Raw genomic sequence first — 57,671 nt, forward strand, 5'->3', positions numbered from 1 at the left:
GCAAGGTCATGCCGCATCTCAATATCAACTAGGTACAATTTACCAAAAAGGTAGAGGCGTTCGTCAAGATAAATTCCAAGCAAAAGAGTGGTTCGGTAAGGCTTGTGATAATGGTAATCAAAATGGATGTGATGCGTATCGAACATTAAATGAATAATAGTAACAACTTTTTCTGATCTTTTATTAATGATTTAAATGCTTCCTTGTAATTAATACCTAATGTTTAAGACATTAGTCAAGTTATTATATGTCTTTATAGACAACTTGAATTATATAGCACAAAGATTTTTTTAAAGAGACTCTAATCTACAAAGCTAATAACTTATAAACGGAAGCTAAATTGTAAGAAACCTTGATGCTATATGATGTATTAAAAAAATATGGGAAACCAATAAGTGTATAGTGCATCGATCATGAATAAAATTTGTAGAGTAGGTACACTGTGATCGTTTTAGCAGTTTAAACCTGAGATACCATTAGCCTACAACCTAAGCTTCAAGTCCCCACTAGGAACTTAAACCTCAACACTATCTGTCCAAGAGAACTCTTCTAAGATACGCATCCATTGATCGTCTAATCCTGCTGTTAATACTAGTGGCTCACCAGTGACGGGGTGGCTGAGCGCTAAAGTCTGAGCATGCAGCAACATACGCGTGCAATCATAGTGAGTACGAAAAAATCGTGTATGACGTATATCGCCGTGACTGGTATCACCCACGATGTGATGGAATACATGTCTCATGTGCCGACGCAGCTGATGTTTGCGTCCAGTTTCAGGCGTTAAGCGCACCAGACTATAGCGGCTAGTGGCATGCTTTTTTGATACTGCAAATGGCAGCTCAATTTGTGCCAAACTTTGCCAGTGGGTGACCGCTTCTTGAGCAGGTTTATCTAAGTTGGCAAATTTATCGGCAATGGCATCAGGTTTAAAGCTCAACGCATAGTCAACAGTACCTTGTTCAGACATAAAGCCACGCACCACGGCCAAATATTGCTTGGTCACTTTGCGTTCAGTAAACGCTTCGGTAAGGCTACGTGCCACGGCTGAGCTCTTGGCAAACAACAACACACCTGATGTAGGTTTGTCTAACCTATGTACGGGAAACACATGGCAGCCTACCGCATCACGTGTGAGCTGCATGGCAAAGCGTGTCTCATCTTTGTCCAGCCAACTGCGATGCACCAACAGACCAGCTTCTTTATTAATCGCTACTATATACTCATCTTCATAGATAATTTCTATTTGATCAGCAGTATTGCCTTCGATATCCATGTTTTCATTGCTCATATTTTAGATGCATCAATTATATATTCTTTTGTTAGACCTGTAGTGGCATAATAAATTTAGAGCCGGGCTTTGAGTACGGTATCTTGGTTTCAGAAGGCAAGGTTTGTCAACAAGACCAGTTATTCCGTTTTCATGATAGCGATGTCGCCAATAATAAAAGTATTAAGCTGGCTGCCAAAAAGGGCACACGTCTCATGTTCATCGGCGGCGAACCGCTTAATCATCAAGTGCTAATGTGGTGGAACTTCGTTGCTGATAACAAAGCTGAGATTGAGCAATCTATTATTGATTGGAATAATGGTCATGAGCGTTTCGGTAATGTTGACTCTGATATGAAGCGCTTGCCTGCACCTGAACTACCGAAAGGTTTTAAAGGCTGATTATAACTTATCTCGCCCCTTACTATTTGACCTTAACTCGTAGAAAACTGCTTAAGTAAAATACTGCTTAAATAAAATAAGGGTAGTTTGACGTAAGGATTAGAAAGGGTAGGTCGACCAAACATCAAGTCCTGATTCACACATAATTACTACGATGTTAAATCATATATGAATCAGGATGACATTTGAGATATAGCTCAGTTGGCTTACAATCAAAACACCAATGCTTAAGTTCTATAAAGGACTTTTACGACATGCCAGCCAAATTTGGTCTTTACTAAATGCGGGGTAAATAGTTCGCCGGTAAAGCAAACCTTATCGAATGGCCCTACCATATCACCTTTGCCAAACTCACCTAGACTGCCACCTTTCTTACCTGATGGGCAGGTTGAGTATCGCTTGGCCAGTACATCAAACTTAGCACCTTTTTTAAGCTTGGCAATAATGTCCTCAGCTTGTTCTTTATGTTTTACTAAAATGTGCAATGCGCTAGCGGTACGAGCCATAATGTAACCCTTTCATAAAATATCAATTATCGGAACATTATATCACTACTTACCTTGGTTGCTAACCTCACTTGTAAGTGCTGATTTCTCCCAAGTCATCCTTATACAATCGTGACTATAGGGATTGGAGAAAAGAAGTTTTAGTCATGTAATGTTTTATTTAAACTACAGTCTTTATTTAAACTACAACCCTTAAATGATGGACATAAAAAAAGCCTCAATCTTCAGATTGGGGCTTTCCGAATTGGGTAACCGTACTTTACTCATATCAAATTACGGAATCAAACTATCTACCAGAAGTTGAATGCTAGTGTTTAATGCCTCATTAGCGAACTTCTTATTTCTCAAGCTATGATTACACACCGCTTCAGTTTGAATAGAAAAGTCAGAATAGTGCTGAGTGACTGCCCAAATATGAAAAATCAGATGGATGGCAGACACGGACTTAATCTTGTTATCTGCAATCCAGCCATCAATCACTGCCACCTTTTCACGAACCAAAGACCTTAAAGGGCCTTTTAATACGGCCATCAAATGAGGTGCCCCTTGTATAATCTCTAACGCATATAGTCTCGATGCTGCAGGCGATTTTTTTGAGATTTTATATTTTTCTTCAATATAGGTCTTAAGGGCAACCTTTGGATCTTGGTTGGCGTTAATCTCACTCAAAGGCAATAGCCACTTACTCAGCACCTTTTCTAAAACAGCAACATACAGAACTTCTTTACTTTGAAAGTAATAAAATATATTCGATTTAGATATGTCAGCTTCGTCGGCAATTTGCTCCATGCGCGCGCCATTTAACCCCTCTTGGGAAAATACGATCAATGCAGCATTAATGATATGTTCTTTCTTTTTTAATATCTTTGCACTCGTCTCTGTCTCTTCTTTTAGTGCGTATTCTTTCACTATATTTTCCCTCATCGTAAAGCCAAAAAACCTAGTTTTAAATGATAGTTGATTCAATTTAAAAAAGGGTAGAAGTAACCAAAGGCAGATGCTACTGGTTGATCAAAATAGATATGTCAACTACTCCAACAGCGAGCAATACCATATCGGTTTGCAGGTTCACTAACTATAGACACCTGCTGTTGACCAGTCTTTTCTGCTGTTCATTCCACCTTATCTTCATCCAAACCACCATCAAAATGTACTTATAAACAATTTATACATTTGTGCACTATTTTATAACACTTTGCACCAATTTATAACAGCCCGCACTATTTCTCTGCATATTTTTAGACCATATGGTTTAATAATTTTTGTATGAAAAAAATATAAGTTATTGATAAATAACAATTAATTAATTTGGCATAAATTATGCTACATAAAAAACATGAAATAATCTTTATTTCTTTTATCGCTCTTTTCTTCCTCAAACGTATAGGTGAAATCATGGAAATAGGTATTTTTTGTCCGATTGGCAACAATGGTTGGTTAATTTCAAAAAACGCGCCGCAATACAAGCCAACATTTGAGCTTAATAAGCAAATTGTGCAACGTGCTGAGCACTATGGTTTCGATTTTGCGCTCTCGATGATCAAGCTACGCGGCTTTGGCGGGGAGACGGAGTTTTGGGATTATAACCTTGAAAGCTTTACCTTGATGGCAGGATTAGCTGCGGTCACGTCCAAGATAAAAATCTATGCCACATCGGCGACGTTGGTCATGCCACCAGCAATCGTAGCAAGAATGGCATCAACGCTTGATAGCATCTCAAACGGGCGTTTTGGATTGAATGTCGTGACTGGTTGGCAAGAAGCAGAATACGGACAAATGGGAATGTGGCCAGGCGACGATTATTTTGGTAAGCGCTATGACTACCTATCTGAATATGTACAAATTTTAAGAGATCTGTGGGCGACAGGTCAATCTGATTTGAAGGGTGAGTTCTTTCAGATGAATGACTGTCAAGTGAAGCCTATACCGAAAGCGGATATGAAGATTATCTGCGCAGGTCAATCAGATACAGGGTTAGCGTTTTCTGCAAAATACGCTGACTATAACTTTGTCTTTGGTAAAGGTCTGAACACGCCAACTGCCTATGCCGGTATCAATGATCGCTTAAAGGTACATACGGATAAGACGGGTCGTAACGTTCCAACCTATGTCCTCTTTATGGTCATTGCCGATGAGACCGATGAAAAAGCCCAAGCAAAATGGCAGTCGTACAATGATGGCGCGGATTTTGAAGCCATTGATTGGCTGCAGTCACAAGGTGGTAAGGACAAAACCTCAGGCAAAGATACCAACGTTCGCCATATGGCCTCAAGCGTTTCGCCAGTCAATATCAACATGGGTACGCTGGTCGGCTCTTTTGAAAACGTCGCCAGTATGTTGGACGAAGTCGCTGAAGTACAAGGTACAGATGGCGTTCTATTGACCTTTGATGATTTCGTGCAAGGCGTTGAGGATTTTGGCAGCAGAATTCAACCGCTGATGCAGAGCCGCATCAATGTCGATACACCAGTGGCCAGCCAAGCTGTCAGCGAAGCCTAATACAAGGAGCAGATATGAATTCGGTTAATACAATTTGTGCAGACTTTACCAAGGAATCATCTCCTGTTTTAGAGTCGTTGCCTGAACCTATCAAGCTAGATCCATCCCAGACGGCGCTGATCGTCGTGGACATGCAAAACGCGTATGCCAGCCAAGGTGGTTATCTAGATTTGGCTGGGTTCGATGTCACAGCGACCAAACCCGTCATCGATAAGATAAAGCAGGCCGTGGATATTGCGCATCAATCTGGCATACAAGTCATCTACTTTAGAAATGGCTGGGACAATAAATATGTGGAGGCTGGTGGTAGTGGGTCGCCCAATTATCACAAATCAAATGCCCTAAAAACCATGCGTAAGAATCCTGAAATTGAGGGAACGCTATTAGCAAAAGGGGGCTGGGATTATGAGTTGGTCGACGAGCTTAGCCCTGCACCTCAAGACATCGTTATAGATAAACCTCGATATAGCGGCTTTGCTAACACTAACTTCGATAGCGTATTGCGATCACGTGGCATACGTAACTTATTGCTCACAGGTATCGCGACCAACGTCTGTGTTGAATCGACGCTTCGAGATGGATTTTTCCTTGAGTATTTTGGGGTGTTATTAGATGACGCTTGTTATCAAGCAGGGCCAGTAGAGGCTCATGAGGCCACACTATATAACGTAAAAACCTTTTTTGGTTGGGTGTCTGATGTTGCCAGCATGCAGCAGTGTTTTACAGATAGCTAACGTTTTACTTAGCCAGTTTTTAGCAACCTAAACCATGCTTTTCATACTTAACCTAACCGCAATAGGAATGTAGATATGTCTAAACAAGTGATTATCCCTGAAGGTACTAGCAAACCATTAGCCCCTTATGTACCCGCTACCAAGGCCGACAACATCGTTTATGTCTCGGGCACCTTGCCCTTTGATGAAAACAACGATGTCGTACATGTGGGTGATGCCGCTGCTCAAACCCGCCATGTGTTAACAACGATTCAAAACGTTATTCAAACTGCTGGCGGCGATATGGATGATGTGACGTTTAATTCAATCTTTGTAAAAGATTGGGCAGATTATGACGCAGTCAATCAAGTCTATGCAGAATTCTTTCCCAATGAAAAGCCAGCAAGATTTTGTATCCAATGCGGGTTGGTAAAACCAGACGCTTTGGTCGAAATCGCGTCCATAGCGCACATTGGATAAAGACCTGTTTAAAAATGACTGCAGTTAGTGAATTTAAAGTTACCTGACATGGAACCCCCTAGCATTGAACTGTAGTAGGGCGCTTTAGTTGACTACACATGTGGCGGAATATTGTTTAAAAGGAAATGACAGATGAATACAGTAATTAAAGAAAGCCAAGTAACGCAATCCTCACTAATGAAACATAAGTCTAAAGAATCATTCACCTCTACGGCAGGAAACTTAACCGACATGCAGCAGTCTTTTAGAGATGCAATGAGCAAGTTGGCTGCTGCCGTGAACATTATTACCACTGAGGGTCCAGCAGGGCGAGCAGGATTTACCGCCTCAGCAGTGTGCAGTGTCACTGACGAACCGCCAACCCTATTGGTGTGTCTAAACCGAAGCGCTTCTGTATACAAATTTTTTAAAGAAAATATGGTGCTATGCGTCAACACCCTTGGTCTTGAACATAAAGATTTAAGCGGTGTGTTCGGCGGCAAAAAGGCGCTGGAAGAAAGATTTGAGCAAGGCAATTGGTCCACGCTGTCAACCGGATCGCCTGTATTAGAGGATGCCAGTATTTCTTTTGATTGCAAAATCAAACTCATCAGCTCGGTGGGGACCCACGATATTCTTATTTGTGAAGTATTGGATATCAAACACAAGCCTGATTGTGAAAGTCTCATCTATTTCAATCGAGACTACCATCAATTAAGTAAGTGCAAAAACTAAGTATCACACCTCTACTTTTTTTAAGGATATTCAAAATGGATAAATGGTTTGTGAAATGGCGTCCCTACACCGGGAACCTAGAAACGACACCGGTAGGTATCAATGAATACTTACCAATGGGTAAAAGTGTGGTGTTAGGCGCACAGCACTCATTTGCAATGTTCGGTGCGACAATCTTAGCTCCCTTACTGATGGGCTTTGATCCTAGTTTGACCATGCTTATCACTGGTATAGGCACGATACTTTTCTTTCTTATTACTGGTGGTCACGTACCAAGTTATTTGGGCTCTAGTTTTGCATTTATCGGAGCGGTTGCAGCAGTAACAGGGTATAGCGGCGCTGGTATCAATCCAAATATTGGTATTGCCCTTGGGGGTACTGTTGTCTGCGGAGTTTTATACGCACTGATGGGTCTGCTGGTGATGAAAACAGGGACAGAGTGGATTGAGAACTTGATGCCACCTGTGGTCACTGGGTCCATCGTCATGATTATCGGGTTGAACTTAGCGCCGGTCACCATACAAAGCGTCATCGGCAGTAGCTTTGACTCTTGGATGGCATTAGTCACCGTATTGTGTATCTGTTCAGTCGCCGTATTTACCAGAGGCATGGTCAGACGCCTGTTACTGTTAATCGGATTGGTCGCTGCATATTTTATTTATTTCCTATTAACCAATGTATTGGGCATGGGCACGCCTATTGATTTTAGTCCAATTGCAAATGCCGCTTGGTTCGGTATTCCAGCCCTTTATTCTCCTGTCTTTGAAACCAGTGCCATATTAGTGATTGCACCCGTCTTTATCATCTTGATCGCTGAAAACCTTGGGCATTTCAAAGCAGTAGAAGCCATGACTGGCAAAAGTATCTCACCTTATATGGGTAGAGCATTCTTCGCTGACGGCCTTTGTACCACGCTTTCGGCTTCGGTAGGCGGCACTGGTATGACGACTTATGCAGAAAACATAGGCGTGATGGCCGCGACCAAAATTTACTCTACAGTCGTCTTTGTCATAGCAGGTGTTTTTGCAATCTTATTGGGCTTATCCCCTAAGTTTGGAACCTTGGTAAGCACCATCCCAGTGCCTATTTTGACTGGTGCCTCAATCGTTGTCTTTGGTTTGATTACGATCGCTGGTGCGCGTATTTGGATGAATGCAAAAATTGATTTTAGTAAGAATGGCAATATGTTGGTAGCCGCCGTTCCAGTCATTTTAGGCACTGGTAACTATTCACTAAACATTGCTGGCTTTGATTTAGGTGGTATCGGTACTGCTACTTTTTTAGCCATTCTTATGAACCTCGCTTTCAATTTTAAAAACAAACAAAAAGAGGTGAGCGTGACCACTGAGAGAGAAATTGCTACATCAGAGCCGCTCTTAAAACTCAATCCATAAATTTAAACCCTATTTGATATTACCTTAAGGAACCGTGTCATGAATACAGAACCACGCAGCGTACAACAATTGATCAATGGCGAATTTACCGAATCAACGACCACAGAATGGATTGATATCACCAATCCAGCCACTCAAGAAGTTATCGCTAAGGTACCACAATCAACACCTGCGGAAATCGAGCAAGCCATCAAAACAGCATCTGAGGCCTTTCAGAGTTGGCGTGTCACACCTATCAGCAAACGAGCCCGTGTTTTCTTAAAATATCAACAACTGATACGTGAGCATATGGATGAGCTGGCAGCGCTACTGACTGAAGAACAAGGTAAGACACTGGCAGATGCTAGAGGTGATGTATTTAGAGGTCTTGAGGTCGTAGAGCACGCATCAGGTATCGGTAACTTGCAGCAAGGTGGCTACATCGAAAACGTCGCCAGTAGTGTTGATATGTATACCGTGCAGCAGCCAATAGGCGTCTGTGCAGGTATTACTCCCTTTAACTTCCCTGCCATGATACCACTATGGATGTTTCCAATGGCCATCGCCACAGGCAACACGTTCATCTTAAAACCCTCTGAACAAAACCCAATCGTTACCATGAGGTTGGTCGAGCTAGCGCTTGAGGCAGGTATACCAAAAGGGGTATTGAATGTGGTTCATGGCGGTAAATATACCGTGGATGCCCTGTGTGATCACCCTGATATAAAAGCGATATCTTTTGTTGGCTCAACTGCGGTGGGTAAGCATGTCTATGATCGAGCCGGTCAGGCTGGCAAACGTGTGCAATGTATGATGGGTGCGAAAAACCATGCCGTTATCATGCCTGACGCCAATAAAGAACAAAGTCTGAATCAGCTAGCAGGGGCCGCATTTGGTGCAGCAGGGCAGCGATGCATGGCACTGTCTGTCGTGGTATTGGTTGGAGAGTCTAAACAGTGGGTTGATGAGATTGTAGAAAAATCAGCACAGCTAGTCGTTGCCGCTGGCAAGGATGACAAGGATTTGGGACCTCTAATATCCAAGCAAGCCAAAGCCCGTGTCGAGCGCTTAATTCAAGCAGGCGTTGACGAAGGGGCAACTCTCAGACTAGATGGCCGTGGTTGTCAGGTAGCAGGCTATGTGGATGGCAACTTTGTTGGTCCAACTATTTTGGACAATGTAACCACTGATATGAGCTGCTATACCGAAGAGATTTTTGGCCCTGTCCTGTGCATTATGTATGCCGACACGCTTGAGGAAGCCATTAAGATTATCAATACCAATCCGAATGGTAATGGCACCGCAATTTTTACTCAGTCTGGCGCTCATGCACACAAGTTCCAACAAGATATCGATGTTGGACAAGTTGGTATTAATTTACCAATTCCAGTACCGCTACCAATGTTTTCATTTACAGGGTCTAGAGCCAGTAAGCTCGGTGACTTAGGTCCTTATGGCAAGCAAGCGGTGCAGTTTTATACACAGACCAAAACAGTGATATCACGTTGGTTTGATGAAGATGCTAGTGAAGGCGTAAATACCACTATCTCTATGAAGTAGCTGTACGGCCTATCAAACGTAGGACGTTATGTAGAGCGCGTGATTGATTGATAATAGGCTCTACATAACAACATACAAAAGCAAATATAAATGCAAATGGTGGATTTTATGAATATCAATACAATACCAGAAATCATTGAAGATATTAAAGCAGGCAAGATGGTCATAATCATGGATGATGAGGATAGAGAAAACGAAGGTGACCTGATCATGGCAGCCACTTTAGCCAAACCTGATGATATCAATTTTATGATCACCCATGCCAGAGGTTTGGTTTGTTTGACCTTGACCTCCGAACGTTGTAAAAAATTAAAACTACCTCTCATGTGCAAAGACAACCAAGCACCTTACAGTACAAATTTCACCGTTTCAATTGATGCAGCAAAAGGCGTAAGTACCGGAATATCAACGGCAGACAGAGCTCGGACTATCAGAACTGCCGTGTCTCAAGACGTTACTTTTGATGACGTCGTAACCCCAGGCCATATTTTTCCATTAGTGGCTAAAGAAGGTGGTGTCTTAGAGCGGGCTGGGCATACGGAGGCAGGTTGTGATCTAACGAGACTGGCTGGTTTAGAACCTGCTGCGGTTATTGTAGAGATTATCAATCAAGATGGTGAAATGGCTCGTAGAAATGATCTGATGAAATTCGCCGATACTCATAACCTAAAGGTCGGCACCATAGACGCGTTAATTAAATATATTAAATCTCAAGAGGCCATCGAGAGTAAAGGTGAAAGCGAAGTCGAAAATTTCGAAGAAACCGTAGCGTATGAATATGATGAAAGCGATGAGCGTACCGCTGAATTGATTTAGTAAATTTAATTTAACTTGATTTTATAAGCTATTAGATACTTTTACTACAATTTGAATTTTACTAAAATTGGATGAAACCCTATGTTAGTTAAAAAATATCCTTGTAAGAACGACACGTCAGAAATGGTCGTATTTAGTTCAGGTTTAGGCGGGCATGCTGATTTTTGGTTACCTCAAATTGAGAGTTTTACCGAGCATTATAATGTGATTTGTTACGAACAAGAGGGGGTATCAGCTGATAGTGATTTCTTACCCGATGACTATTCTATGCAAGATTTAGCAGAACAGTTAATTGTAATATTGAAACAAGAAGGGCTTTCTAACTGTCATTTCGTCGGTCACGCACTTGGTGGGTTTATTGGTATGGAAGTCGCTTATAAAGCGCCAGAATTATTAGATAAACTGGTCATCCTAAATGGTTGGGAAAGCCTAGATCCTCACACTATTAAATGTTTTCGTATGCGAACCAGTTTGCTACAAGATACAGGGGTAGAAGCATTTGTACGCGCTCAAGCGATATTTTTGTACCCGCCGATATGGATCTCAGACAACATAGACGTACTCACGCAAAAAGAAGATAAAGCCATCGCTAACTTTGCTCCCGTTAAGAACGTCTTAACGAGATTAAAAGCCTTGCAGGCTTATCAACCTCTGATAAACGCTAAGCATATCAAAAATAAAACGCTAGTTTTAAGCAACCTCGATGATGTTTTGGTGCCATGGCAACGCGGTCTGGCTTTAGCTGAAAATATGCAGAATGCTCAATTTGAGTTGATGGTGACAGGTGGCCATGCCAGTACAATCACAGAGACCTGCTCAACCAATAGCAAAATCCTTCAATTCTTATCCAAAAATTAATATCAATTAGGACGTACTATGACTGATTCCCTATCGTTAACCTCAGAAGGTCTTGACCAACTGTTTGGTAAGGCCAGATCCTTTAATGCTTGGCAAAAAAAAGACGTACCAGATGCACTACTTGAAGAGATCTATCACTTAGTTAAAATGGCACCTACCTCGGCCAACTGTTCACCGGCGCGGTTTGTATTTCTTAAATCTGATGACGCTAAAGCGAAATTAGAGCCAGCACTGTCATCAGGTAATATCGAAAAAACAATGACAGCACCTATCACAGTGATTTTCGCTTATGATGAAGAGTTTTATGAGCAACTTCCCAAATTATTCCCACATACGGATGCCAGATCGTGGTTTAACTCTAGCCCTGAACTCATAAAAGAAACGGCGTTTAGAAACAGTTCTATGCAAGCGGCCTATCTGATTTTGGCTTGTAGAGCCTTGGGTTTAGACACAGGCCCAATGTCTGGATTCAATAATGAACTGGTAGATAAAACCTTTCTTGAGGGTAGCAAATGGACTTCAAATCTACTGATTAATATAGGTTATGGTCAAGAAGATCAATTGTATAGCCGTCTGCCAAGATTGGACTTTGATGAGGCTTGTCAGATTTTATAAAAACAAGCGATTCATCCATGTGAAAGGGTAGCTGCTTTCGACTGGGTTATTAAGTGAACCATGATGACGCTTAATAACCATTTTTGATTACAAAGCTTTGAAACTAAAGGTTCTCCGCTACAGCTCTGTTATTGCAGGCATAAAAACAGCCCCAACCTTGAGATTGGGGCTGTTTAAATTTGGCAAATGTAATATGATTCGAACCAACGATCTCTATCATGTTTGAGTAGGTTGACCAAGCAACGTATTATTACACTCTCTTATAGATATTTCTTGTATCAGCCTACAGCTATCTGAGCTATGCTACATATATTTCTCTGTATATGACTATATAGTAGGCTAAGCGAGACTGACATCGTATCCACATTATAGAGGATTGGTTATATTAGAATATAAACAAACTTCCGAGATTTACGGTTTTTATATTTCTTACTCTACAGCGTTAGCTGATAAGAAAAGAGATTTTGATAAAGCCGAGAAAAAATCTTGATATATTTTAGGATTTTCAATTGGTTTCAAGTTGTATTGCGCGTTTGCTCTAACAATTACAGATTTTCCAGAACTAGAAGGTCTTGCAGTAACAGTCATCCTGACTTTATTACCACTGACTAGTCTAGTAGCTGAAACTGTACCAAGATCTGTATCAGCTTTATCAATGACAAAACTCAAATCTTGTAAGGTTGATATTACATTTCTAACTACTATAGTTTTATCACTGGTATCAAAAGCTCGCGTTTGCATACTGCGTAGCTCTACTTGATTATCAGCGCCCAAAATTCTAGCATCATGTGTTGCACAACCTGTAATAGCGAGGAAGGCAGCGAAAAAAGTTATTTTTAATAATTTCATATTTCTTGAGCCTCTAAAAATACTGATTTAGATAATTTACTGAAGAATTCAACATATAGCTCTTCTGTCTTCATGGTTTCGGCTTTGGTTACTTGTCCTTGAGTATTTGTCACAATACGCTGAAAAGTAGCCCTAGCTAAATAACCTTCATTGTTGAGCTTAGAAGGTAGTGTGACGAAACTAACTTTAATTTGCTGCTCGCTATCAACTGACATATTGCCACCACCAAGGACGGCTAATATTACCGCGCCTGCTATCTGCGCGTTATTGGTGGCACTTACAGTCTTAGACGCTGTAATAACACCTGATTTTGTTTCGGTTTCGTCTATCGAATATCCCATATCTTGTAATACAGCTACTCCAGCTGAAAGAAGTGAGATCTCATCTTTTGTCTCAAAAAATCTAGACTGCATTTGTCGTTCTTGTAGAGAGGTCTCAGAAGCTTGAAATAAGTTTTCTGGTGCAGTTGTCGCGCAACCAGTCATTGCTAAAGTACAAGCGACAAAGATATATTTCATTTTTTTCATTAGTTTGACCCTAGAACTTTGATGAATGATAGGCAAAGTCTCTTACCAAGTTTTGTTCATCAAATTTTATTATTATAGTAAGTGTTCTCTGTGAGGTAGATGACGCCCCTGAACTAGATTGACCACCAGCTAGAACAGCAAATACCCAACCTGTACTTGATGACTGAACTCTATCTGTAGCTACTTTATCGTAAACCCAGACCTCTCTTCTTTGATCATCTGTAGAGACCATATTCGGTGACCCAAGTGCTTGTAATACATCTGCACCACTCATGCCTACTTTGATTTGTTTTTGAACAACGCCCACAGATATATTTGAATTGCTTTGAACTTGTCCAGCATGATGTGCTGCTGAAACACAGCCACCAAGTGATAAAGCGGCTATTAGAGTAAATATAGCTTTCATCTTATTTCCTTTTTAATAGAGTGATATGCACAGTATAAGTTAGGTGTGAAAACATGATATTTTCACACCTAACTTAGATAGACACAATGTAACGGTTTAGTTAACAAATGTAAATAAAAAACTATACAATACAAGGCTTTTGTTCTTTATTTACATTCATACTTTCATATGATTTAAGAAAATAAATTTAAAGAAATCTTTTATTTATTTTGATATTAACGTGAATAGTAGACTTACCTATAATGGCAAAGGGAGTGCCATCTAAGTATTCAATATTATTGGTGATACAAGTGTCGCTATATTACAAACTCGAAAGCAGAACGCTTGTTTCGCTATTCAAAATGCCATCAATTTCTCTGACTTGACGCAGCACTTCATCAAATTCCCTTAAGCTTGTCGTATGTATCTCTCCTACCAAGTCCCATGCCCCATTGGTCGTATGTAGCTTAATCAATTGCGGTATACCTCGCAGTTTCCTAATTACTTGTGAAGTAGACTTGCCTGTTACTTCAATCATCATCATCGCTTTGACCGTTTCTTTATCTAGTGCCTCATGCACTCGAATCGTAAATCCTAAAATAGCACCGTTGTGAATCAGTCTATCCAATCTGTTTTGGACAGTGGCACGAGAGACTTTGAGTTTTTTAGCAAGGTTGGAGATGGTTGCTCGACCATCTTGTCGAAGTTCAGATATCAATTCGCTATCTAGAGAGTCATAAGTGTAATACGCCATAAAAATGCTTCCTTCATTAGATTTTGACATTATGCTAAGTAGCACCTAACAATGTGTCAAAAAAATGTCCATATTTAGTGAATTATTGACATTTTAACTGACAATTATAATTGGTAGCATATTAATTGTCGGTTAAATAAATAATATTCATGGAATGGAGCAAAATTAATGTCTAAATTTATCGTATCACAGAAGCAGGGTGTGCCATTTGTTAGCGTACAGGCGATGGCTGAAATCATTAGTAATTATGGTATAGAGCAGACGATAAAAGAATTGGTAGATGCTTTAGAACAAGATTTTTCTCGTTGGGATAGTTTTGAAAAATCCAGTCGTTTTGCTTCTCATTCCAAAGACGGTGTCATAGAGTTGATGCCTGTCAGCGATGGTGAAATGTTTGCGTGCAAATATGTCAATGGCCATCCAATCAATACCAAGCGTGATTTGCAGACGGTAGCCGCTTTTGGCTTATTGTCTGATGTCGATACAGGCTATCCCATTCTGCTGACAGAAATGTGTATTCTAACCGCATTACGTACTGCGGCGACTTCTGCATTGGTTGCCAAACATTGTGCGCCCAAAAACGCCCAGACTTTAGCGCTTATCGGTAATGGTGCTCAGGGTGAGTTCCAAGCAATGGGTATGAAAGCAGTCGTGGGTATCTCAAAAGTGCGTTTATATGATGTCGATTCAGCCGCGTCTGAAAAAGTAGCGCATAACCTTGCCGATTCAGGCCTAGAGATTACTATCTGCGAAACGGTAGAAGAAGCAGTTGAAAGTGCAGATATCATCACTACCTGTACCGCAGATAAGAAAAACGCCACGATTCTTCGTGATGATATGGTCAAAAAAGGTGTCTATATCAATGCTATCGGTGGTGACTGTCCTGGCAAAACGGAGTTGGATGCCAACATCCTGTTAAGAGCCGATCATGTGATTGTGGAGTTTGAACCACAAACTCGTATTGAAGGCGACATTCAGCAGCTCTCTCAAGATTTCCCTGTGACAGAGTTTCACCGCATCGTAAACGGTGAAAAAGAAATACGCACCAATGAAGATAACTTGGTTGTATTTGATGGTGTTGGTTTTGCCTCAGAAGACTTTACGGCTTTGGTATTTTTGCGTGATTTGATCAAAAAGCAGGATGCCTATGAGCTGCTTGACTTGATTCCTCAGCAACAAGACCCTAAAAACCTCTATTCGGTCGTAAAAGCTCATAGCAAAGATCGTAGCCTAGAGACGGATGAAGCGATGGCCGCATCATAAGTCATTTGAATATAGAAAAATAGGAGTTCAATGCCAGATTTGGACTCAAATGATGAAAAAATTGTTTTATTTAATAGAGACAAAATAATGAATGATTTAATGAAAAACGTGCGAATAGTAGAAGTTTATTCAGATGTTGCAGGGCATAAAAAAGGCGCGTCACTAGGAATCGATGCATTGCGCGCGTCATCAAAAGAGATGAATGCAGACTACTATGAAAAATTGCAACTTGATAGTATAAAAAATGAATATATACATGAAGAAGAGTCATCATTTAAGCATGCAAAATACGCCGATGTAATTGAGCCTGTTATTTCTAAATTGGCGCATAAAATCAAAGATATAAGAAACGAAAATCAATTTCCAATTGTTATTGCAGGTGATCATTCTAGCTGTGCAGGCACTATGCATGGTCTAAAAATGGCGCATCCTGATGCTGAAATTGGCGTGGTTTATATAGACGCACACGCTGATTTCCATTCACCATATACCAGCGGATCAGGAAATATGCATGGCATGCCTTTGGCAATGGCTTGTGCCATTGATAATTTGGAATGTCAGCGTAACGAGCTTTCTGAAAAAGAAAAAGAATATTGGGAAAAATTGAAGTTTATGGCATCAAGCGAGCCATCAATTAAGCCAGAAAATGTGGTGTTTTGTGCGGTTAGAGATTATCAAGAAGAAGAGATGGATCTAATTAGAAGACATAAAATCCCTTTATATAGCGTGGCTGAGATAACCCAAAAAGGCATCAGCTCTACCGTAGAGGAAATCTTCAAAAAACTAGAATATTGCGATCATATCTATGTGTCGTTCGATGTTGATAGTGTCGACCCTTTGTATGTGCCAGGCACCGGTACACCTGCAATGAATGGCCTGTCATACGAGCAAGCGATGCAACTTAATATAGAGTTAATCAAGAATAAGAAAGTATGCTGCTGGGAAATGGCAGAGATAAATCCTTTGTACAACAACTCAAAAGATGACTCGACCAGAATATTTAAAATTTTAGAGAAAGTGACCCACACACTTTTGAGCAATTACTAGTACTGAATATTCAAAATGAGTAAAAGAATCTAACCTAAAGGGGTTTGTTAAAACCTTCTTTAGGTTGGTTAAAAAGGGACTGCGAGTAAAAATAATATGGACATTATTAAAGCCAGCGCTGCAAGTCGAGATGTTAGCGGTATCAATATCAGACAGTTTTTGAAGTTCTTTATCCCATCTATCATAGGTTTGATGCTTTTCGTATTTCCAATTCCTTATGTTGACGGTAAGTTTGTCACCTATGCAGAAGGATTTACCATCCCTATATCTGTATTAAAGGATTATATACAGGGTTATATCGGTGACCTTTTGCCGTTATTGGTTGTCACCTCAATCATGATTACCTTGTGTTGTACTTTATATACTAAAATCATGAAACCTGCATTTATTCTGAATAATGCGTTTTTGAATAACTTATTAAACGTTACAACGCCTTGGCTTGTTATTAGGATGCTTGGTGCGTTCTTCGTTGTCGTGACCTATTTTAAATTTGGGTTTGAGGCAATATATTCAGACAATATTGGCGGCTTAATATTATATGAGTTAATGCCAATACTTTTTATTGTATTTTTCTTGGCTGGTTTACTGCTGCCTTTATTGCTTGATTTTGGCTTATTAGAATTTTTTGGGGTTCTACTAAGTAAAGTAATGAGACCTTTGTTTGGCTTACCAGGTAGGTCATCTGTAGATTGTTTAACATCATGGTTGGGTGATGGCACTATCGGCGTATTATTGACTGATAAACAATTGGAAGGCGGGTTCTATACCAAAAAAGAAGCGGCAATTATCGCTACAAGTTTTTCAGCAGTATCGATTACATTCTGTTTGGTGGTCATCTCACAGGTTAAGCTCGAAAGCTACTTTATCAATATGATTGGGGTCGTTGCTTTATGCGGGATTGTTTGTGCGCTAATAGTTCCAAGGTTATTGCCTTTATCTAGGATTGAAGATACTTATACTATCGAAAATAGTGATAGAGATCATGAAACCATTCCCGAAGGAAAAACACTATTTACCCACAGTTTACATAAAGCCGTCCAAAAAGCAGATAAGAGTCCAAGCTTTCTTACTTTCTTAAGAGATGGTCTAAAAAATATTTTGGATATGTGGATTGGGATACTGCCTGTCGTTATGGCAATCGGCACTATGGGTTTGATCGTTGCAGAAGAAACACCTGTATTTGATTATTTAGGTATGCCGTTTATTCCATTCTTAGAGTTATTGAACATACCTTTTGCTGCAGAAATGTCAAAAACGATTATGGTAGGTTTTGCCGATATGTTTTTGCCGGCTATTATCGGTTCTTCGATAGAGTCAGAACTAACTCGATTTGTCATCGCTTGCTTGTCAGTGTCTCAATTGATCTATATGTCAGAAGTCGGCGGATTGATTTTAGGGACAAAAATTCCAGTGAGTTTTTTTCAATTACTAGTCATTTTTCTATTGAGAACAATCATCTCGTTACCAATCATTGCGGTGTGTGCTCATATGATTTTCTAAATAGAACTTTCTAAAAACTGGCTACACCACGTTTGAGTAGAGAATCAGCAGCAAAAAAACCACCTATCAAAGTGGTTTTTTGCTATCAGTATCAAGCCATAGTTGAATTCACATAATTTCAATACAAGGAGACCGAGTTCAAGCGATACATTATTTCTTGCAACCATACAAAAATAGATATACGATTCATATACGTTTCGTATATCAAGGTGTTTTTATGGGTATTGTTAAAATTGATGATGAGCTGCATGAAGATATTCGTAAAGCAAGTGCCGTCATGGTGCGCTCCATCAACGCACAAGCTGAATATTGGATGAAGATAGGCATGCTCGCTGAAGCTAACCCCAATATGTCTTACAACCAAATTATCAATGAGCAAATGAGACAAGCTGATGTCAATGTAAGGAACCTTATAGATGGATAAGGTCATACTTAAAAGCGCAGCGGAATTGGAAATCATGCGCGAGTCTGGGCGACTTCTCGCCTCTGTCTTTGATTATCTTGATGAGCAAATTACAGTTGGTACTTCTACGATGGAGATCAATAACCTTGCTGAGCACTATATTGTCGATCAGCTAGGTGCACGTCCAGCCAGTAAGGGTCAGTATGGTTACCAATATGCATTGAATACCTCAGTTAATAACGTGGTCTGTCATGGCATTCCTTCAGAGCAGCAAATACTCAAATCGGGTGATATTGTGAATGTGGATATTACCCTAGAACAAGGGGGTTTTATCGCTGATTCTAGCAAAATGTATTTGATAGGTGAGGTGTTGCCCCTTGCAAAACGCTTGGTTGATCAGACCTATGAAGCTATGTGGGAAGGAATACGAGTGGTGAAACCTGGAGCAACGCTAGGTGATGTTGGTCATGCCATCCAAAGTTACGCTGAGCAGCAGGGCTATTCTGTAGTGCGAGAGTATTGCGGTCATGGTATTGGACGCGAGATGCATGAGGGACCGCAAGTTTTGCATTACGGATATCAAGGAAAAGGTCTAGTCCTACAAGAAGGTATGACATTTACCATTGAACCGATGGTCAATCAAGGTAAAGCCAAAGTTAAAGTCAAAAGAGATGGCTGGACTGTAATCACCAATGATAAAAAGCTATCTGCTCAGTGGGAGCATACGATTGCGGTTACTTCTGACGGCTATGAGGTTCTCACTCTGCGTAACGATGAGATACTTTAAGCGATTTAATATTCGAACGACGATTCGGTAAGGCGTTTCTATAATTCAGAAGCGCCTTTTTTTAGGATGTCATGTGACCGTTTTTTAGCCAGTTATGGCTGAGAAGAAAGTGACTAACATCAAGGGCAAAAGCCTCTGCTACGACACCAATCAGTAGCAGAGGACTATTTAACACATACAAATATATTTAGAGAACTGCTTTGGTCGCGCCAGCCGCCCGTTCGATCAATAAATCCACGGGAGCATCAGGACTTAATGTACCAAAGGCTAGCCCATGCTCATTCCCAATCCTAGAACGACAGAATGCCTGAGCGATCTCCGTATGTTCAGTCTGTAAGAGTATCGAAGCCTGTAGCATCAATGCTAGGCGCTCAATCACATAGCGACTACGGAACTCCAAGGTTTGAGTGTTCTCAAATCGCTCTATCAGTAGGTCTAATTCTACATCATAATCAGCATTTTTCCCTGCTGCTTGCTGCATTTCCTTAAATAAAGCTCGCTGAGTTTCTGGCTCCTTGTTTAATGCACGCAGCACATCTAGACATTGCACATTGCCGCTGCCTTCCCAGATTGAGTTTAGCGGTGCTTGTCTATAAAGACGCGGCATAATAGTCTCTTCGACATAGCCATTTCCGCCCAAACATTCTTGCGCCTCATTGATAAGAACGGGCGCGCGTTTGCATATCCAATACTTCCCAATCGCAGTAGCAATACGAGCGAGTGCGGCTTCATGAGGGTCTGTTTCTATCCTATCAACTGCGCGCGCAATACGCATTGTTAGGGCCAAAGCCGCTTCTGACTCTAAGGCTAAATCTGCCAGCACATTACGCATAATAGGTTGGTTGACTAATAATTTACCAAAGGCTTCGCGCTGACTGGTGTGATGAATCGCTTGAACGATCGCTTGGCGCATTTGGGCTGAGGAGCCAATCATACAGTCAAGTCGGGTTAGCGCGACCATCTCGATAATGGTAGGGATGCCGCGACCCTCAGTGCCTACTAGCTCACCGAATGCACCTTGAAACTCTACCTCTGAGGAAGCGTTTGCCCAATCTCCTAATTTATCTTTTAAGCGTTGAACTTGTACGGCATTGCGTGTCCCATCAGGCCGAAAGCGTGGTACTAAAAAACAACTAGGTCCACTGTCAGATTGAGCCAAGACGAGATGAGCATCACACATTGGCGCTGAGAAAAACCATTTATGCCCGATGATTTCATACGAGCCATCTTCTTGTCGTGTGGCCCTAGTCGTATTGCGACGTAAATCTGATCCACCTTGTTTTTCTGTCATGCCCATACCCATCGTACAGCCTAGCTTTTCTTCCATGGGCAAGCTGCGCGGATCATAGTGTTCAGATGATAGCTTGGGCAGCCATTTTTCAGCCAGTGCTGGCGAATGACGTAGGGCAGGGATAGCGGCATAGCTCATAGACATGGGACAACCAAACCCAGCCTCAGGCTGTGAGCCGAGATACATGACTGCCGCCCGAGCCACGTGAGCACTATCACGCTCTTCGTTGCGCCAAGCAAAATTGCTCATGCCGTATTTCATTCCTGCACGCATCAGATCATGGTAAGCCGGATGAAACTCTACTTCATCTATACGCCGACCATAGCTATCAAAGTTGCGCAATTTAGGCTTGTTTTCATTGGCTAGGAATCCGCTAGTGATCAGATCTCCACCAGTCAGTGCCCCAAACTCTTTTAAGTGACTTGCTGCCCAAGCAGCACCTTCTCTTGCGACAGCTTCTTTGAGCGCTGTATCTGTTTCCCATGCATTATAATTGACTAAGGCAAAAGGTTGATTCTGCACCTCATGGGTCTTAAATTGATTTACAATTGACATGATGATTATCTTCCCTGATTTTAAATGTCATTTACTAAGTTTCAGTAGTTCAGTAACTTACACGATCAGTATTACATATAAAAAATAATTCCGTCAATAGGTGTAATATGAACAAACCAACGCCTCGTTTATTGCTTTTACGCTTACTTATGGTGGCAGAAGCAAACACACTTAGTGCTTCCGAAGCGGTGCTGGCAGGCTCTATCTTTGGTATGACAGAAAATAGTATACGTGTGACGCTTGCTCGTTTGATCCAAGCGGATCTTGCTGAGTCGATTGGTCCTGCCACCTACAGACTCGGACCGAAAGCTCAAAAATTGGGCGCCGATGTGGCCTTATGGCAAACAGCGGATAAAAGAACGATAAAATCCGATGGCTCATGGATAGCGGTAGCTACCGGTGGACTACCCCGCAGTGATCGTAAAGCGCTGCGTGCCCGTGCTCGCGCTTTGTCATTATTGGGGTTTCGTGAACTTGATAAGGGGCTTTATCTGCGTCCCAATAATTTGTTAGGCGGTATTGATGTCGTCCGTCGGCGTCTATTGGACTTGGGATTAGAAGAGGAAGCTGCGGTTTTTAAGGCCAATGATTTCGATGAGGTTAGGCAGAAAAAAGCACGAGAGCTCTGGTCGGACATGCATCTTGAAAAGCATTATAAAGAGAAGTCGCAGCAGCTCACCGACTGGTTAAATGGTTTGGCCGATTTGCCGTCCCATGTGGCGCTTCGAGAAATATTCATCCTTGGAGATGCAGGTATCCGCAGTGTTGTTTTTGATCCTCTACTTCCTGCTCCCTTAGTAGATGAGGAAGCGCGGCAAAAGTATTTCGAGACGGTGCGACGTATTAATGAGGAGGGTAGGCGTTTATGGTTTGCGTTTTTTGAAAAGGCTAAATCGTTAGAGTCTGTTTAACCAAGTCATTAGAATGCGCTTAAAGAGAATCAAGTGAAATTGCAGCATAGTAATTATCAAATAGCAGAGGTGCTATCTATAGCGATGAATAAGCATTAATTATTTGCAGCTATTCAGATAGTATTTACTGTGAGCCATATGGCGAATTTTCATGACAAGAATGATCAGCAAGCGCATTTAATATGCCACATGATTTCGCTGGTGCGCTACTAACACATTTCTGTCGCAAAACACTTAAGTGTTTTTTTAACTGTTTTAGCTCTTCTATACGTGTTTCTACAGCGCAGATATGTTCATCCAACAAGGTATCGACATCAGCGCAATCTCTGCTAGGCTCTTCCCAGTACTTAAGTAAAGTCCGTACTTCATCCAATGTCATATCGAGTGTACGACAGTGCAGAACGAACTGTAGACGCTCGATATGACTTTCGCGATATAAGCGATAGTTCCCTTCACTACGCGAAGGCTCTGGTAATAGCTTTTCTTTTTCATAATAGCGAATGGTTTCTACTGTAACGCCTGTACGCTTAGCGAGCTCTCCAATTTTTATTAGCATGGTTATCTCAAAGTCATTTCAAAACTGAAAACATTAAAGTAACTATAAGGTTTAACCTTAAGGAAATCAAGTTTATACAATTGCATATAAATGGCCTTGACCCTGAAGCCACTAGAGGGTTCAAAATAGCGTTATTAAATGAATTCTTATAATGAGGCAATTTATTATGCAATATCGTATTGAAGGTATGGACTGTGCCAGTTGCGTCAGAAAGATTGAAACTGCATTAGAACGTATGCCTGGTGTCTCTGACATACAGCTTAATTTTGCGACTGAAAAGTTAGAGCTATCGCTTGCCCCTGATTCAGATACTCAGTGCAGCGATATTGAAAAGACCATCAAGCGTCTGGGTTTTGGCATATCTGCCACTGCTGATCAAGCAAACGCAGCAGACAGCATTAGTGATAATCAATTGAAGACGCAGCAACAGTGTTGGTGGCAAACCAGAAAAGGTAAGCAAGTCGTTAGTCTCGGTATCTTGATGAGCGTCGCCTACGCGTTGGCATTACTTTTTCCTGATTATGTCATGTGGGCATTTGCTATTGCCGTCGTTGTGGGTGTTTTCCCTTTTGCCCGAAAGTCTATAACCTTGGCAATGACAGGCACCCCGTTTTCTATTGAAATGCTGATGTCTATCGCGGCAATTGGTGCACTTATTATTGGTGAATCTGAAGAGGCGGCGGCGGTTGTCTTTTTGTTCTCTGTCGGTGAATTGTTAGAAGGTGTGGCAGCAGATCGTGCCCGTGCTGGTATCAGAGCATTGGCATCATTGGTTCCAAAGACTGCGATTTTACTGGATGCACAAGGCGGACAACGTGACGTTCCTGCAGTCTCGTTACAGGTCGATGATCTGGTAATGGTACGTCCTGGCGATAAAGTATCCGCTGATGGTGTCATTGTTCAAGGTAGCTCTAGTCTTGATGACTCACCTGTTACTGGCGAATCAATTCCCGTTGCCAAGGCGATAGGTGATACGGTATTTGCAGGATCAATCAATATGGATGGGGCGCTGCAAATCCGTGTACAAAAGACAGCTGCTGACAACACCATTGCACGCATTATCAATTTGGTAGAGCAAGCGCAAACCTCTAAAGCCCCTACTGCCCGCTTTATTGAAAAATTCAGTCGGTATTATACCCCAGCGGTGATGGCTATCGCTGCACTGGTTATTGTTGTGCCGCCGCTAGCGATGGGAGGAGAATGGGCGACTTGGTTATATCGTGGTTTTGCACTGTTGCTAATCGCCTGTCCTTGCGCGCTTGTACTATCTACTCCAGCTGCCATTGCATCAGGATTGGCTGTCGGTACACGCCGCGGTTTACTTATCAAAGGGGGCAGTGCTTTAGAAATCATGGGTCGCGTAAATGTCGTGGCTTTTGATAAGACGGGCACGTTGACTGAAGGTAAGCCACAGGTGACCGATGTGATAGCCTTTACACAGAAGCGATCAGTACAAGAGCATGTAGGGCCTGAAGGTCATAATGAGATACTAGCGCTGTTTGCCAGCGTTGAATCCGCCTCTAGCCATCCACTGGCAAAAGCTATTATCGATCATGCCAAAGCTGCCCAGATATCCATACCAGTGGCTTCCAAAGCTTATGCTACTGCGGGAAAAGCAGTACATGCAACAGTAGCCGGGCGCCCTCTAGCCATTGGATCACCAGTCTATGCAACTGAGAAAAGCTTGCTGTCAATGGACCAACAGGCACGCATTGAAGTATTGCAAAAGGAAGGCAAGACTGTCTCAGTTTTGTATGATGAGCAAAGTAGTGAAGTGCTTGGATTGATAGCATTACGAGATGAGTTGCGAGAGGATGCTCAGGCAGGAGTGGCACAGCTCAAAGCGATGGGTGTGCGTTCGGTGATGCTGACAGGTGACAACCGTCTGACCGCTCAGGCACTTGCTAGTCATTTAGAGATAGAATGGGAAGCTGAGCTCTTACCTGAAGACAAACTACGTTTGCTCAATGAGATGAAGGATAATAGCAAGATAGCGATGATTGGTGATGGTATTAACGATGCGCCAGCATTAGCAACAGCAGACGTAGGTATTGCCATGGGTGGCGGTACGGATGTTGCTATCGAAACGGCCGATATCGCCCTATTAAAAAGTCGCGTCACGGACGTCGCTCATCTCATTGCCCTATCACGTGCCACCATGTCCAATATTCATCAAAATGTGATTTTTGCACTTGGTCTAAAATCCATATTTCTGATCACTACTGTACTGGGTATCACTGGGCTATGGGTTGCTGTGATAGCGGACACTGGTGCAACGGTACTAGTGACTCTCAATGCTTTACGCTTGCTAAGGTTCAAAGGAGCTCAACCACTAACAACTTTGTCCAAAGCAAAGTAAGTATGAAGTTCTTGTTAAAATGGCGGTTTGATTCTCTATTCTAATGACTAAGAGTGGCATCGTTAAGATTTTGGTTTAAAAGGTTTTGAGAATTGTAGGATCAAAAAACCAACTATTGATAAGATGATAGCAATCTCATAGCGACTATACGCCACCGATATCCCAATGGCGGCTGTATTCCACAATCCAGCCGCAGTAGCAGTGCCCTTTGCGCCACTTTCGTTTTTAAAGATAGCGCCACCGCCAATAAAACCCATTCCAGTGATTATGCCATACATAATTCTAGCCTCAGCATCGGCGTCTTGATAAATGTCCATGCCCACTAGCATAAAAGCACACGAAGCAATTGTTACTAAAGGAAAAGTCCTCAAACCTGCACCATTATCTTCAAGTTCACGGTTAAGCGCGATTGGTAGTGACAATATGAAAGCAATACCTAATTGAAAGGCATGATACACCAGAACATTTAGACTAAAATCGAAGTTAAACATAGTAATAACTCAGAATATATTTATGGCATGGCTTACTTTAAAAAATATAAGTATAAATAAAGAATAACAGAAATTAGCAAGTCGCAGTGTCTAAGATCTAATTGATAAAATTTGTGAGGCACTAGATCTTAGGGCAGGGGATATTTTTGAATATATAAAAGAGGATAAAGAGAAAAATACTCAGAAATAAGTTTTAGTTTACAGTTTAAAGTAGAGGTCAAAAAGAGGGTTTTAATTTTAATGGTTTTTAAGGGATGGTCACGTTTTGGTCACCGTCACTTTTTTAAATGATTTAAATCTGCTTGTATAATCATGACTATGAGTCGATGTAGACAAGTATTTTTCGCTACAGCCCATATTTCACGGAAAAAAAAGCCCCAATCTTAAGATTGGGGCTTTTCGAATCTGGTAGGCGTAATCGGATTCGAACCAACGACCTCTACCATGTCAAGGTAGCGCTCTAACCAACTGAGCTATACGCCTATTTAGGTTGAGCATTTTAGCAAGTTTCCCAGACTTTGCAAGTCTTTTTTAGCTTAAACTTCTTTTATTATCATAATATCTGCTATTCAGGCTTATATTAGATATTTAGATATACTTTTGTGTATATTCACTAAATATTAAATTTAATAGGTTTAGTTTTTATTGTTAATAAACGAGATGACGCTAATGATTAAACCCTTATAACTGATATGATATCTCTCTAAACAACGTAATGGTCATGATAATAATGACTTCAAGTCAGTCATGCTGAGCAAGTGTTAAACAAATATTAAAAACAGTTGGAGAATAACATGGGTCTTTTGGTAGAAGGGCAGTGGCAAGACAAGTGGTATGAGACAAAAGAGAGTGGCGGCCGCTTTCAGCGTGAAGATGCTGGTTTTAGAAACTGGGTAACGGTAGATGGTAGCGCAGGGCCTACAGGTATTGAGGGCTTTAAAGCCGAACCTGACCGCTATCATCTATACGTGTCGCTAGCCTGTCCTTGGGCACACCGTACCCTTATCTACCGCAAGCTTAAAGGCTTAGAAGACATCATTCCGTTGTCTGTAGTACATCCATATATGGGTGAGTATGGTTGGACGTTTGCAGAAGGTGCAGGCGTCGTTGCTGATCCAGTTATCAATGCAGACTATGCCTATGAGCTGTATACCAAGGCCAAGCCAGACTATACAGGCCGTGTCACCGTACCTATCTTGTGGGATAAAAAAACAAACACAATCGTGAGTAATGAATCATCTGAAATTATTCGTATGTTTAACTCTGCCTTTGATGAGGTTGGGGCACTAGCAGGTAATTTTGTGCCAGCAGAGTTATTACAAGAAATTGATGATATCAATACCTTTGTCTATTCAACTATCAACAATGGCGTGTATAAGACAGGATTCTCTACCACACAAGAGGCTTACGAAGAGGCTGTGATTGAGCTATTTGCGGCATTAGATACACTTGAGACGCGCTTAGCACATCAGCGTTATCTAACAGGTAGCACCATAACTGAAGCAGATTGGCGACTATTTACGACGTTGGTTCGTTTTGATGCTGTTTATGTTGGGCACTTTAAATGCAATCTGCGTCGTATCGTTGACTATCCAAATCTTTGGGGCTATCTGCGTGATTTATATCAGGTACCTGGTATCGCAGAGACAGTAAATATGGATCATATCAAGCAGCATTATTACACCAGTCATGCCAATATTAATCCCACATGTATTGTCCCTGCTGGCCCAGTGATTGATTTTAATGAGCCACATGATCGTGCACGTCTATAGTTTTATTTTAATAGAGTAACCGCATAAAAAAGCCCCAGCTACTAATAGGTAGCTGGGGCTTTTACATTATAAAAGGTAGTTTAACTACTATTAGGCATTGTTTAGCTGGCGGGCCGCTTCTAGAGCAAAGTAGGTCAAGATACCATCAGCACCAGCACGGCGGAAGCCAATCAAAGATTCTAAAATCACTGCATCACTTAACCAACCGTTCTGAATAGCAGCCATATGCATGGCATATTCGCCAGATACTTGATACGCAAAGGTTGGTACGCCAAAGGTGTCTTTGACTTCACGAATCAAATCAAGATACGGCTGACCAGGTTTAATCATGACCATATCTGCGCCTTCGTTGATATCCATAGCCACTTCATGTAGCGCCTCAGCACGATTGCCAAAGTCCATCTGATACTGTTTCTTATGGCCACCTTTTAGGTTGCCAGCACTGCCGACGGCATCACGGAATGGGCCGTAGTAAGCAGAAGCATATTTGGCTGAGTAAGCCATGATAGCCGTATTCACAAAACCTTCTGCTTCAAAAGCATCACGCATGGCTTTGATACGGCCATCCATCATGTCACTAGGAGAGATGATATCTGCACCGGCACGCGCATGTACCAGTGCTTGCTTGACCAGTACTTCGATGGTTGCATCATTGATGACGTAACCGCTGTCATCAAGCAGCCCATCTTGACCATGTGAGGTATAAGGGTCTAATGCTACATCAGTCATAACGACCATTTCTGGCACAGCGTCTTTGACCGCTTTTATCGTACGTGCAGTTAGGGCGTTTTCGTCATAAGCGGCGCTACCATCTGGTGTTTTCAAAGCGTTATCGATCACAGGGAAAAGGTCGATGGTTGTGACACCTTCTGCTAACAGTTCTTTGGCATAGTTAATTAGCAAATCAATCGATAAGCGTTCAACACCCGGCATACTAGCGATGGTTTCGCGTTGGTTTTCGCCTTCTAAGACAAAGACAGGGGCAATAAAGTGCTTGGGGTGCAGCTCCACTTCACGAATCATTGAACGTACATTGTCGTTATAGCGCAGGCGACGTAAGCGAGTAGCAGGGTATTGACGGTTAAAGGTATAGCTCATAATAATTCCTTATGATTGTTTTAATAGTTATCATGTTACATGGTTAAAATAATATCGCTATAAGCGGTATTTTATAGAATTAGCTTATCAAAATCTGTGCTTTATAAGTGGCTTTATACAAAGAAAGCTTATATAAAGAGAGCCTGCATAAAGTGAGCCTGCATAAAGTGAGCCTACTATAACCAAAAGACGTCAATAAAAGCAAAAAGCCCCACCACGTTAAGTCGGTAGGGCTGATAGTACGTATCGACTGTCAATGTGATGATAGAGCTGCGTCATCAAATTAAGGCTGGGTCATTTAAGGCTCAACAATCTGGGTCACAGGAACTTGCTCAACACTATTGTTATTGAAGCGAGTCTCTTCAGTGACCACGCCGACAGCGGCATCCTTTTTACCATCATCATTCACATCGACGATAGCAGTCGGTTTGAAAGTAGTCGTTTCTACCGCTTGCGACTGTTTAATGGCGACCGCTTCTTGCGGCGTAGTCACACGCGCTGAACCAGCTGCTTTGATGGCATTTGTCGCTTTGGTTTTTGCACTAGTAGCAGTTCCAGTGACAATCTGTGCCAAGTTGGTGTGCTGCGGTACAGGAATGACAGACGGTACATCAAGGTTCGCACCGCCACCAAGCGCTTGGTACAACTCAATCTGGCTAACGATTTTCTGTAGCTCTAAATCTAGGATACCTTGCTGAGTAGAGAATAGTGAACGTTGCGCATCAAGTACGTCTAAGTAATTGTCCAGACCTGCTTTAAAGCGCGCATCTGCTATCTGATATGTCTGTTCAAAATTATCTTGCAGACGATACTGCGCCTCTAACTGCTCACCGAGCGTTGCACGCGTGGCAAGTACATCTGACACTTCGCGGAATGCCGTTTGAATAGAGCTCTCATAACTAGCAAGCGTTTGCTCACGTTCGATTTGAGCCACATCGTAATTGGCGTCTAAACGACCTGCGTCAAAGATAGGGACGCTAATGCTAGGTCCAAACGACCAGCCAACGGCACCATTTTTAAACAAGTCATTCAAGCTGCCGCTACTGACGCCCACACTACTGGTTAAGCTAATAGATGGGAAGTAAGAGGCACGGGCCACTTCGATATTCGCACCAGCCGCTTTTAGATTGTATTCCGCTTGTAGTACGTCAGGACGATAACGTAGTAATTCACTTGGTAGACCGGCATTGAATATCTGCTGGCTGGTGATATTGCTGACAGCAGGTGTTGGGATAAGCTCGTTTGGAATAGCGCCACCAACTAAATACTGCAATGCATTGCGTGATTGAAGAACGCTAGTCTGTGCACGTAATACGGCAAGCTTAGCACTTTCAAGAGAGGCAGCAGCCTGCAATGAAGGCAGTTTTGCATCAATACCTGCTTCAAAACGTTTATCCGCGATAAATAGCGAACGCTCACGGCTTTCAACTGTAGCTTCAGCCAGTTTTAATTGCGCTAAGCTATAGCTTAGATTGGCGTAGCTTTGGGCAATATTACTAATCAAGCTGATTTGGGTCGCATCTTTGGCTGCTGTAGTCGCCAAGAAATTCTGCAATGCTTGATCTTTTAAGCTTGAGATTTTACCCCAAAAGTCTAGCTCGTAATTGGCAAGGCCTAAGTTGACACTGTAGCTACTACTAGCGTTTCGATCAGTACGATTCTGTGCTGAGCGAGTATAACCCGCACTGCCATTGATAGCGGGCAAGTCATTAATATCGGTAATCTGATACTGTGCACGTGCTTTTTCAATCGCTAGGCGCGCACTCTCAAAGTCTTTGTTTTTTTCAAGACCGAGAGCAATCAAACCTTTTAGCCGCTCATCGCTATAAAAATTCTGCCAGCGTTGACTGGCAATGCTTGCTTGGTCAGCACTACTGACAGTCTCTTTATCAAATGCACCGTAAGATTGCTGCATAGGAATATTTGGCTCTGCTAGCACAGGACGCATATCCGCTTTTGGAATGGTGTTACAAGCGGCCATGCTGATTGCCAATGCAGTCAGCCCTAACAGGCGGCCACTGTTTTTGCGCAAACGAGATAGTGCTGGCTGCGCATCGATAGCTGTAATAGCTACCGATGATGAGTTGATGATAGATGTTTTTTGAGCACTCATTGTGTATTGTCTCCAAGACTTGCAGGCTGATAACTCTCAGAAGGTGTTGGGTTATGCGAGTTAGGCGTACCATTGCCACCATCTTTATCATTGGGTGTGTTGTTCTCATATTTATGCGGGAACGCGCTACGCACCCAGATATAGAACATTGGGATAAAGAAGATACCTAAGAGGGTTGCTGTGACTACCCCACCAACAACACTAGTACCAATAGCGTTTTGACTGCCTGAACCTGGCCCATTCGCCAAGAATAATGGCACAACACCCAAACCAAAGGCAAGTGAGGTCATGATAATCGGACGCAAACGTTGGCGTGCTGCGGTCATGACGGCTTCTCTGAGACTGTAACCTTCCTCTTGGTGTTCTTTTGCAAACTCGATAATCAAAATGGCGTTTTTGGCGGATAGACCAACGACAGTCAGTAGACCAACTTGCAAGTAGATATCATTGGCAAAACCACGTAGCCAGGTAAATATCACTGCACCCAATACCCCAAGTGGAATCACTAGTAGCACAGAGAAAGGAATCGACCAGCTTTCGTACAAAGCTGCCAAACATAAGAAGACAACTAGAATTGAAAGCGCATAAAGCATCGGCGCTTGGGCACCTGACTTCTGTTCTTCCAATGACATGCCTGTCCACTCGTAACTGATACCCTCAGGTAGCTTGTCTATCATCGCTTCCATTGAGCTCATTGCTTCACCAGTACTTAGTCCTGGTGCGGCGCTACCTTGGATGTTCATTGACGGTAGGCTGTTGTAACGAGTAAGACGCGGTGAGCCTGACTGCCACTCACTACTAGAGAATGCATCGAACGAAATCATATCGTTCATGTCATTTCTTACATACCATTTGCCAATATCATCAGGGTTGGTACGGCTGCTGGCTTCACCTTGTACATAGACACGTTTGATACGGCCACGATCGATGAAGTCGTTAACGTAGCTTGAGCCCCACGCAGTAGAGATAACGCTATTGATATTGCTTAGTGACAGGCCATAAGCCGCCGCTTGTTCTTGATTGATATTTACTTTAAGTTGTGGCGAGTCTTCTTGCCCATTAGGACGTACGCCAGCTACTTGATCGTTTTGTGCAGCCATACCTAAGAGCATATTTCGAGCTTCAAGTAGCCCATCATGTCCGAGGTTGCCACTGTCCTGAATCATTAAGTCAAAACCACTAGCATTACCAAGCTCGGTAATCGCTGGCGGTACGATCGCAAATACTTGTGCTTCGTTTAGCTGAGTAAGGAAATACCCCATTGCTCGACCAGCGACAGCTTGAGCGGTGTTTTCATCGCCCGAGCGTTCCTCCCAGTCTGATAAGCGCACAAACGCCAGACCCATATTCTGACCTTGACCTGCAAAACTAAAGCCTGCAATGGTAAAGACCGAAGCGATATTATCGGTTTCTTGAGTATCGTAATAGTTTCTAACTTTATCCAATACGTCTTGCGTCTCATCTAACGTAGAGCCAGCCGGAAGCTGTACCAAGGTAAACATAATGCCTTGATCTTCTTCTGGTAAAAATGAGCCTGGAATACGTAAGAAGACAACGGCCATGATACCGATGATGGCTGCATAGCCAATCATGTATAGCCATTTAAAACGAATACTTTTGCCTACAAAGTTTTCGTACGAACGGCTAAGTTTAAAGAAGCCGCGGTTGAACCAACCAAAGAAGCCTTTTTGCTTTTCGGTACTGCCTTTTTCATGACTTTTGCCACGTTTTAGCAAGGTCACACATAGGGCAGGGGTGAAGACAAGCGCGACCATGGCAGAGAGCACCATGCTGGTAATCAGCGTGATAGAGAACTGACGATAAATCACACCTGTTGAGCCACCAAAGAAGGCCATTGGTACGAATACGGCGGACAAGATAAGCGCAATACCAATAACGATTTTACTGATTTCACCCATCGACTGGATAGTTGCATCTTTGATAGAGATGTGAGGATCTTCTTCTAGTATTCGCTCGACGTTCTCTACAACGACGATCGCATCATCGACCAGTAGACCGATAGACAATACCATGGCAAACATGGTCAATACGTTGATACTAAAGCCAGCAACGTATAGTACTGCAAAGGTACCTAATAGAACGACAGGTACTGCAAGCGTTGGAATAATGGTTGCGCGCCAGTTCTGCAAGAAAATGAACATAACGATAAATACCAACACAATCGCTTCAATGAGGGTCATAACGACTTGTTCAATAGACAAGCGTACAAATGGTGTGGTGTCATACGGAACGACTGAGGCTAGACCAATTGGGAAGTTTTTTTCCAGCTCAGCCATACGTGCGCCGACGGCTTCACGAGTCTCAAGGGCGTTTGCGCCACCAGCGAGTGAAATACCTAAACCGGCTGCTTCTTTACCATTGTATAAAGACACAACGCTATAGTTCTCACTGCCGATTTCGACATCTGCTACATCGCCTAAGCGTACTTGTGCGCCTGAGGTATCTGTTTTTAGTAGAATGTTTCGGAATTCTTCAGGCGTTTGAAGATAGCTTTGCACCGTGACCGTGGCATTGATAACCTGTTGGTCGGTATCAGCAGGTGCTTGACCTAACTGACCGGCAGATACTTGCGCGTTCTGCGCTCGTATCGCATTGACCACATCTGAAGGTATCATGTTATAGCTACGTAGGCGTGAAGGGTCAAGCCATACACGCATCGCATAAGTAGAGCCAAAGACTTGAACTTCACCCACACCCTCTACACGACTGATCGAATCGACGACATTAGAGTTAATATAATCGGCAATATCTGCCCGATCCATGGTGCCATCTTCAGAAATAAATGCTTGCACCATCAAAAAGCTGCTAGACGATTTATTGACGTTGACACCTTGACGCTGAACAGACTCAGGCAAGGAGCTCATCGCTGCTTGCAGTTTGTTCTGTACTTGTACTTGAGCTGTGTCAGAGTCGGTACCGTTTTCAAAGGTTAGCGTCACAGACGCACTACCATTTGACGAGCTCGACGATGACATATACATCAGACCATCTAGGCCTTTCATACGCTGCTCAATGATCTGTACCACTGAGTTTTCTACGGTTTGCGCATTGGCACCAGGATAGCTTGCACTGACTGAAATCGTTGGTGGTGCGATACGTGGATATTGTTCAATCGGTAGATTAAGAACGGATATCACCCCGATGAGCATGACCAAAACAGCCAGCACCCATGCAAAAATAGGGCGATTAATAAAAAAACGTGACATAGTATATCCCTAAGTCTTCCTGTCTTGAATGGAATTAGTTGGCAGCGGCTTCTGTTGGTTTTTTGGTAGAAGTCTCATCGCCAGCTGGCTTTTTATCCATCGTTTTTGCGGCTTGCTGCGGCGTTTTGGTATTAGGCGCACTCTGTGCAGCTGGTGCTGGATTTGCACTTTCTAACGGTTTAGCGACCACTTCTTGGTCAGGTTTGACCTTAGCACCGCCAATCACAACTACTTTGTCACCTGCTTTCAAGCCTTCAGTAACGACCCATTGTCCATCGTAAGTACCATTAATGGTGACCGGACGTACCTGGATTTTGTTATTTTCGTCAACGATATAGACTTGCGTCTCACTCTTAGGCGTACGAGTGACCGCACTTTGCGGGACAAGGGCTGCGTTGGTAATAACGCTCTGCGTCAAACGTGCCGAGACATACATACCTGGTAGCAGGATATTGTTGCTGTTTGGAAAAATAGCACGTAAAGTGACAGCACCTGTTGACTCATCAACTTTGGCTTCAGACAGTGCAAGCTTACCGCGTACTGGGTAAACAGAACCATCTTCTAGTACCAATTCAACTGAGTTCATACCTGGCTGAGCAGTACCATCTGCAATCTGCTGACGAAGCTTTAGCAACTCAGAAGAAGACTGGCTGATATCGACGTAGATAGGGTCTAAGCGTGAAATAGTTACCAATGGATCTGCTTGACCAGCACTGACTAGAGTACCAGCAGTGACGCTAGAGCGATCAGTACGGCCGGTTAGCGGTGCACGTACGATTGTACGATTTAGATCTAAGGTACTGGCTTCCAAACCTGCTTTTGCAGTCTGAATGCCTGCTTTTGCGCTCTCAATACCTGCTTGAGTTTGACCGACAGCGGCGGCGGCACTTTGTACTGCTGCTTGTGCTGTACGTACGGCTGTTTGTGCTTGATCGTACTGCTGCTTTGAGATGGCATCAATACTGACCAGACCTTGCAGACGTTGTAAGTCATTTTGCGCTTGTGCTAATGACGCTTGACGGCTGACCAATTCAGCTTTTGCATTGGCATTGTTTGCCACAGCAGTCTGATAGTTAGCCTGTGACTGCTGTACAGCGGCTTGGCCACTCGTTACAGATGAGGCATAGTTATCGGTGTTGATGCGATACAGTGGCTGACCTTTTTTGACGTTACTTCCTTCACGGAATAGTACTTCGTCAATCACACCGTTGACCTGTGGGCGGACGTCAGCAGTTTGATAAGCTGCAGTACGACCAGAAAAAGTTTGTACTTGAGGGACGGTATCGAGAGTGACTGTCTGAACGTTGACAACCGCGGGCGGCATTTGCTGCTGTGTGGCTTGCTCACCAGCGGCGTCCTCGTTTTTGTCACAGCCAACCAGTACAGCTCCAGATAGTACAGATGCTATTACAAGCGCAAGATAAGAGTGCTTCATCAATGTCCTCGGCAATATATATAAATAGTGACAGTATAAAAATCGATCAATAAGTTTGGCGTACTGAATATAAGGGTCTTGCTAATGCTAAATAACTTGCTAATGCTAAATAACTTGCTAATGCTGAATAAAGAGAATAAAGAGAATAAATAGCCTAAGCTAGCATTATTTATTCCAGTTTCAGATTATTCCGTTAGTGAAATATGACTAATAGAAAATCTGACATCGATATGGATTAAGTATCGAAAGGATTATTTAGCATTAATTGTTTAAGCAAACCACAGAATGGATTAATAAATTTAATGAGTCATTATAAACTATTGGGGTAACCCCACAGTCAAGTAGTTTGCAATACGAGCTGGATCGAAAAGCGGTAATATTACAGTTTACGAATTAATAGATTACCGTCATAGTAAGCGTCGTCTCTATTAACAGCTAATAGAACCATGCACAACCTAGTATCAAAATATATTGTAAACTTTTGTTATAATTCTAAAACCCTATAGTAACTAAGGTTTTTAAACGATAGAAAATCGACTTTGTCAACAAAATGACAATTTTAGCAACCCCTAATTACAGTCATAAAAAATAACTATCAGTATGTCTCTAACAAACGGCATCAAACTTTAACCGACTATCAAAAAGCCTTATACGATTATAGTACTGCAAGGATGTATGAAACTTAAAGAAAGGTAACGATTTGGCTGACATGCTATTTTTTGAGAAGGTATTTCTTAATTTATGGGCTTTTATTTATCAATTGCTGAGGAAGTTTGCTAAAAAGCTTTGCTAAAAAAATTTTATCGAAAAATGAGTCGTCTTAATCAGTCAATAACATAGACGACTCAGCTTTAACTATACTAGTCGGGCGCTAGCGAGTTCAGTCAATTGATATAAGCCTGTACGATAACGGTTGTCTGGTAGCGTACTAAGGGCATCTTGCGCCAGTTTGGTTTCTTCTAACGCGCGCTGCTTACAATAAGCCAATGAGCCAGAACTACGTACCAATTCAATCAGCTGCTCAGCATTTGGTGTCTTACCTGTCTGAACGGCGATACGCAACTGCTCATAGCCTTCAGTGTCGCTGTCTTTGAGTAGTTCGAGTGCTTTGATAGTCGGTAGGGTAGGCTTGCCTTCAGCAAGGTCATCGCCTAGGTTTTTGCCCATTACGTCGCTATCGCCACTATAGTCGAGCACATCATCAATAATTTGAAATGCATTACCAAAGTGCTGTCCGAAATCGCCCAATGCCGTCATATATTCTGTCTTATCTTGCAAGATAGCAGCGCCTTGGGTCGCCATCATGAACAGGCGTGAAGTTTTGCCATCGATAATGCGTAAGTAATCTTCCTCTGTCGCGGCAGGGTTATGCTGATGCTGTAGTTGCAATACTTCACCTTCGGCAATGTCACAAGTCCCATCAGAGAACACTTGCAACAATGGTAGGCTTTGAAAACCAACCAATAGATTAAAGGCGCGGGCAATCAAATAATCACCGACTAACACTGCAGTGGCATTGTCCCACGTCGCATTTGCCGTCGGCTTTCCACGGCGTTGCCCTGACTCATCGATGACATCGTCATGGACTAGGGTAGCGGTATGTAGCATTTCAGTGATAGCAGCTAGATGCATGGCCTTTTCTGATGGGTTGTCATCAAACATACGTGCGCAGAGCAAGGTAATCAGCGGACGCATACGCTTGCCACCAGCATTGATCACATGTTGCGAGACGCTCATGACGAGTTGTACTTTTGAGTTCAAACTGCCAAACACTTGCTTGTCCATTACCTCAAAGTCATTGGCTACAATACTTTGAATATCAGCATAGCTAGGCGTCGATTGAGAGGCAGGCACGGTATTCTTTAAAGAGGTACTAGTCATAATAAATAGTCATATTAATAAGAGTAAAGAGAGTTGGTATAACCTTGACTTTATCTATCTATAGGTAAGGTATTATTTCGCTTATGATAGCATAGCTATCTGCTTAAATTGTTGGTTAAAGTATATAGCACAAGTAGGTCAAGCATATGATATATAGGGCTTACTATGCCTATTGAATAGAATAAAAACTGTAAGAAATGTCTTATGTTTTGAGGATATATCTTCTAGCGCATTTTAAGCTTATTGGTCACATAAATGATTCATAAAAGGCTGTAAGTAACTGATTGCATAAGTTATAATGGCCGCTGTTGGGCTTAATCTATCACTTATCATTACTATTTCTCATGTTTATATTCGCATTGTCGTTTATCGACTTTCCTTGATGAGCAGCCGTTATAGCCAAATGAGAGATGGTCATTAGTGTAACTACCTTGCAAAAACGAGAGGCGCGGCTTGCTTTTATGAGCAAAAAGCCGTAAAATCTTGCCTTTAATTTTTCCCTGTCGTGTTCGTCGTAAAAGCGTTGGTATAACATCAGCCACGGCACACGGGTTAAACGGAGTCATACAATGTACGCAGTAATCAAAACTGGTGGTAAACAGCACCGTGTAGTCGTCGATGAATTGCTTAAAGTTGAACTACTAAAAGCAGAAAAAGGCGAAACAATCAAATTTGAAGACGTGTTGATGGTTGTTGACGGCGATAACGTCAAAATCGGTCAGCCTGTTGTTGACGGCGCTAGCGTAGAAGTTGAAGTTGTTGAGCATGGTCGCGGCGAAAAAATCCGTATCATCAAGCACAACCGTCGTAAGCATTATCACAAAGAACAAGGTCACCGCCAATGGTATACCTTGTTAAAAATCAAAGCGATTAATGCCTAATTATCCATTTAGCAATTATTGCTAAATAGCGCACTAAATGCTTAAGAGTTATCGCATCAGCGATAAGTCAAATTAACAAGGAGATTTTCTCATGGCACATAAAAAAGCTGCCGGTTCGAGCCGTAACGGTCGTGATTCAAACCCAAAAATGCTAGGCGTAAAAATCTTTGGTGGCCAAGCTATCACAGCTGGTAACATCATCGTTCGTCAACGTGGTACAGAATTCCACGCAGGCGAAGGCGTTGGCATGGGTCGTGACCATACTTTATTTGCACTGAATGACGGTGTTGTAAAGTTTGCGACCAAAGGTAAATTTAACCGTCGTTATGTTACGGTTGAAAACGCATAATTATCTGTTTAGATTATTTTATTCTTTGAATAAAACGATTGGATAATTAAAAAAGCCCTTACTGCCTTATGGTAGTAGGGGCTTTTTACGTTTGTAGGGTGATATAAATTAATAATAATTCTTTTAAGCGATATTTTTAAGGCCACTATTAGCGTAATGATTGTAGCTAAAAATTCTAAATGCAAACTTTTACCGTGTAACTGCATTGGTTACAAGCGTGTATGGCAGCCGTAGTAAAGATTGCAAATCATGACTAGGCGCGTAATAAAAAAACTGGCACACTGTTGCCATTGCTGATGGTTACCAGTTTTAACTTTGTAAAATCAGTATTTATAGAAAACAAAAATTTCAATAGAACATTTTATTTTTAGCAACAACTTTAAAGCGATTATGCTTTTTTAGAGAGGATTTATGATGAACTTATCTACGAAAAAATCAACCAAACAAAAAATGATGAGTGGGGCTTTAGCAGGTGTATTAATGACATCGCTAGGTATCGCAGCGCCAATGATGGCATTGACTCAAACGGCTACCGCAGCTCCTGCTGATAATCTAACAGCTGCCAAACGTTTGAACAAATTGCTGACCAATACCAAGAGTATGACGGCTAATTTTAGCCAAACGACCAAAGGCGCGAGTAGTGGTACGTTTAAAGGCTCTATGAGTGTTCAACGTCCAAATAACTTCCGCTGGGAAACCAAGTCACCATCAGAGCAGCTTATCGTTGCTAATGGGAACTCTATGTGGGTTTATGACAAGGATTTAGAGCAAGCGACTAAGCAGAATGTTGACAGTCAAGTAGGTAATACACCAGCGTTACTACTGTCAGGTGATCCAAGCAAAATTGATCAAAACTTTAAGATCACTCAGCCATATGACAACAAAAACTACTATGTGCTCTATCCTAAGTCAGACAGTGCAAGTTTTAAAAGTCTTTCAATAAGCTTTAGTGGTGGCAAACCTGTCATGATGGTATTGAATGATACCTTGGGTCAAACAACTTCTATCAAGTTTAGCGGTATCAAAATGAACCCAAGTATCGGTAGCAGTCAGTTTAAATTTACACCACCAAAGGGTGTTGACGTTATCAATCAGTAATTAACAGATATATTGCTAGGTTTTGATATCAGTTCAAAATCAGCAACCTAATAAAAAGGACAGATCCTATGCGGTCTGTCCTTTTTTATGTGAGTAACTATAGTTTGTTCAGCAGAAAATTTAAGACATGGATCGTATGGTTTCCATATCTGGCATAGGTGGTAATTCATCTAGATGGCTTAATCCAAACGCATCTAAAAACTGCGCAGTAGTATGAAGAAACGCAGGACGACCTAAAGTATCTTTAAAGCCTTTCTCTACAATCCATCCTTTATCAAATAACTGGCGCAGTATATTACTCGATAATGTTACTCCGCGTACATGCTCGATATCACTGCGTGTCACAGGTTGCTTGTATGCAATGACACTTAGGGTTTCAAGTAAAGCTTGGCTCAGGCGTTCTTGACGCTGCGGGAAAGTACGCTGGATTAAACTGCTATAGTCATCAGATATCTGTAAGCGATAACCGCTGGCGGTCTCATGTAGCTTAAGCACACCTATATCTAGGCGTTGTTGCAGCACTTCTAAGGTTTGCTTTAATTCTTTAGTAGATAATGACAAATGTTTTTTTAATGCGTGAGCGGTCAGCGGTGCCTCTGAGGCATGCAGCAGCACTTCGATACGTTTACTCATCTCTTCCAAAGAATCATGCTGCGCGTCAGCTGGTGGAGATGTAGTCATAGTTATTGGTTCTTGGGTCTCGTCATGTTGCTTTGGGTCTTCAATATCTACCATCTAAAGTATGCTCTTATTTCAATATTGTGATTTTGATAGAGAATGGGCTAGGAGACAGTCTTAGAGCCTGCTAGGCAAGCCACTGTAACGTAAGTGCGGTAGGCTCACTATCCATATCAGACGGTTCGTCATTGAGAGCAGAGTTGACGATATCGCTATCTACCTCAGTATGGACAACACCAACTAACTGCCGCTTTATAAGCTCAAGTACGGCGACAAAACTCACGACCACGCCTATTTTACCTTGTGCCTTATCCAGTAGCTCATAAAAGGAGCGCGCCCCATCTGTACTTAATTGTCTGCTAATACTGGCAATACGATCGGCAAGGGGTACTGCATCAACTTTGATCGTATGCATTTGATAGTCAGGCTGTAACTGCATTTTAAATAAGCTATCAATCAGCAAGTTAGGTGAGTAGCTTGGCAGTTCTGCATTCATAACGTCTTGACCAGGCATACTAACCATTGCCAAAAACACATCACGCTCTAGACGTACTAGATTGTCTAAGCGCTGACTGACCACTTTGATTTGCGCGTATTCTTCGAGGCGCTCGATTAGCTCTGCTTTTGGGTCACGCTCATCAGTTGGGGTATCAGGAGCAGGCAATAGCAGTTCGGTTTTGATAGCGATAAGCGTTGATGCCATTAGCAGATAATCACCCGCTAATTCAAAGTGCTCGGTATCCAATTCACCGATATAAGCTAAATATTGCTCAGTGATGGGCAGAATAGGCATTTGGGTCAAATCGACGTTGTTTTTTTTGACCAAATACAATAGAAAATCCAATGGGCCAGCAAATTGTTCTAACCAAATAGCAAAGGCTTGCGGTGGTACATACAGGTCTTCTGGCAAATGCTGCACAGGCGTTTGATAGATACGCAGCGACATATCATGGTTGACTGATTCATCATGCTCGCTCTGATTGTCTGTAAGCTCGGAGGTTGAAGCAGCCATGGCAGATAAGGCGGCTTTAGACAAAGCCGCCTGCTTGGTGTTTGGTTCAGTTTGCACGTTTAGCACCCGCTTTGATAATAAATTGCGTCAGTGAAACGACTATTCCAGCAACGGTTATTTAAGCTTAGCAAGAGGACGGATACCGATAGCACGGCGAGCTTTGTCTAGTTGCTTACGACTATGACGACGGGCTTTATCTGCACCCATCTGCAAGATTTCTTCTAGCTCTTTTGGATTGGCCATTAGCTCTTCGTAACGTGCACGGAATGGCGCGACTTCATCATTAATCTTATCAAATAGAGCTTGCTTAGCGTCACCCCAGCCAATACCAGCGGCATAACGCGCACGCATATCAGCAATCTCTTCAGCGGTCGCAAATGCTTTATAAATCTCAAAGATAGCTGAATCATCTGGATCTTTTGGCTCATCAGGTAACTGTGAGTTAGTCACGATCTTCATGATGGCTTTATGCATTTGTTTTTCAGGACTGACTTGTGGATTTGGCTCACCGAAGAGGGGAATCGTATTGCTATAGCTCTTACTCATTTTGCGGCCATCAAGCCCAGTAAGCAGCGGTATATCGTTATCGACGACTGCGGACGGTAACGTAAAAAGCGATTTATAACGATGATTAAAAGTACCTGCGATATCACGCGCCATCTCGATATGCTGCACTTGGTCACGACCAACAGGTACATGGGTTGCATTAAACATCAAAATATCAGCCGCCATTAGCACTGGATAACCAAACAGACCCATGGTGACACCTTGATCAGGATCGACATCGGCTTTCTCTGTATTGATATCAACGGCTGCTTTATAGGCATGGGCGCGGTTCATCAAACCTTTGGCACATGAGCAGTTCAAAATCCAAGCAAGCTCTGGAATTTCAGGTACGTCTGACTGACGGTAGAATGTCACACGCTCTGGGTCTAGACCACAAGCAATCCACGTAGCGGCAATGGCTCTAGTCGATTCATGAATGATAGCAGGGTCATAGCAGCCGATGATGCCATGGTAGTCTGCTAAAAAGAAAAACGCTTCATGATCACTGTTTTGAATAGACTCAATCGCTGGACGAATCGCACCAACATAGTTACCCAAGTGCGGAATACCAGTTGGTTTGATACCAGTCAGAATACGCTTAGCTTCGGTTGAAGTATCAGAATTTTGATTGTCAGGAGTACTTTTATTGCTCATGGAAAATCCGTTATTTTGTTTATCAAATTATTATCAGTGCATAGCTAAAATGCAAAATATTAGCCGCAAAGTATAGCAAACTTCACCAGTATTTTTGGGAATAAAGGCTTACTTATAGATATCAGTACGACCGTTTGGCCCATGTTTAAAACGACGATGGAACCACATCCACTGCGTAGGATCAATACGAATGAGCCCTTCTAAAACTTCATTGACCCGAGTGGCATCAGCGACTTCATCTTTACTTGGATAGTTGTCTAATTCTGGCGTAATTGTTAAATGATAATGGGGACGTTTACCACGCGGCAAGTTGTCAGGCGTTTGCCGATAAGTATGCAATGCCATGACAGCTGGTGGCTTTGCTTTGCTACCCAGTTTTGCCATGCGACGCGATGCAGTGATAGTCGCGGCGGGCACACCGAAAAATGGTGCCATGACCCCTTGCTTAAGGCCATAGTCTTGGTCAGGAGAGTACCAAATGACGTGTCCTGCTTTGATAGAGGTAACTAAGCTTCGCATATCACGACTAGAGATTTGCTTACCAAATATATTGGTACGACCATTATAAATAAACCAGTCTAATAAAGGATTGTTTTGCGTACGATACATACAATCTACAGGGAAAAACTGCGCACATAAGAGACCACCCAAATCTAGCATCGTATAATGAGCACCGAGCAGGATAACTGGTCGCTGCTCATTTTGCGCATTAACAATATGCTGTAGCCCTGAAATGGAAACAGTTCTAGTAAATATATTTGGCCTGAACCAAGCGCATAACGTTTCAAACACACCAATGCCTTGATTGACAAATACTTGCTTGGCCATTAGTTCACGTTCAGCTTCGGGCTTTTCTGGAAATGCCAGCTTCAGATTGATTAACGTATCGCGTCTACGTGAGCCAGCAGCTTTATAAATCAATATACCGAGCTTACGACCTAGCCAAAACTGCCAGCGTAACGGCAGATATATCATCGGTAGCATTATTAAGAATAATAACCAAATGCCCCAATTCTTTGGTGATAAAAACTGCCACTGAAATGGCTTGTTATCTGCTTGCGCTGTACGCTTATGATTTTGGGTAATCGTCGGTGTGCCAGCAGGTATAGCAGGCGACTTAGCCGACTGTTTCATGCTAGGCGGCACGCTGCTATTGGCAGATGGTTTGCTAGGGTCGAATTGTTCTGGCGCTTTCATAATATCCTTCTGCGGCACGGTTTGAGGCATCATGGCAAATAATAAAAAGTTACTAATATGATGGGGTAGCGTTTAATGCTTTGCAAGTTAGAATTTCTACAGACGCTCTACTTTGCAGCGTTGAAACAAGGCACTCATGTTAGTTATTGCCGTAAAACAAAGCTGGTTTGATGAAGACAATCAGATAATCAACACGCTATCAGTAGGCATAAAAAAACCTTATAAGCTGTGACCAGCTTATAAGGTTTTGCAAAACCAGACTCTTATTTAATTTTGCTACTGAAGCTCTGAGAAAAAGACAACAGCAGCAAAAATATAAGAGATAGTTTTGATTAACGTTTTGAGAACTGTGGACGTTTACGTGCTTTACGTAGACCCAGTTTCTTACGTTCAACTTGACGTGAATCACGAGTAACAAAACCAGCTGCTTTTAGGGCAGGCTTCAAAGTTTCGTCAGCTTCGATTAATGCACGTGTGATGCCGTGGCGGATTGCGCCAGCTTGACCACTAATACCACCGCCTGCAACAGTTACATATAAGTCATATGCGTTAACAGAGTCTAGTAGTTCTAATGGCTGACGTACAACCATGCGTGAAGTTTCACGGCTGAAGTATTCGTCAAGTGGCTTACCGTTAACAACGATACTACCAGTACCTTTTGATAAAAATACACGAGCAGTAGACGTCTTGCGGCGACCAGTTCCGTAATTGCGTTCCATAAGTATATCCTTAGATGTCTAGTTCTTTAGGTTGCTGTGCAGTATGTGGATGATCAGTACCCGCATAAAGTTTCAGCTTCTTGATCATCGCATAGCCAAGAGGGCCCTTTGGAAGCATACCCTTAACTGCTTTGTGTAGAACATCTTCAGGCTTATGTGCAAGCAACTTATTGAAGTTGGTTTCTTTAATACCACCTGGGTAGCCACTGTGACGATAGTACTTTTTGTCTTGTGCTTTTTTACCCGTTACCGTGATTTTGTCAGCATTGATGACAACAATAAAGTCACCAGTATCAACGTGCGGAGTAAAAGAAGGCTTGTGCTTGCCACGTAAGCGAGTTGCGATTTGAGTGGCTAAGCGACCAAGGGTTTTGCCGTCAGCATCTACGACATACCAGTCATGGGTCACTTCAGCTGGTTTTGCACTAAGTGTTTTCATGATAAAACCTTAAAATTAGAATTCGTTGAGAGTTTAGCTGGGAACGGGGCTCTCAAAAAACAGACTGCACATTATAAGCAGTAGCGCCTACGCTTGCAAGCTGCATTGGGGTTTATTTTCGCCTTATATACATTAAACTGCAGCGTCGGCCAGTTTTTAGCGGTTCTAAACATTTGTAAAATACGTTAACGGCTTTCATTAACCCGACAATTATGACGATGATAGACGATAAAGTCCAGCAACAACTTGTCCGACTTTGGTTTGTTTCAAGCATTCAAAAGCGATTGGTTGCTGAGTGGCGCTTGATTGAGAGTCCAAATTCTCATTTAGCGACGCTTCCAATTGCTTAAGCTGTGCTGACAAATCTTTATCAGCTTCTAAATAAATTAGTGTTTCAGTATTGATTAATGCATTGGTAATAAGCGCCGTCAAAATAGGCTGCCACAAATCCTGAGCATAAGGCGGATCGATAAATACAATGTCAAAGGGAAGCGTAATTAGCTGCTCTTGACGCAATACTTGTTCAGCAGTGCCAGTGATAATTTGGTAAGCAGTAGACTCAAGGCGTAATTGCTCAGCACTCTGACGTAGCATGTTGCTTTGTGCTGGATTGATTTCGATAAATGTCGTGTGAGCAGCACCGCGAGATAGCGCTTCAAACCCCAGTACACCACTGCCAGCGCAGCTATCAAGTACATGAGCATCATGAATGTCAGCGAGTAGCCAGTTAAATAAAGTCTCCCGCAAGCGATCTGGGGTCGGGCGTAGGCCATCTGCATCGATGAAACTTACAATACGGCGCTTAAACTGACCACCGATAATGCGCACATCACCCGCTGCCGCACTTTTCGCCTTACGGTTGTTCTTTGGTGCGCGTCCATTTGAGGCTTTTTTCATTATTGTGTCTCGCTTACCAATTCTTTGCTAGGTTTTACTTTTTATACTATTAACTACTTAAACGTCTAGTTACTCAGACGTCGCTGCTGTCGCTTCAGCTTCCGCGGCTTCTTTCTCTTCTAATGCTTTTGCTTCTTTATCACGAATGGCATCACGCATCGCTTTTTCAAAAGCCTTTTGGCGTTTAATAACTTTTAGCTCATCAGCAGAAGGTGGCAGCACAGGATCTGTCTTACGTTGTAATACCCAGTAGTCAAATAGAGCACGGCCAATAGGCGCTGCAACAGCACTACCACCACCGCCATTTTCAACCAATACCGCAAGTGCAATCTGCGGGTCTTCTACTGGGGCAAAACCATTAAACCAAGCATGATCCCAGTGGCGCTTATCAATCGCTGACTTGTCATATCGTTTGCCCTGCGCGATAGATTTCACCTGTGCAGTACCTGTTTTACCAGCGATACGATAGCGCGGGGTATAGATACCGCGTCCTGTACCATTTTCTACCACGCTTTCCATCGCATCATGCATACGCAACCAGTCGGACGGCTTACCGTTATAGTCAATTTTACCATCTGGCTTAGTGATGATTTTGACGTCTGCGGCGCCGTCACTGCTCTTTAATAAGTGCGGGGTGATATGCTGACCTTTACTGGCTGTCATGGCTGTAGCGTTGGCAATCTGTAGCGGCGTCGCCAAGAAATACCCTTGTCCAATACTGACAGAGATGGTTTCGCCCGGTAGCCAATCTTTATCATAAGTGTCTTTTTTCCATTTTGGTGACGGCATGATACCTGGTTTTTCATTAGGTAAATCAATACCAGTATCTTCACCAAAACCAAAGCGTACCATCCAGTCGTGCAGACGTTGAATGCCCATCTCATAAGCCAACTTATAATAATAAGTATCGACCGACATCGCGATGGATTTTTTGAGGTCTACTGTGCCATGACCGCCACGTTTCCAGTCACGGAATCGATGCGTGTCACCAGGTAAGCTAAAATAACCAGGGTCATAGATAGTGCTGTTCCAATCGCGTAGACCATAATGAATCCCGCCCAAACCCTCGAATGGCTTGATAGTAGAGCCAGGTGGGTAGGTGCCTTGGAGGGCACGGTTATACAGTGGCTGATCTAAATCTTCGCGTAGATCGTCGTAGTCTTTGAAAGAAATACCCGATATGAAAGGGTTAGGGTCGTAGCTTGGATTACTAACAAATGCCAATACATCACCGTTTTTGGGATCTATCGCGACGATTGCACCGCGGCGTCCATCGAGTTGCTGTTGGGCGATGGTTTGCAAACCATAATCCAAGCTCAACGTAATATCGTTACCCGCTATTGGCGGCTTGGTATCCAGTTGACGTAAGATATTCCCATGTGCGTCTGTCTCTACCGATTGATAACCCGGTTGACCAAGCAAAATATCTTCGTAGTAGTCTTCAATACCGATTTTACCAATCAAGTCAGTACCAGCGTAACGGTCTTTATCGATACGCTTTGACTCTTTGTCATTGATACGCCCAACATAGCCGATGACATGAGCAAACAGCTCATCATAAGGATAAGAGCGCGTAAGCTTGCTTTGGATAGAGACCCCGCGGAAGAACGGCTTGCGCTCACTAAACTGAGCCAACTGTGCTTCTGTTAAGTCGATCTTGATCGTTACAGGGTCGTTTTTATTTTTACTTAGACGCGCCAAGATATCAGTGATATCTGTATCAGTTAAATCAAAAATAGGTGCGAGCAGATGCAATGTACGCTCAGGGTTTTCCACCTCATCAGGACTGAGCATCGCTGTAAATACAGGCTGGTTGTCTGCCAGTATTACTCCGTTACGATCATAAATATACCCACGACTAGGCGGCGCAGATATCAGTTTGATACGGTTGTTATCGGCTTGCGTTGTGTACTGATCATGAGCGTAGACTTGCAAATACCCATAACGTGTTATCAAACCGCCCAAACCAATCAATATTATAATCCCAAAGATGATAATACGATTGGTAAAGGTGCTGTTGACCTGTTCGGTATTGGGAGTTATCGGTTTATTCATAGAAGATCAGAGCCCAAACGGTCAGTGAGTCAATAAAAGAAAAATAAGAGGGCAGGTTGGTTAACCAAAGTGCGGTGAGTCTAAAAGATAATGCAAATGGTTTCAATCACATAGAAGGGTATGGTGTGAAATCGTCATGCAGTCATTTATACGCAGGTAGTCTTTGTTATTGCACTACAAATTATAACAGAACAAATGAGCAGGCGCAGTACTCAGTCATATATTTTGTCTTGATTGTCTACTGACCAGGAACTGGCTTATATTTAGGTTTTTATTGGTTAACAGACGATATGAACCATGTCATCTTTAGTCACAACTTGCCGCTGGTCTATATGTGCTAATAAATGGCAAGTATGCTAAAATCAGGCGATTTATTTTATAGTAGTTATTATGGGCGGAGCGTCTTTTGAAACGTTCTCATTTTGCTAAAGTTTCGTTATCAGTAGCGACAATATTAGCAACGACAATCAACCTGTCAGGGACTAGATAAGTCATGGACGTAAATTCATTATGGCAGACGATAGCTGAACATCCAGAGTTCTTTGCCATGCTGACCATTCCACCAGTGACGGCATTCGTCACTTGGGTACATGTGTGGATGGCGCTCAAGATGCTGTTTTATCCGGTTAAGTTCTGGGGTATTCGTATTCCTAACTTCCCATTTTTTGGGTTGCCAGGTATCGGTTGGCAAGGTATTGTTCCGCGCAAAGCGGGCAAGATATCAGGGGTTATCGTTGACCAGACGCTCTCAAAACTCGGTTCGCTTGATGAGTTTTTTAAGGCGATGGAACCTGAGCAAATGGCGATATTTGTCACTGATACGGTGGACAAAAACCTTGAGCCATTGATTGATGAGATAATGCTGGATCACTCGCCAGCATTGTGGGGCAATCTGCCTTACGCCCTAAAGCGCCGTGTCTATGCGCAAGCTCATAAAGAGCTACCTAGTATTATGCAGTCGCTTGTGACAGATTTGACTTATCATGTCGAAGACTTGGTCGATATGCGCAAAATGATTGTCAACACCATGGAAAATGATCGTCGCCTGATGGTCAATATGTTTCTAAAAGTGGGGCAAAAAGAGATAGACTTTATCTGGCACATTAGTGCTTTGATTGGTCTGGTATTTGGTATTATCCAGATGTTTATATTTTTGGTGGTGCCGCAGCATTGGACCGTACCGTTCTTTGCCGCGATTTGGGGTTTTCTCACCAATTGGATTGCCATTTGGATGGTGTTTAATCCAGTAGAGCCGCACTTCATACCTTATTTGAAGCTGTTTACGGTGCAGAGTCGCTTTCCATTTATCAAACCTGTCATACCGCATATCGCAAAGTATCGTTTGCAAGGCGGCTTTATGAAGCGCCAAGAGGAAGTTTCTGAGGTTTTTGCTGAAATTGTGGTAAAGGATTTGGTCACTCTAGAAAACATCATGAATGAGATGATGTATGGTGATCGCTCAGCACAAACCCGTGATTTGATGAAATCGCATCTATATACGGTACTAGAGTCACCAGTGATTAGCACGACTCTACGTGTGGGGTTGGGACGCCGCGATTATGGCCAACTCAAAAATACCATTATCGATAAATCTATTGTCGCAACGATGGTACCACTGCGAGATCCTGAGCTAAATGAAAGCCGAGCCAGTAAGATATTTGGTCTGTTTCGCGATAGAATACGTGCGCTCACGCCAAATGAGTTTCAGAACCTATTGCGTCCCGCTTTCCGCGAGGATGAGATGACGTTGATTGTTTTGGGCGGTTTGACTGGTTTTCTAGCAGGTTGGTTGCATTTAGTGTTAGTATTTTTCCCCTCGATGCAATAATGCATCAATAAGTATTTTTAATTAGTCATGAACGGCTATATTGAATAAGCTTTGAATAAGCTTTGAATAACTAAAAAATGTAAAATTAACAACAGATAAGCATTTTGTATCAATCATTCATATTGATACGTCACAATGATAGTAGCGGGTTTTATGTGCTTCTACAGCAATTGAAACCTCAGTTTTTAACCGTAAACTATGACCGCATAAAGGACTATTAGCGTTTGCCAGTGGCTAGCAATGCCATCGGTGAACCCTTAATTGTATCCAAGGTAAACAAGGTTAGACCGTATGTTAATCACAGAATTGGGTTATTTTGCCTTGCTGGCCGCTTTTATATTGGCGATTTTGCAGGTGGTACTACCAACCATTGGCGTCATGCGTGACCACGTCGCTTGGCAGCGTTTGGCGCCAAGTCTGGCATGGGCACAATTTGCGGCAATGATTACCTCATTTGCTGCGCTGATGGCAGGCTTTTATTACAACGACTTTAGTCTCGTCTATGTCACTCAGCATTCCAATACATTGCTGCCTTGGTACTACAAGCTGTCGGCGACATGGGGCGGGCATGAAGGCTCACTGCTGCTTTGGATGACCATCATGGCCACTTGGTGTGCGCTGGTCTCTTACTTCAGTCGTGGGTTGCCGTTGTCTATGCGTGCGCGAGTGCTGGTGATATTGGCAGGCGTGCAGATGATGATGCTAGCGATGCTTATCTTTACCTCATCGCCATTTGATCGCACATTACCCAATCTGCCTGTTGATGGTGCGGATCTAAACCCTGTATTGCAAGATTTTGGTCTAATTATTCACCCACCAATGCTTTATATGGGTTACGTGGGTATGGTTGTGCCATTTGCGTTTTGTATGGCAGCACTGTGGGAAGGGCGCTTGGATGCGGTATGGACACGTTGGTCGCGTCCATGGGCGTTGGCGGCTTGGGGTTTCTTAACAGTCGGTATCGCGCTTGGTTCTTGGTGGGCTTATTATGAGCTTGGCTGGGGCGGTTGGTGGTTCTGGGATCCAGTAGAGAACGCCTCATTAATGCCATGGTTGGCAGGAACAGCGCTACTGCATTCACTTGCTGTCACCGAAAAACGCGGTGTATTTAAAGCATGGACAATCATGCTCGCAATCTTTGCTTTTGCGCTCAGTTTGCTTGGTACTTTCTTAGTACGTTCAGGTGTCATCACCTCAGTGCATTCGTTTGCCGCTGATCCAACGCGTGGTCTAGTGATTCTAGTCATCCTCGGTATTATCGTCGGTGGTGGTCTGTTGATGTTTGCGGTACGTGGTTGGCGTTTGACGGTTGAGAGTCAGTATCGACTTATCTCACGTGAATCATTTTTGGTAATTAACAACGTTATTATTCTCATTTCAACCTTAGTGGTACTACTTGGTACGCTATATCCTATTATTGCTGATGCCTTTAACTTAGGTCAGGTATCTGTTGGCCCTCCATACTTCAACGCCCTGTTTGTGCCGTTGACATGGCTGCTACTGGTGGCGATGGGCATGGGTTCTAATATCCGCTGGAAACAAGACAGTCGCCCGTTATTGGGTGCTGGCATGGTTATCGCGGTGAGTAGTTTGGTATTAGCTGCCATCATCACCTATTTTACCAGTCCATCAGCGATGCTAAATATTGGTGTCACATTGGCGGTTAGCTTTTGGGTGTTGTTATGGATGGTTGTCGATTTCAAAGACAAGACCAAAAATGCACCAAGTCGCTTAAACGGCTTACGTCAGTTGCGTCTGAGTTATTGGGGGCAGCAAACCGCTCATATTGGCGTTATCATTGCGGTCATCGGTGTGGCATTTACCACTACGTTGAGCATTGAGCGCGATGTGGCATTAGGGCCTAATGACAGTGTCAATGTTCAAGGCTATGACTTTACGGTCAAAGGCTTTAGTGAAGTAAAAGGCAGTAACTTTGACGCCACCCAAGCAGAAGTAACAGTCAGTAAAGACGGTCAAGAAGTGACCACGTTATATCCTGAAAAGCGTAACTATATCATCAGTATGATGCCAATGACGGAGGCTGCGATTGATGCCAATTTGATGCGCGATGTCTACGTAGCACTTGGTGAGCCAATTGCTGAAGATAGCAATGAATGGGCTTTCCGTATTTATGTCAAACCGCTTATCCGCTGGATATGGTTGGGTGCACTTATCATGGCGTTTGGCGCATTGCTCAGCATGCTAGACAATCGTTACCGTATCAAAAAAACCAAAACACCTGCGCAAATCGCGGCCAAAAAATCAGGCTTCGCGACGGTTGCAGATTTGGATACGTCAGCTACAAAAATAGGGGAGCGTTAATATGACTACCTCAAACAATGAACCTGATAAAAAAGCTCAGCAAGAGGCTGTCAACGACCCTAAAGTTGCGAGCAGCAATAAAGTAAAAACTAAGAAAAAACTTAAAATTGGGTTTTTGATTCCGCTGGTTATCTTTATTGGTTTGGTTGCTATGCTCTATATGCGTTTGGGCAAACCGACGGATATCGTGACCAATACAGCGCTTGAGCGTCCAGTACCTGCCTTTGAGTTGCCATTATTATCAGATACCAGCCGTATCATGACCAATGACAACTTGCCAGATAAGCCATTTCTCATGAATATTTGGGGCTCTTGGTGTCCAACTTGTATCATTGAGCATCCTTTTTTGATGAAGCTAGAAGAGCGCGGCGTTAACTTAGTAGGCGTAAACTACAAAGATGATATTGGGGATGCGTTAGGGTATCTGAATCGCGGTGGTGACCCGTTCTCTATGTCTATTCAGGACTTGTCAGGGCAGTTCGCTCTTGACTTAGGTCTGACTGGTGCGCCTGAGACTTTTATCGTCGATGGTGATGGGATTATTCGTCAGCATATCATCGGTGAGATCAATGAGAGCAATTGGCAAAGTCGTATTACACCTTGCTTGATGGTACTCAATGACGCTAGTAATAACGGGGTCAGTCCAGATCCGAGCCAAGTTGCGGAGGCGTGCAAATGATAGCCTACCAAATAAGAAAGGCGACCGTAAAGTTAGCAAGCTTGTTTATCGCTTGTCTATTCAGCATGGCAAGCTTTGCTGCCATTGATGTCTACGATTTTGATTCTGTGCAACAAGAAGCCCAGTATCGCGGTCTTATCGAAGAGCTACGCTGCCCGAAATGTCAAAACCAAAACTTGGCAGGGTCTGATGCGCCAATTGCGCAAGACTTAAAGCAAAAAACCTATGATTTGATAAAAGATGGTCGTAGTGATGGCGAGATTCGAGCCTATATGCAAGAGCGCTATGGCGACTTTATCAGCTATAAGCCGCCAGTACGTCCTTCAACATGGATTTTATGGTTTTTCCCACCATTATTATTGATCGTTTTATTGGTCGGTTGGTTTTGGCAAAGTAAACGCCGTCAGCTTGTCGCCAGCGGCGAGAGTGGTGTAGCAGTAGACAACCAAGTTAAAGCGTTGTCTGCCGCTGAAAAAGCAGAACTTGATCGCTTATTGTCACGAGCCAATAACGATGACAAAGACGACACTATAAGCCTTGGGGGCAAAAAATGACCATATTTTCTACTGTTGGCTTATTTATTGCGCTAAGTTTACTTGTCGCTCTACTATTGGGCATTATCACCATTAAGCCGTGGTTAAAAGCACCGCGTTCGCATAGTAAGCCTGTGGACAATCAACTGCTGGATATCAACGTTGCTGTGTTTCGTGAGCGATTAGCAGAGCTGAAAACAGATAAAGACAGTGGTATCATTGATGACCATCACTATCAAAACCAGAAGCTTGAGCTTGAACGTCAGCTTTTGGATGCTCAGCGTGAAGTGTCACCGATGGTCACGCCAGGTATCAAAAGCCGATTGATTATTATGGTTTGGGTACCTGTATTGACTGCCATGGCATATCTGATGGTCGGCGATCGCACACCTGTCTTTGAGCTGTGGGCTGCTGAGGACAAAGTCGGTCAAGTGGCGGATGACTTACTGACAGGTAGAATCGATCAGCCACCTGCTTGGGCTATTGAAGATGGTAATCAGCTGATTAGTGCTATGCAGACTAACGTCTATCGTCATGCCAGTGACTACAATCGCTGGATGCGCCTATCAGAGCTGTTCTTGTCATTAGAGGCGACTGATTCGGCATTAGAGGCCTTGTCACGCGCTTATCGTCTATCACCTGATAACGAAGAAATTGCGACCACTTATGCGCAGATTAGTTTCTTTGCTAATAAAGGTCAGTTAGATGCCAATAGCCGCCGAGTGTTAGAAAACATACTGGCCACAAATCCAGAGCATGAGGGCGCACAGATGCTTATGGCGATGGGTGAAGCACGTGCTAGTAACTTCGATCAAGCGCAAGGCTGGATTAAACGTCTGCGTGACAGTATTGCGGCCAAACCAGGCGATCATACGCAAGCGCTATCAAGTCTAGATGAGCTTAGCGCTAATGTGGTGATGCAGCAGCAGCAAGCCTCTGAAGGCGTCGAAGTGACAGTCAAAATAAATGCTAGTCTGTTACCATTGGTAAAAGCTGACGATACACTGTTTGTAGCGATACGTGACGTGAAAGGTGGTCCACCATTTGCGGCTAAGCGTCTACCGATTAGCAATATCAAACAAGGCGAAGCGGTTATTAGCCTAAGTGATCTTGATGCTATGATGCCAGAGCGTACCCTAGGATCGGCTCGTTCTGATAAAGTACAGCTAGCGGTCATCGCTCGTATCAGTCATAGTGGCAATGCTACCGCAGAGTCAGGCGACCTCTCGGGTAATCCAGTGGTTATCAGCGCAGAACAAAATCAGGTCAACGTGGAAATCAATCAGCAAGTTCCATAGCCATAGTAGTAATATAAATACTGGACGCTAATGGTATTTATTATATAGACGCTGTTGCTCAGTATGGACGCGAGCAGCAGTGTTATGATTGACTTGATTAAAAGAGATATAAAGGTAACCCAGATATATAAATGGGCACTCCAAACGCAGTCAATACTGCTGCTTTTTATCTTGAATTGACCATGTATGAACAGATAAGTCATGCCAACTTATCACATCAATAATGAAAATACTTGAGCTTTGCAGGGCCACAAGGTAAGGTAGCTTTGCAAACAATTAATCCCAAAGTTTTATTAATCCCAAAATCCTATCTATTAAGGAGAGTCGTGTAATGATGCGTATTATTTTACTAGGACCACCAGGCGCCGGTAAAGGTACCCAAGCCCAGTTTATTTCTAAAGAATATGATATTCCACAGATCTCAACTGGCGACATGCTACGTGCAGCAATTAAAGAAGGTAGCGAGCTTGGCAAAAAAGCCAAAGATATCATGAATGCTGGTGGTTTGGTTTCTGATGACCTCATTATCAACCTAGTGAAAGAGCGTATCGCTAAGCCTGATTGCGTGAATGGTTGTATCCTAGATGGTTTCCCGCGCACTATTCCTCAAGCGCAAGCACTTGCAGACGCTGATGTTGCTATCGACCATGTTATCGAAATCAGCGTACCTGATGACGAAATCGTGAGCCGTTTGTCTGGCCGTCGTCAGCATCCAGGTTCAGGTCGTGTTTATCATGTCGATCACAATCCACCAAAGGTTGAAGGCATCGATGACGTCACTGGTGAAGCGCTCATCCAGCGTGAAGATGACCAAGAAGCGACTATTCGTGACCGTCTATCTACTTATCATGAGCAAACATCAGCATTGGTTGGTTTTTACCAAGACAAAGCTAAAGAAGGTGGTGATGCGCCTAACTATGACAAGTTTGATGGTACGCAAGGTATCGATGACGTTAAGCAGCAAATTTTGTCTGCACTAAAAGGCTAACTATCGATATTAGCTAATTGATTTAGCCAGTCGATGTAGTCGTTGAAGACCCTGTTTAATAGCAGGGTTTTTTTATGCCTTATGAGAACACACACAAAAAAACCGCTTACTCATTATAAGTAAACGGCCCTTTATCAAATATACGACTGGTAGAGCTCATATATTCTAATTAATGCTTATGCGTTACCTTGAGCATCAACTTGTGCTTGCTGCTGACTCTGTGCATACGCTTGATCAAAGTTCACAGGTGCTAGTAGCAATTGTGGGAAGCTACCACGCGTCACGATGTCACTGATGACTTCACGAGCATATGGGAACAACACGTTAGGGCAGTATGCGCCTAGGATTTGACCGATTTGATCTTCTGGAATGTCTTTTAATAAGAAGATACCTGCTTGATGCACTTCAGCGATAAATGCGGCTTCTTCCGCATTTTTGGCAGTAACGCTCACAGTTAGGATGATTTGATAATGATCGTCATCTAGTTTTTCAGCGTTGCTAGACAAATTGATATCAAGCTCTGGGTTCCACTCTTTGGTGAATACGCTAGCGCCTGGGACTTCAAGAGACATGTCTTTTACATAGATGCGTTCTAGTGCCAATTGTGGTTGTGCTTGTTCTTCAGCCATGGTAAATCCTCTAAAATTAAATCAAATGATTGGGCAAATCGTTATTTTAATAAACGTTCATTGTAATATAAATCGAGACTATTTTTTGGTATTGTCTCGATATTTTTTATTATTACTTCTTACTGCTCTATTAAAATCTGACACTGTCTATCTTTACATAAATAAAGACAGACAGTAAAGAAAGGTAGCAGATTAACCAGCCAATAGCTCGTCAAGTTTGCCTTGCTGGTTCATTTGGTTAAGCTCATCAAAACCACCGACAAAAGTTTCGCCAACGAAGATTTGCGGCACAGTGCGGTAGTTATTGGTTTTTTTCATCAACGCTTGGCGCTCTTCGCTGCTCATATCGTGCATGCCGATTTCTTCATAATCAACGCCTTTGGTTTTTAGTAGTTGTTTGGCGTTTGAGCAGTATGGGCAGATAGGGGTAGTGTAAACTTTCACAGATACAGTCATGGTAAATCCTTATTTATAAATTTATGGGATAACAAACATATTATAAAGAGCATGATAAATTAACATAGTCTCAAAGTTGGTATAGTCTGTTATCAATGAGTAAAGCAAAAATGCATTCGGTGATGCTCATTACTAAAGTGGGGATGGGCATAACAAATTCAAGCCGTTTTGGCTCAAAACGTATTTTAGTGCTGTAAAACATGAAAAATAAACCACAAAAAAAGACACCTGATAAAAAGGTGTCTTCTTTATAGCGTTGGTAGCGCTGATAACGTTAGTCAGGTCGCATAAACATCAGCTAAGCGATGTGTATAAACGCTTCACTTAAGCGCCCATACAGGTCTATTACTTGCTTAGACTTGGTTTTGTTTTACCTTTAGCCTTTGCTTTGGCGTCTTTTACACCAACCAATGGCATGCCAGCGCCTTGCCAACCGCCAATACCGCCCTCTAAGCGATAGACACTATCTTTACCAATCATCTGAATCGCAGCGCCTGCTTGGACGCCCATGTCGCAAATGATAATCACTGGCTGCTCAATCGCGCGAATCTCTTCTAAGCGGTCTTTGAGGTCAGTGAACGGTATGTTGCGGCTGCCTTGAATATAGCCTGATTCAAACTTCTTCTTAGCGCGAATATCGATAAGCTGCGCGTTTTGAGAGTTGACCATCATGCCAAGCGTGTTAGGCGATATTTTTCTACCGCTACGTTTGTTTTCAATCGTAAAAAACAGTATAGCAAGTACGGCTAATATACCAAATAAAAACGGGTGGTTGCCCACAAATTCCAGCGCACGATCCAAACCATACCTCCAAAAAAATAAGTGTTCTATTGAGCTGAGAAGACAGCCCAATGATAGTGAACAAGGCGCTATTATACCGATAAGGTCATCTATAGTAAACGGGCGATGACATGGGCAGTAATTGAGCGGTTATTGCACCTATCTATGGATATTCTTAGCCTAATAAAAATATCTACTCACAAGACCGTTTTTAATTAAGACGGACAGTAACAAGCCAAATACTAATAAGGCTTCGTATCTGCCTCTTCTCGTAGCGTGACGAGGTTTTCAACACGGCGCTGCAATACTTCACCATCAGCTACTGCTTGCCATAGTGCGCAGCCTTTGCTGTTGTGAGTATGGCGACAGTCACGGAATTGGCAACCGCCGGCCAATGGTGCTAGCTCAACGAAGCCCGAAATAATATCATCAGGGGTGAGGTGCCAAATGCCATATTCACGAATCCCTGGTGTATCGACGATACCGCCTTGAGTGAGATCTTCTGGATTGAATGGCAATAGTCGGCTAGTTGTCGTGGTGTGCTGACCGAGCTTAGAATTTTGCGAGATGATATTGACACTCTGACCAGACTCAGGCAATAGGGCATTAATTAGACTGCTTTTGCCG

Annotated in this window: 55 protein-coding genes, 1 tRNA gene and 1 pseudogene (1 of these 57 running past the window's edge); 29 read left to right on the forward strand and 28 right to left on the reverse strand. The window is 42.7% G+C overall.

Features of this window, described 5'->3' with window-relative positions; all coding sequences use genetic code 11:
* The coding region (locus QL886_RS02445) for an SEL1-like repeat protein (RefSeq protein ID WP_290177687.1) at positions 1–157 on the forward strand (157 nt) is incomplete at its 5' end.
* A 357-nt stretch (positions 158–514) separates the two neighbouring features.
* Here the strand turns inward: QL886_RS02445 and truC are convergent.
* Complete coding sequence (gene truC, locus QL886_RS02450; protein WP_290177538.1) at positions 515–1,288, reverse strand: tRNA pseudouridine(65) synthase TruC; 774 nt, start codon at positions 1,286–1,288, stop codon at positions 515–517.
* 50 nt (positions 1,289–1,338) lie between these two features.
* Here truC and QL886_RS02455 point away from each other — a divergent pair, with 50 nt between their 5' ends.
* Positions 1,339–1,668 carry a pirin-like C-terminal cupin domain-containing protein gene (locus QL886_RS02455; RefSeq protein ID WP_290177688.1) on the forward strand — a complete coding sequence of 110 codons (330 nt, stop codon included), beginning with the start codon at positions 1,339–1,341 and terminating at the stop codon, positions 1,666–1,668.
* Positions 1,669–1,895: 227 nt separating this feature from the next.
* Here the strand turns inward: QL886_RS02455 and QL886_RS02460 are convergent, their stop codons facing one another.
* The gene (locus QL886_RS02460; protein ID WP_102078430.1) at positions 1,896–2,174 is read right to left on the reverse strand and encodes a peptidylprolyl isomerase; all 279 of its coding nucleotides are present in this window, start codon (positions 2,172–2,174) and stop codon (positions 1,896–1,898) included.
* Positions 2,175–2,447: 273 nt separating this feature from the next.
* Positions 2,448–3,083 carry a TetR family transcriptional regulator C-terminal domain-containing protein gene (locus QL886_RS02465; RefSeq protein WP_290177539.1) on the reverse strand — a complete coding sequence of 212 codons (636 nt, stop codon included), beginning with the start codon at positions 3,081–3,083 and terminating at the stop codon, positions 2,448–2,450.
* A gap of 486 nt (positions 3,084–3,569) precedes the next feature.
* Between QL886_RS02465 and rutA the strand changes: the two genes are divergently transcribed.
* The 9 genes and pseudogenes from rutA to QL886_RS02510 all read left to right on the forward strand — a co-directional run bounded on the left by rutA (position 3,570) and on the right by QL886_RS02510 (position 11,802).
* Positions 3,570–4,673, forward strand: coding sequence for a pyrimidine utilization protein A (rutA, locus tag QL886_RS02470; protein ID WP_057761066.1), 1,104 nt, complete (start codon positions 3,570–3,572; stop codon positions 4,671–4,673).
* Positions 4,674–4,687: 14 nt separating this feature from the next.
* Positions 4,688–5,407, forward strand: coding sequence for a pyrimidine utilization protein B (gene rutB / locus QL886_RS02475; protein WP_290177540.1), 720 nt, complete (start codon positions 4,688–4,690; stop codon positions 5,405–5,407).
* 75 nt (positions 5,408–5,482) lie between these two features.
* The gene (rutC, locus tag QL886_RS02480; RefSeq protein ID WP_057761062.1) at positions 5,483–5,866 is read left to right on the forward strand and encodes a pyrimidine utilization protein C; all 384 of its coding nucleotides are present in this window, start codon (positions 5,483–5,485) and stop codon (positions 5,864–5,866) included.
* Between the two features lie 132 nt (positions 5,867–5,998).
* Positions 5,999–6,580: an NADH-dependent FMN reductase RutF gene (gene rutF, locus QL886_RS02485; RefSeq protein ID WP_191114002.1), complete on the forward strand. Its 582-nt coding sequence runs from the start codon at positions 5,999–6,001 to the stop codon at positions 6,578–6,580.
* A 26-nt stretch (positions 6,581–6,606) separates the two neighbouring features.
* On the forward strand, positions 6,607–7,974 hold the full coding sequence (locus QL886_RS02490) for a solute carrier family 23 protein (RefSeq protein ID WP_290177689.1): 1,368 nt from the start codon (positions 6,607–6,609) through the stop codon (positions 7,972–7,974).
* Positions 7,975–8,013: 39 nt separating this feature from the next.
* Positions 8,014–9,513 carry a CoA-acylating methylmalonate-semialdehyde dehydrogenase gene (locus QL886_RS02495; protein ID WP_290177541.1) on the forward strand — a complete coding sequence of 500 codons (1,500 nt, stop codon included), beginning with the start codon at positions 8,014–8,016 and terminating at the stop codon, positions 9,511–9,513.
* 108 nt (positions 9,514–9,621) lie between these two features.
* Positions 9,622–10,239: pseudogene (gene ribB, locus QL886_RS02500) on the forward strand (3,4-dihydroxy-2-butanone-4-phosphate synthase); the annotation flags it as partial.
* 171 nt (positions 10,240–10,410) lie between these two features.
* Positions 10,411–11,187 carry a pyrimidine utilization protein D gene (rutD, locus tag QL886_RS02505; RefSeq protein ID WP_290177542.1) on the forward strand — a complete coding sequence of 259 codons (777 nt, stop codon included), beginning with the start codon at positions 10,411–10,413 and terminating at the stop codon, positions 11,185–11,187.
* Between the two features lie 18 nt (positions 11,188–11,205).
* Entirely contained in the window at positions 11,206–11,802 is a 597-nt protein-coding gene (locus QL886_RS02510; RefSeq protein ID WP_290177543.1) for a malonic semialdehyde reductase, read from the forward strand.
* A 429-nt stretch (positions 11,803–12,231) separates the two neighbouring features.
* Here the strand turns inward: QL886_RS02510 and QL886_RS02515 are convergent, their stop codons facing one another.
* From QL886_RS02515 to QL886_RS02530, 4 genes are all read right to left on the reverse strand, one after another.
* Positions 12,232–12,651: a hypothetical protein gene (locus QL886_RS02515; protein ID WP_290177544.1), complete on the reverse strand. Its 420-nt coding sequence runs from the start codon at positions 12,649–12,651 to the stop codon at positions 12,232–12,234.
* A complete protein-coding gene (locus QL886_RS02520) occupies positions 12,648–13,178 on the reverse strand; it encodes a hypothetical protein (protein ID WP_290177545.1) in 531 nt (176 codons plus the stop codon). Before QL886_RS02520 ends, QL886_RS02515 begins: the two co-directional genes overlap by 4 nt.
* 10 nt (positions 13,179–13,188) lie before the next feature.
* Positions 13,189–13,584, reverse strand: coding sequence for a hypothetical protein (locus tag QL886_RS02525; RefSeq protein ID WP_290177546.1), 396 nt, complete (start codon positions 13,582–13,584; stop codon positions 13,189–13,191).
* Between the two features lie 301 nt (positions 13,585–13,885).
* Positions 13,886–14,317: an Lrp/AsnC family transcriptional regulator gene (locus tag QL886_RS02530; RefSeq protein ID WP_057761040.1), complete on the reverse strand. Its 432-nt coding sequence runs from the start codon at positions 14,315–14,317 to the stop codon at positions 13,886–13,888.
* A 168-nt stretch (positions 14,318–14,485) separates the two neighbouring features.
* Here QL886_RS02530 and QL886_RS02535 point away from each other — a divergent pair, with 168 nt between their 5' ends.
* The 5 genes from QL886_RS02535 to map all read left to right on the forward strand — a co-directional run bounded on the left by QL886_RS02535 (position 14,486) and on the right by map (position 19,317).
* The gene (locus QL886_RS02535) at positions 14,486–15,580 is read left to right on the forward strand and encodes an ornithine cyclodeaminase (RefSeq protein ID WP_290177547.1); all 1,095 of its coding nucleotides are present in this window, start codon (positions 14,486–14,488) and stop codon (positions 15,578–15,580) included.
* 30 nt (positions 15,581–15,610) lie between these two features.
* A complete protein-coding gene (locus QL886_RS02540; RefSeq protein WP_238051837.1) occupies positions 15,611–16,627 on the forward strand; it encodes an arginase in 1,017 nt (338 codons plus the stop codon).
* Positions 16,628–16,723: 96 nt separating this feature from the next.
* Positions 16,724–18,127, forward strand: a complete 1,404-nt coding sequence (locus QL886_RS02545; protein ID WP_290177548.1) for a YjiH family protein — start codon at positions 16,724–16,726, stop codon at positions 18,125–18,127.
* 217 nt (positions 18,128–18,344) lie between these two features.
* Positions 18,345–18,551 (forward strand): ParD-like family protein, encoded by a 207-nt coding sequence (locus QL886_RS02550; protein WP_057761037.1) that lies wholly within the window; start codon positions 18,345–18,347, stop codon positions 18,549–18,551.
* Positions 18,544–19,317, forward strand: coding sequence for a type I methionyl aminopeptidase (gene map / locus QL886_RS02555; protein WP_290177549.1), 774 nt, complete (start codon positions 18,544–18,546; stop codon positions 19,315–19,317). The genes QL886_RS02550 and map overlap by 8 nt, the downstream gene beginning before the upstream one ends.
* Positions 19,318–19,504: 187 nt before the next feature.
* On the opposite strand, the gene QL886_RS02560 is transcribed toward map, so the two are convergent.
* Complete coding sequence (locus QL886_RS02560; RefSeq protein WP_290177550.1) at positions 19,505–21,163, reverse strand: isovaleryl-CoA dehydrogenase; 1,659 nt, start codon at positions 21,161–21,163, stop codon at positions 19,505–19,507.
* Positions 21,164–21,270: 107 nt separating this feature from the next.
* Here QL886_RS02560 and QL886_RS02565 point away from each other — a divergent pair, with 107 nt between their 5' ends.
* Positions 21,271–22,074: a PaaX family transcriptional regulator gene (locus tag QL886_RS02565; RefSeq protein WP_290177551.1), complete on the forward strand. Its 804-nt coding sequence runs from the start codon at positions 21,271–21,273 to the stop codon at positions 22,072–22,074.
* A 124-nt stretch (positions 22,075–22,198) separates the two neighbouring features.
* On the opposite strand, the gene cadR is transcribed toward QL886_RS02565, so the two are convergent.
* A complete protein-coding gene (gene cadR / locus QL886_RS02570; protein WP_290177552.1) occupies positions 22,199–22,630 on the reverse strand; it encodes a Cd(II)/Pb(II)-responsive transcriptional regulator in 432 nt (143 codons plus the stop codon).
* Positions 22,631–22,796: 166 nt separating this feature from the next.
* On the opposite strand from cadR, the gene QL886_RS02575 reads away from it, so the two are divergent.
* A complete protein-coding gene (locus QL886_RS02575) occupies positions 22,797–24,989 on the forward strand; it encodes a heavy metal translocating P-type ATPase (RefSeq protein WP_290177553.1) in 2,193 nt (730 codons plus the stop codon).
* A gap of 62 nt (positions 24,990–25,051) precedes the next feature.
* Here the strand turns inward: QL886_RS02575 and QL886_RS02580 are convergent, their stop codons facing one another.
* A complete protein-coding gene (locus QL886_RS02580; RefSeq protein WP_290177554.1) occupies positions 25,052–25,480 on the reverse strand; it encodes an MgtC/SapB family protein in 429 nt (142 codons plus the stop codon).
* A 100-nt stretch (positions 25,481–25,580) separates the two neighbouring features.
* On the opposite strand from QL886_RS02580, the gene QL886_RS13010 reads away from it, so the two are divergent.
* Positions 25,581–25,670 (forward strand): helix-turn-helix domain-containing protein, encoded by a 90-nt coding sequence (locus tag QL886_RS13010; protein WP_356625715.1) that lies wholly within the window; start codon positions 25,581–25,583, stop codon positions 25,668–25,670.
* Positions 25,671–25,886: 216 nt separating this feature from the next.
* Here the strand turns inward: QL886_RS13010 and QL886_RS02585 are convergent.
* Positions 25,887–25,963, reverse strand: a tRNA-Val gene (locus QL886_RS02585).
* Positions 25,964–26,274: 311 nt separating this feature from the next.
* On the opposite strand from QL886_RS02585, the gene QL886_RS02590 reads away from it, so the two are divergent.
* Positions 26,275–27,252 (forward strand): glutathione S-transferase family protein, encoded by a 978-nt coding sequence (locus QL886_RS02590; RefSeq protein WP_290177555.1) that lies wholly within the window; start codon positions 26,275–26,277, stop codon positions 27,250–27,252.
* Between the two features lie 90 nt (positions 27,253–27,342).
* On the opposite strand, the gene hemB is transcribed toward QL886_RS02590, so the two are convergent.
* The 5 genes from hemB to QL886_RS02615 all read right to left on the reverse strand — a co-directional run bounded on the left by hemB (position 27,343) and on the right by QL886_RS02615 (position 37,006).
* Positions 27,343–28,350 carry a porphobilinogen synthase gene (gene hemB, locus QL886_RS02595; RefSeq protein ID WP_101206356.1) on the reverse strand — a complete coding sequence of 336 codons (1,008 nt, stop codon included), beginning with the start codon at positions 28,348–28,350 and terminating at the stop codon, positions 27,343–27,345.
* 298 nt (positions 28,351–28,648) lie between these two features.
* Positions 28,649–30,463 (reverse strand): efflux transporter outer membrane subunit, encoded by a 1,815-nt coding sequence (locus QL886_RS02600; protein WP_290177556.1) that lies wholly within the window; start codon positions 30,461–30,463, stop codon positions 28,649–28,651.
* On the reverse strand, positions 30,460–33,690 hold the full coding sequence (locus QL886_RS02605) for an efflux RND transporter permease subunit (protein WP_290177557.1): 3,231 nt from the start codon (positions 33,688–33,690) through the stop codon (positions 30,460–30,462). The genes QL886_RS02600 and QL886_RS02605 overlap by 4 nt, the downstream gene beginning before the upstream one ends.
* A gap of 34 nt (positions 33,691–33,724) precedes the next feature.
* The gene (locus tag QL886_RS02610) at positions 33,725–35,125 is read right to left on the reverse strand and encodes an efflux RND transporter periplasmic adaptor subunit (protein ID WP_290177558.1); all 1,401 of its coding nucleotides are present in this window, start codon (positions 35,123–35,125) and stop codon (positions 33,725–33,727) included.
* A gap of 855 nt (positions 35,126–35,980) precedes the next feature.
* Entirely contained in the window at positions 35,981–37,006 is a 1,026-nt protein-coding gene (locus tag QL886_RS02615) for a polyprenyl synthetase family protein (protein WP_290177559.1), read from the reverse strand.
* A gap of 569 nt (positions 37,007–37,575) precedes the next feature.
* Here QL886_RS02615 and rplU point away from each other — a divergent pair.
* From rplU to lolA, 3 genes are all read left to right on the forward strand, one after another.
* Positions 37,576–37,887: a 50S ribosomal protein L21 gene (rplU, locus tag QL886_RS02620; protein ID WP_057761012.1), complete on the forward strand. Its 312-nt coding sequence runs from the start codon at positions 37,576–37,578 to the stop codon at positions 37,885–37,887.
* 91 nt (positions 37,888–37,978) lie between these two features.
* Positions 37,979–38,236, forward strand: a complete 258-nt coding sequence (gene rpmA, locus QL886_RS02625; protein ID WP_021813611.1) for a 50S ribosomal protein L27 — start codon at positions 37,979–37,981, stop codon at positions 38,234–38,236.
* Between the two features lie 411 nt (positions 38,237–38,647).
* On the forward strand, positions 38,648–39,334 hold the full coding sequence (lolA, locus tag QL886_RS02630) for an outer membrane lipoprotein chaperone LolA (RefSeq protein ID WP_057761010.1): 687 nt from the start codon (positions 38,648–38,650) through the stop codon (positions 39,332–39,334).
* Between the two features lie 120 nt (positions 39,335–39,454).
* Here lolA and scpB read toward each other — a convergent pair whose 3' ends face one another.
* From scpB to mrdA, 8 genes are all read right to left on the reverse strand, one after another.
* Entirely contained in the window at positions 39,455–40,015 is a 561-nt protein-coding gene (gene scpB / locus QL886_RS02635; protein ID WP_290177560.1) for an SMC-Scp complex subunit ScpB, read from the reverse strand.
* Positions 40,016–40,139: 124 nt separating this feature from the next.
* Complete coding sequence (locus tag QL886_RS02640) at positions 40,140–40,958, reverse strand: segregation/condensation protein A (RefSeq protein ID WP_179798484.1); 819 nt, start codon at positions 40,956–40,958, stop codon at positions 40,140–40,142.
* 180 nt (positions 40,959–41,138) lie between these two features.
* Complete coding sequence (locus QL886_RS02645) at positions 41,139–42,224, reverse strand: tryptophan--tRNA ligase (RefSeq protein ID WP_290177561.1); 1,086 nt, start codon at positions 42,222–42,224, stop codon at positions 41,139–41,141.
* 108 nt (positions 42,225–42,332) lie between these two features.
* Entirely contained in the window at positions 42,333–43,421 is a 1,089-nt protein-coding gene (locus QL886_RS02650) for a lipid A biosynthesis acyltransferase (RefSeq protein ID WP_238051213.1), read from the reverse strand.
* Positions 43,422–43,753: 332 nt separating this feature from the next.
* A complete protein-coding gene (rpsI, locus tag QL886_RS02655) occupies positions 43,754–44,140 on the reverse strand; it encodes a 30S ribosomal protein S9 (RefSeq protein WP_101206364.1) in 387 nt (128 codons plus the stop codon).
* Between the two features lie 10 nt (positions 44,141–44,150).
* A complete protein-coding gene (gene rplM / locus QL886_RS02660; RefSeq protein ID WP_057761004.1) occupies positions 44,151–44,579 on the reverse strand; it encodes a 50S ribosomal protein L13 in 429 nt (142 codons plus the stop codon).
* Positions 44,580–44,789: 210 nt separating this feature from the next.
* Positions 44,790–45,476 (reverse strand): 16S rRNA (guanine(966)-N(2))-methyltransferase RsmD, encoded by a 687-nt coding sequence (gene rsmD / locus QL886_RS02665; protein ID WP_290177562.1) that lies wholly within the window; start codon positions 45,474–45,476, stop codon positions 44,790–44,792.
* Between the two features lie 69 nt (positions 45,477–45,545).
* Positions 45,546–47,531 (reverse strand): penicillin-binding protein 2, encoded by a 1,986-nt coding sequence (gene mrdA, locus QL886_RS02670; RefSeq protein WP_290177563.1) that lies wholly within the window; start codon positions 47,529–47,531, stop codon positions 45,546–45,548.
* Positions 47,532–48,024: 493 nt separating this feature from the next.
* On the opposite strand from mrdA, the gene QL886_RS02675 reads away from it, so the two are divergent.
* The 6 genes from QL886_RS02675 (at position 48,025) to adk (ending at position 55,179) form a co-directional block, all read left to right on the forward strand.
* Positions 48,025–49,359: a hypothetical protein gene (locus QL886_RS02675; protein ID WP_101206367.1), complete on the forward strand. Its 1,335-nt coding sequence runs from the start codon at positions 48,025–48,027 to the stop codon at positions 49,357–49,359.
* Between the two features lie 291 nt (positions 49,360–49,650).
* Positions 49,651–51,681, forward strand: a complete 2,031-nt coding sequence (locus tag QL886_RS02680; protein WP_179798394.1) for a heme lyase CcmF/NrfE family subunit — start codon at positions 49,651–49,653, stop codon at positions 51,679–51,681.
* A 1-nt stretch (position 51,682) separates the two neighbouring features.
* The gene (locus QL886_RS02685) at positions 51,683–52,360 is read left to right on the forward strand and encodes a DsbE family thiol:disulfide interchange protein (protein WP_290177564.1); all 678 of its coding nucleotides are present in this window, start codon (positions 51,683–51,685) and stop codon (positions 52,358–52,360) included.
* Positions 52,357–52,914, forward strand: a complete 558-nt coding sequence (locus QL886_RS02690) for a cytochrome c-type biogenesis protein (RefSeq protein WP_290177565.1) — start codon at positions 52,357–52,359, stop codon at positions 52,912–52,914. Before QL886_RS02685 ends, QL886_RS02690 begins: the two co-directional genes overlap by 4 nt.
* Positions 52,911–54,191, forward strand: a complete 1,281-nt coding sequence (ccmI, locus tag QL886_RS02695; RefSeq protein WP_290177566.1) for a c-type cytochrome biogenesis protein CcmI — start codon at positions 52,911–52,913, stop codon at positions 54,189–54,191. The genes QL886_RS02690 and ccmI overlap by 4 nt, the downstream gene beginning before the upstream one ends.
* 334 nt (positions 54,192–54,525) lie before the next feature.
* A complete protein-coding gene (adk, locus tag QL886_RS02700) occupies positions 54,526–55,179 on the forward strand; it encodes an adenylate kinase (RefSeq protein WP_179798483.1) in 654 nt (217 codons plus the stop codon).
* 176 nt (positions 55,180–55,355) lie between these two features.
* Here adk and secB read toward each other — a convergent pair whose 3' ends face one another.
* The 4 genes from secB to rsgA form a co-directional block, all read right to left on the reverse strand.
* The gene (secB, locus tag QL886_RS02705) at positions 55,356–55,808 is read right to left on the reverse strand and encodes a protein-export chaperone SecB (protein WP_057760989.1); all 453 of its coding nucleotides are present in this window, start codon (positions 55,806–55,808) and stop codon (positions 55,356–55,358) included.
* 192 nt (positions 55,809–56,000) lie between these two features.
* Positions 56,001–56,264, reverse strand: a complete 264-nt coding sequence (gene grxC / locus QL886_RS02710; protein WP_021813631.1) for a glutaredoxin 3 — start codon at positions 56,262–56,264, stop codon at positions 56,001–56,003.
* Between the two features lie 345 nt (positions 56,265–56,609).
* Positions 56,610–57,065, reverse strand: a complete 456-nt coding sequence (locus tag QL886_RS02715; RefSeq protein WP_057760987.1) for a rhodanese-like domain-containing protein — start codon at positions 57,063–57,065, stop codon at positions 56,610–56,612.
* 221 nt (positions 57,066–57,286) lie between these two features.
* Positions 57,287–57,671 carry the 3' portion of a ribosome small subunit-dependent GTPase A gene (rsgA, locus tag QL886_RS02720; RefSeq protein WP_290177567.1) on the reverse strand. Its footprint extends 719 nt past the window's final position, so the window shows 385 of its 1,104 coding nt (coding positions 720–1,104); its start codon lies off the right edge, out of view — the gene reads right to left on this strand; its stop codon occupies positions 57,287–57,289.

The sequence above is a fragment of the Psychrobacter sp. APC 3281 genome, from assembly GCF_030407815.1.
GTDB lineage: Bacteria > Pseudomonadota > Gammaproteobacteria > Pseudomonadales > Moraxellaceae > Psychrobacter.

Excerpts from the sequence above, each read along its gene's own strand:
- QL886_RS02675 (WP_101206367.1), top strand. The coding sequence starts at position 48,025 with ATGGACGTAAATTCATTATGGCAGACGATAGCTGAACATCCAGAGTTC.
- QL886_RS02575 (WP_290177553.1), top strand. The coding sequence starts at position 22,797 with ATGCAATATCGTATTGAAGGTATGGACTGTGCCAGTTGCGTCAGAAAG.
- rutC (WP_057761062.1), top strand. The coding sequence starts at position 5,483 with ATGTCTAAACAAGTGATTATCCCTGAAGGTACTAGCAAACCATTAGCC.
- rutF (WP_191114002.1), top strand. The coding sequence starts at position 5,999 with ATGAATACAGTAATTAAAGAAAGCCAAGTAACGCAATCCTCACTAATG.
- rplM (WP_057761004.1), bottom strand. The coding sequence starts at position 44,579 with ATGAAAACACTTAGTGCAAAACCAGCTGAAGTGACCCATGACTGGTAT.
- cadR (WP_290177552.1), bottom strand. The coding sequence starts at position 22,630 with ATGCTAATAAAAATTGGAGAGCTCGCTAAGCGTACAGGCGTTACAGTA.
- QL886_RS02600 (WP_290177556.1), bottom strand. The coding sequence starts at position 30,463 with ATGAGTGCTCAAAAAACATCTATCATCAACTCATCATCGGTAGCTATT.
- rutD (WP_290177542.1), top strand. The coding sequence starts at position 10,411 with ATGTTAGTTAAAAAATATCCTTGTAAGAACGACACGTCAGAAATGGTC.
- QL886_RS02520 (WP_290177545.1), bottom strand. The coding sequence starts at position 13,178 with ATGAAAAAAATGAAATATATCTTTGTCGCTTGTACTTTAGCAATGACT.
- rutA (WP_057761066.1), top strand. The coding sequence starts at position 3,570 with ATGGAAATAGGTATTTTTTGTCCGATTGGCAACAATGGTTGGTTAATT.
- rplU (WP_057761012.1), top strand. The coding sequence starts at position 37,576 with ATGTACGCAGTAATCAAAACTGGTGGTAAACAGCACCGTGTAGTCGTC.
- QL886_RS02550 (WP_057761037.1), top strand. The coding sequence starts at position 18,345 with ATGGGTATTGTTAAAATTGATGATGAGCTGCATGAAGATATTCGTAAA.
- QL886_RS02460 (WP_102078430.1), bottom strand. The coding sequence starts at position 2,174 with ATGGCTCGTACCGCTAGCGCATTGCACATTTTAGTAAAACATAAAGAA.
- QL886_RS02510 (WP_290177543.1), top strand. The coding sequence starts at position 11,206 with ATGACTGATTCCCTATCGTTAACCTCAGAAGGTCTTGACCAACTGTTT.
- QL886_RS02535 (WP_290177547.1), top strand. The coding sequence starts at position 14,486 with ATGTCTAAATTTATCGTATCACAGAAGCAGGGTGTGCCATTTGTTAGC.
- QL886_RS02650 (WP_238051213.1), bottom strand. The coding sequence starts at position 43,421 with ATGAAAGCGCCAGAACAATTCGACCCTAGCAAACCATCTGCCAATAGC.
- truC (WP_290177538.1), bottom strand. The coding sequence starts at position 1,288 with ATGAGCAATGAAAACATGGATATCGAAGGCAATACTGCTGATCAAATA.
- map (WP_290177549.1), top strand. The coding sequence starts at position 18,544 with ATGGATAAGGTCATACTTAAAAGCGCAGCGGAATTGGAAATCATGCGC.
- QL886_RS02540 (WP_238051837.1), top strand. The coding sequence starts at position 15,611 with ATGCCAGATTTGGACTCAAATGATGAAAAAATTGTTTTATTTAATAGA.
- QL886_RS02515 (WP_290177544.1), bottom strand. The coding sequence starts at position 12,651 with ATGAAATTATTAAAAATAACTTTTTTCGCTGCCTTCCTCGCTATTACA.
- mrdA (WP_290177563.1), bottom strand. The coding sequence starts at position 47,531 with ATGAATAAACCGATAACTCCCAATACCGAACAGGTCAACAGCACCTTT.
- QL886_RS02645 (WP_290177561.1), bottom strand. The coding sequence starts at position 42,224 with ATGAGCAATAAAAGTACTCCTGACAATCAAAATTCTGATACTTCAACC.
- QL886_RS02610 (WP_290177558.1), bottom strand. The coding sequence starts at position 35,125 with ATGAAGCACTCTTATCTTGCGCTTGTAATAGCATCTGTACTATCTGGA.
- hemB (WP_101206356.1), bottom strand. The coding sequence starts at position 28,350 with ATGAGCTATACCTTTAACCGTCAATACCCTGCTACTCGCTTACGTCGC.
- ccmI (WP_290177566.1), top strand. The coding sequence starts at position 52,911 with ATGACCATATTTTCTACTGTTGGCTTATTTATTGCGCTAAGTTTACTT.
- secB (WP_057760989.1), bottom strand. The coding sequence starts at position 55,808 with ATGGCTGAAGAACAAGCACAACCACAATTGGCACTAGAACGCATCTAT.
- QL886_RS02525 (WP_290177546.1), bottom strand. The coding sequence starts at position 13,584 with ATGAAAGCTATATTTACTCTAATAGCCGCTTTATCACTTGGTGGCTGT.
- QL886_RS02495 (WP_290177541.1), top strand. The coding sequence starts at position 8,014 with ATGAATACAGAACCACGCAGCGTACAACAATTGATCAATGGCGAATTT.
- QL886_RS02690 (WP_290177565.1), top strand. The coding sequence starts at position 52,357 with ATGATAGCCTACCAAATAAGAAAGGCGACCGTAAAGTTAGCAAGCTTG.
- rpmA (WP_021813611.1), top strand. The coding sequence starts at position 37,979 with ATGGCACATAAAAAAGCTGCCGGTTCGAGCCGTAACGGTCGTGATTCA.
- QL886_RS02680 (WP_179798394.1), top strand. The coding sequence starts at position 49,651 with ATGTTAATCACAGAATTGGGTTATTTTGCCTTGCTGGCCGCTTTTATA.
- QL886_RS02605 (WP_290177557.1), bottom strand. The coding sequence starts at position 33,690 with ATGTCACGTTTTTTTATTAATCGCCCTATTTTTGCATGGGTGCTGGCT.
- lolA (WP_057761010.1), top strand. The coding sequence starts at position 38,648 with ATGATGAACTTATCTACGAAAAAATCAACCAAACAAAAAATGATGAGT.
- QL886_RS02640 (WP_179798484.1), bottom strand. The coding sequence starts at position 40,958 with ATGTCGCTGCGTATCTATCAAACGCCTGTGCAGCATTTGCCAGAAGAC.
- QL886_RS02545 (WP_290177548.1), top strand. The coding sequence starts at position 16,724 with ATGGACATTATTAAAGCCAGCGCTGCAAGTCGAGATGTTAGCGGTATC.
- rpsI (WP_101206364.1), bottom strand. The coding sequence starts at position 44,140 with ATGGAACGCAATTACGGAACTGGTCGCCGCAAGACGTCTACTGCTCGT.
- rutB (WP_290177540.1), top strand. The coding sequence starts at position 4,688 with ATGAATTCGGTTAATACAATTTGTGCAGACTTTACCAAGGAATCATCT.
- QL886_RS02560 (WP_290177550.1), bottom strand. The coding sequence starts at position 21,163 with ATGTCAATTGTAAATCAATTTAAGACCCATGAGGTGCAGAATCAACCT.
- adk (WP_179798483.1), top strand. The coding sequence starts at position 54,526 with ATGCGTATTATTTTACTAGGACCACCAGGCGCCGGTAAAGGTACCCAA.
- rsmD (WP_290177562.1), bottom strand. The coding sequence starts at position 45,476 with ATGAAAAAAGCCTCAAATGGACGCGCACCAAAGAACAACCGTAAGGCG.
- QL886_RS02615 (WP_290177559.1), bottom strand. The coding sequence starts at position 37,006 with ATGACTAGTACCTCTTTAAAGAATACCGTGCCTGCCTCTCAATCGACG.
- QL886_RS02530 (WP_057761040.1), bottom strand. The coding sequence starts at position 14,317 with ATGGCGTATTACACTTATGACTCTCTAGATAGCGAATTGATATCTGAA.
- grxC (WP_021813631.1), bottom strand. The coding sequence starts at position 56,264 with ATGACTGTATCTGTGAAAGTTTACACTACCCCTATCTGCCCATACTGC.
- QL886_RS02685 (WP_290177564.1), top strand. The coding sequence starts at position 51,683 with ATGACTACCTCAAACAATGAACCTGATAAAAAAGCTCAGCAAGAGGCT.
- QL886_RS02590 (WP_290177555.1), top strand. The coding sequence starts at position 26,275 with ATGGGTCTTTTGGTAGAAGGGCAGTGGCAAGACAAGTGGTATGAGACA.
- QL886_RS02565 (WP_290177551.1), top strand. The coding sequence starts at position 21,271 with ATGAACAAACCAACGCCTCGTTTATTGCTTTTACGCTTACTTATGGTG.
- QL886_RS02580 (WP_290177554.1), bottom strand. The coding sequence starts at position 25,480 with ATGTTTAACTTCGATTTTAGTCTAAATGTTCTGGTGTATCATGCCTTT.
- scpB (WP_290177560.1), bottom strand. The coding sequence starts at position 40,015 with ATGACTACATCTCCACCAGCTGACGCGCAGCATGATTCTTTGGAAGAG.